This window comes from Xylanimonas ulmi (genome assembly GCF_004216535.1).
Classification (GTDB): Bacteria; Actinomycetota; Actinomycetes; order Actinomycetales; family Cellulomonadaceae; genus Xylanimonas; species Xylanimonas ulmi.
In genome coordinates, this window is record NZ_SGWX01000001.1 from 860,701 (window position 1) to 917,485 (window position 56,785).

52 protein-coding genes and 1 tRNA gene (2 of these 53 running past the window's edge) are annotated in these 56,785 nt (G+C 72.4%); 32 read left to right on the forward strand and 21 right to left on the reverse strand.

All coding sequences use genetic code 11. The features are described from left to right. The 6 genes from EV386_RS03860 to EV386_RS03885 all read right to left on the reverse strand — a co-directional run. A protein-coding gene (locus EV386_RS03860) for a choice-of-anchor M domain-containing protein (RefSeq protein WP_130412503.1) crosses the window boundary here: on the reverse strand, positions 1–1,406 show its 5' portion. It extends 91 nt beyond the left edge of the window; the window shows 1,406 of its 1,497 coding nt (coding positions 1–1,406); the start codon lies at positions 1,404–1,406; its stop codon lies beyond the left edge, outside the window. Positions 1,407–1,437: 31 nt separating this feature from the next. Further along, positions 1,438–3,501, reverse strand: coding sequence for a TIGR03773 family transporter-associated surface protein (locus EV386_RS03865; protein ID WP_130412505.1), 2,064 nt, complete (start codon positions 3,499–3,501; stop codon positions 1,438–1,440). Further along, positions 3,498–4,469 (reverse strand): anchored repeat-type ABC transporter permease subunit, encoded by a 972-nt coding sequence (locus EV386_RS03870; protein WP_207216586.1) that lies wholly within the window; start codon positions 4,467–4,469, stop codon positions 3,498–3,500. The genes EV386_RS03865 and EV386_RS03870 overlap by 4 nt, the downstream gene beginning before the upstream one ends. Beyond that, complete coding sequence (locus tag EV386_RS03875) at positions 4,466–5,218, reverse strand: anchored repeat-type ABC transporter ATP-binding subunit (protein WP_130412509.1); 753 nt, start codon at positions 5,216–5,218, stop codon at positions 4,466–4,468. Before EV386_RS03875 ends, EV386_RS03870 begins: the two co-directional genes overlap by 4 nt. Further along, positions 5,215–6,228, reverse strand: coding sequence for a choice-of-anchor M domain-containing protein (locus EV386_RS03880; RefSeq protein WP_207216461.1), 1,014 nt, complete (start codon positions 6,226–6,228; stop codon positions 5,215–5,217). The genes EV386_RS03875 and EV386_RS03880 overlap by 4 nt, the downstream gene beginning before the upstream one ends. 83 nt (positions 6,229–6,311) lie before the next feature. Further along, the gene (locus EV386_RS03885; RefSeq protein WP_242607819.1) at positions 6,312–7,961 is read right to left on the reverse strand and encodes an anchored repeat ABC transporter, substrate-binding protein; all 1,650 of its coding nucleotides are present in this window, start codon (positions 7,959–7,961) and stop codon (positions 6,312–6,314) included. Between the two features lie 286 nt (positions 7,962–8,247). On the opposite strand from EV386_RS03885, the gene EV386_RS03890 reads away from it, so the two are divergent. The 4 genes from EV386_RS03890 (at position 8,248) to EV386_RS03905 (ending at position 14,303) form a co-directional block, all read left to right on the forward strand. Next, positions 8,248–9,948 (forward strand): nuclease-related domain-containing DEAD/DEAH box helicase, encoded by a 1,701-nt coding sequence (locus EV386_RS03890; protein ID WP_242607820.1) that lies wholly within the window; start codon positions 8,248–8,250, stop codon positions 9,946–9,948. A gap of 301 nt (positions 9,949–10,249) precedes the next feature. After that, positions 10,250–11,080, forward strand: a complete 831-nt coding sequence (locus tag EV386_RS03895) for an ABC transporter ATP-binding protein (protein WP_130412513.1) — start codon at positions 10,250–10,252, stop codon at positions 11,078–11,080. 75 nt (positions 11,081–11,155) lie between these two features. Further along, positions 11,156–12,175 carry an ABC transporter substrate-binding protein gene (locus EV386_RS03900; RefSeq protein WP_130412514.1) on the forward strand — a complete coding sequence of 340 codons (1,020 nt, stop codon included), beginning with the start codon at positions 11,156–11,158 and terminating at the stop codon, positions 12,173–12,175. A gap of 4 nt (positions 12,176–12,179) precedes the next feature. Further along, a complete protein-coding gene (locus EV386_RS03905; protein WP_130412516.1) occupies positions 12,180–14,303 on the forward strand; it encodes an iron ABC transporter permease in 2,124 nt (707 codons plus the stop codon). Positions 14,304–14,317: 14 nt separating this feature from the next. Here EV386_RS03905 and EV386_RS03910 read toward each other — a convergent pair whose 3' ends face one another. Beyond that, positions 14,318–16,735: an SAM-dependent methyltransferase gene (locus EV386_RS03910; RefSeq protein ID WP_130412518.1), complete on the reverse strand. Its 2,418-nt coding sequence runs from the start codon at positions 16,733–16,735 to the stop codon at positions 14,318–14,320. Between the two features lie 185 nt (positions 16,736–16,920). Here EV386_RS03910 and EV386_RS03915 point away from each other — a divergent pair, with 185 nt between their 5' ends. Next, a complete protein-coding gene (locus tag EV386_RS03915; RefSeq protein WP_207216462.1) occupies positions 16,921–17,733 on the forward strand; it encodes an SDR family oxidoreductase in 813 nt (270 codons plus the stop codon). A 12-nt stretch (positions 17,734–17,745) separates the two neighbouring features. On the opposite strand, the gene EV386_RS03920 is transcribed toward EV386_RS03915, so the two are convergent. Continuing rightward, a complete protein-coding gene (locus EV386_RS03920) occupies positions 17,746–18,405 on the reverse strand; it encodes a TetR/AcrR family transcriptional regulator (RefSeq protein ID WP_130412522.1) in 660 nt (219 codons plus the stop codon). 116 nt (positions 18,406–18,521) lie between these two features. Here EV386_RS03920 and EV386_RS03925 point away from each other — a divergent pair, with 116 nt between their 5' ends. After that, positions 18,522–20,699, forward strand: a complete 2,178-nt coding sequence (locus EV386_RS03925; protein WP_130412524.1) for an ABC transporter permease — start codon at positions 18,522–18,524, stop codon at positions 20,697–20,699. Positions 20,700–20,780: 81 nt separating this feature from the next. On the opposite strand, the gene EV386_RS03930 is transcribed toward EV386_RS03925, so the two are convergent. Both EV386_RS03930 and EV386_RS03935 read right to left on the reverse strand, forming a co-directional pair. Then, positions 20,781–21,116: a transposase family protein gene (locus tag EV386_RS03930; protein WP_130412526.1), complete on the reverse strand. Its 336-nt coding sequence runs from the start codon at positions 21,114–21,116 to the stop codon at positions 20,781–20,783. Between the two features lie 168 nt (positions 21,117–21,284). Continuing rightward, complete coding sequence (locus EV386_RS03935; protein WP_165399833.1) at positions 21,285–22,889, reverse strand: ABC transporter ATP-binding protein; 1,605 nt, start codon at positions 22,887–22,889, stop codon at positions 21,285–21,287. A gap of 305 nt (positions 22,890–23,194) precedes the next feature. Between EV386_RS03935 and EV386_RS18955 the strand changes: the two genes are divergently transcribed. Further along, positions 23,195–23,473 (forward strand): helix-turn-helix domain-containing protein, encoded by a 279-nt coding sequence (locus EV386_RS18955; RefSeq protein ID WP_423218992.1) that lies wholly within the window; start codon positions 23,195–23,197, stop codon positions 23,471–23,473. Between the two features lie 20 nt (positions 23,474–23,493). Here EV386_RS18955 and EV386_RS03945 read toward each other — a convergent pair whose 3' ends face one another. Next, positions 23,494–24,615 (reverse strand): ISAs1 family transposase, encoded by a 1,122-nt coding sequence (locus EV386_RS03945; RefSeq protein ID WP_207216463.1) that lies wholly within the window; start codon positions 24,613–24,615, stop codon positions 23,494–23,496. A 174-nt stretch (positions 24,616–24,789) separates the two neighbouring features. Between EV386_RS03945 and EV386_RS03950 the strand changes: the two genes are divergently transcribed. Continuing rightward, positions 24,790–25,542, forward strand: a complete 753-nt coding sequence (locus tag EV386_RS03950; protein WP_165399834.1) for an IS630 family transposase — start codon at positions 24,790–24,792, stop codon at positions 25,540–25,542. A gap of 70 nt (positions 25,543–25,612) precedes the next feature. Here the strand turns inward: EV386_RS03950 and EV386_RS03955 are convergent, their stop codons facing one another. Further along, positions 25,613–26,503 (reverse strand): helix-turn-helix transcriptional regulator, encoded by an 891-nt coding sequence (locus EV386_RS03955; protein ID WP_130412534.1) that lies wholly within the window; start codon positions 26,501–26,503, stop codon positions 25,613–25,615. A 101-nt stretch (positions 26,504–26,604) separates the two neighbouring features. Here EV386_RS03955 and EV386_RS03960 point away from each other — a divergent pair, with 101 nt between their 5' ends. The 7 genes from EV386_RS03960 (at position 26,605) to EV386_RS03990 (ending at position 31,940) form a co-directional block, all read left to right on the forward strand. Further along, positions 26,605–27,528 carry an oxidoreductase gene (locus EV386_RS03960; RefSeq protein ID WP_130412536.1) on the forward strand — a complete coding sequence of 308 codons (924 nt, stop codon included), beginning with the start codon at positions 26,605–26,607 and terminating at the stop codon, positions 27,526–27,528. Between the two features lie 251 nt (positions 27,529–27,779). Then, positions 27,780–28,361 carry an RNA polymerase sigma factor gene (locus tag EV386_RS03965; RefSeq protein ID WP_130412538.1) on the forward strand — a complete coding sequence of 194 codons (582 nt, stop codon included), beginning with the start codon at positions 27,780–27,782 and terminating at the stop codon, positions 28,359–28,361. Beyond that, positions 28,358–29,203 carry a cupin domain-containing protein gene (locus EV386_RS03970; protein ID WP_130412540.1) on the forward strand — a complete coding sequence of 282 codons (846 nt, stop codon included), beginning with the start codon at positions 28,358–28,360 and terminating at the stop codon, positions 29,201–29,203. The genes EV386_RS03965 and EV386_RS03970 overlap by 4 nt, the downstream gene beginning before the upstream one ends. After that, positions 29,200–30,069, forward strand: a complete 870-nt coding sequence (locus EV386_RS03975; RefSeq protein WP_130412542.1) for an ABC transporter ATP-binding protein — start codon at positions 29,200–29,202, stop codon at positions 30,067–30,069. The genes EV386_RS03970 and EV386_RS03975 overlap by 4 nt, the downstream gene beginning before the upstream one ends. Further along, complete coding sequence (locus tag EV386_RS03980) at positions 30,066–30,950, forward strand: hypothetical protein (RefSeq protein WP_130412544.1); 885 nt, start codon at positions 30,066–30,068, stop codon at positions 30,948–30,950. Before EV386_RS03975 ends, EV386_RS03980 begins: the two co-directional genes overlap by 4 nt. Continuing rightward, positions 30,950–31,543 (forward strand): hypothetical protein, encoded by a 594-nt coding sequence (locus tag EV386_RS03985; protein ID WP_130412546.1) that lies wholly within the window; start codon positions 30,950–30,952, stop codon positions 31,541–31,543. The genes EV386_RS03980 and EV386_RS03985 overlap by 1 nt, the downstream gene beginning before the upstream one ends. A 106-nt stretch (positions 31,544–31,649) precedes the next feature. Then, positions 31,650–31,940 (forward strand): ATP-binding protein, encoded by a 291-nt coding sequence (locus EV386_RS03990; protein ID WP_130412548.1) that lies wholly within the window; start codon positions 31,650–31,652, stop codon positions 31,938–31,940. Positions 31,941–32,117: 177 nt separating this feature from the next. Here EV386_RS03990 and EV386_RS03995 read toward each other — a convergent pair whose 3' ends face one another. Further along, the gene (locus EV386_RS03995) at positions 32,118–33,155 is read right to left on the reverse strand and encodes a hypothetical protein (protein ID WP_130412550.1); all 1,038 of its coding nucleotides are present in this window, start codon (positions 33,153–33,155) and stop codon (positions 32,118–32,120) included. 324 nt (positions 33,156–33,479) lie between these two features. On the opposite strand from EV386_RS03995, the gene EV386_RS18460 reads away from it, so the two are divergent. Beyond that, positions 33,480–33,686, forward strand: coding sequence for a hypothetical protein (locus EV386_RS18460; RefSeq protein WP_207216464.1), 207 nt, complete (start codon positions 33,480–33,482; stop codon positions 33,684–33,686). Positions 33,687–33,773: 87 nt separating this feature from the next. Next, on the forward strand, positions 33,774–34,112 hold the full coding sequence (locus tag EV386_RS18465; RefSeq protein WP_207216465.1) for a hypothetical protein: 339 nt from the start codon (positions 33,774–33,776) through the stop codon (positions 34,110–34,112). Positions 34,113–34,395: 283 nt separating this feature from the next. Here EV386_RS18465 and EV386_RS04005 read toward each other — a convergent pair whose 3' ends face one another. From EV386_RS04005 to EV386_RS04020, 4 genes are all read right to left on the reverse strand, one after another. Then, positions 34,396–34,623 carry a helix-turn-helix domain-containing protein gene (locus EV386_RS04005; protein ID WP_242607822.1) on the reverse strand — a complete coding sequence of 76 codons (228 nt, stop codon included), beginning with the start codon at positions 34,621–34,623 and terminating at the stop codon, positions 34,396–34,398. Positions 34,624–34,625: 2 nt separating this feature from the next. Beyond that, a complete protein-coding gene (locus tag EV386_RS04010) occupies positions 34,626–35,408 on the reverse strand; it encodes a DUF2975 domain-containing protein (RefSeq protein ID WP_207216466.1) in 783 nt (260 codons plus the stop codon). A gap of 74 nt (positions 35,409–35,482) precedes the next feature. Continuing rightward, positions 35,483–35,821, reverse strand: a complete 339-nt coding sequence (locus tag EV386_RS04015; protein WP_130412552.1) for a carboxymuconolactone decarboxylase family protein — start codon at positions 35,819–35,821, stop codon at positions 35,483–35,485. Between the two features lie 837 nt (positions 35,822–36,658). Beyond that, positions 36,659–36,742: transfer RNA gene (locus EV386_RS04020), tRNA-Leu, on the reverse strand. Positions 36,743–36,911: 169 nt separating this feature from the next. Between EV386_RS04020 and EV386_RS04025 the strand changes: the two genes are divergently transcribed. The 5 genes from EV386_RS04025 (at position 36,912) to EV386_RS04045 (ending at position 43,885) form a co-directional block, all read left to right on the forward strand. Then, a complete protein-coding gene (locus EV386_RS04025; RefSeq protein ID WP_130412554.1) occupies positions 36,912–38,030 on the forward strand; it encodes an AI-2E family transporter in 1,119 nt (372 codons plus the stop codon). Between the two features lie 32 nt (positions 38,031–38,062). After that, complete coding sequence (locus tag EV386_RS04030) at positions 38,063–38,668, forward strand: GNAT family N-acetyltransferase (protein WP_130412556.1); 606 nt, start codon at positions 38,063–38,065, stop codon at positions 38,666–38,668. 216 nt (positions 38,669–38,884) lie between these two features. After that, complete coding sequence (locus EV386_RS04035; protein WP_130412558.1) at positions 38,885–40,441, forward strand: ABC-F family ATP-binding cassette domain-containing protein; 1,557 nt, start codon at positions 38,885–38,887, stop codon at positions 40,439–40,441. A gap of 34 nt (positions 40,442–40,475) precedes the next feature. After that, a complete protein-coding gene (locus EV386_RS04040) occupies positions 40,476–42,530 on the forward strand; it encodes a M3 family metallopeptidase (protein ID WP_130412560.1) in 2,055 nt (684 codons plus the stop codon). Beyond that, on the forward strand, positions 42,527–43,885 hold the full coding sequence (locus tag EV386_RS04045; RefSeq protein WP_130412562.1) for a M20/M25/M40 family metallo-hydrolase: 1,359 nt from the start codon (positions 42,527–42,529) through the stop codon (positions 43,883–43,885). Before EV386_RS04040 ends, EV386_RS04045 begins: the two co-directional genes overlap by 4 nt. A gap of 10 nt (positions 43,886–43,895) precedes the next feature. Here EV386_RS04045 and EV386_RS04050 read toward each other — a convergent pair whose 3' ends face one another. Then, a complete protein-coding gene (locus EV386_RS04050; protein WP_130412564.1) occupies positions 43,896–44,099 on the reverse strand; it encodes a DUF5703 family protein in 204 nt (67 codons plus the stop codon). Between the two features lie 71 nt (positions 44,100–44,170). Here EV386_RS04050 and EV386_RS04055 point away from each other — a divergent pair, with 71 nt between their 5' ends. Then, the gene (locus EV386_RS04055; protein ID WP_130412566.1) at positions 44,171–44,464 is read left to right on the forward strand and encodes a primosomal protein; all 294 of its coding nucleotides are present in this window, start codon (positions 44,171–44,173) and stop codon (positions 44,462–44,464) included. 19 nt (positions 44,465–44,483) lie between these two features. Here the strand turns inward: EV386_RS04055 and EV386_RS04060 are convergent, their stop codons facing one another. Further along, entirely contained in the window at positions 44,484–45,416 is a 933-nt protein-coding gene (locus EV386_RS04060) for an aldo/keto reductase (RefSeq protein ID WP_130412568.1), read from the reverse strand. A 73-nt stretch (positions 45,417–45,489) separates the two neighbouring features. On the opposite strand from EV386_RS04060, the gene EV386_RS04065 reads away from it, so the two are divergent. Beyond that, complete coding sequence (locus EV386_RS04065) at positions 45,490–46,362, forward strand: undecaprenyl-diphosphate phosphatase (RefSeq protein WP_130412570.1); 873 nt, start codon at positions 45,490–45,492, stop codon at positions 46,360–46,362. Then, the gene (gene mshC, locus EV386_RS04070) at positions 46,362–47,588 is read left to right on the forward strand and encodes a cysteine--1-D-myo-inosityl 2-amino-2-deoxy-alpha-D-glucopyranoside ligase (protein WP_130412572.1); all 1,227 of its coding nucleotides are present in this window, start codon (positions 46,362–46,364) and stop codon (positions 47,586–47,588) included. The genes EV386_RS04065 and mshC overlap by 1 nt, the downstream gene beginning before the upstream one ends. A 26-nt stretch (positions 47,589–47,614) precedes the next feature. On the opposite strand, the gene EV386_RS04075 is transcribed toward mshC, so the two are convergent. Beyond that, positions 47,615–48,478, reverse strand: a complete 864-nt coding sequence (locus tag EV386_RS04075) for a PAC2 family protein (RefSeq protein WP_130412574.1) — start codon at positions 48,476–48,478, stop codon at positions 47,615–47,617. A gap of 61 nt (positions 48,479–48,539) precedes the next feature. Here EV386_RS04075 and EV386_RS04080 point away from each other — a divergent pair, with 61 nt between their 5' ends. After that, the gene (locus EV386_RS04080) at positions 48,540–49,208 is read left to right on the forward strand and encodes an HAD family hydrolase (RefSeq protein ID WP_341272831.1); all 669 of its coding nucleotides are present in this window, start codon (positions 48,540–48,542) and stop codon (positions 49,206–49,208) included. A gap of 3 nt (positions 49,209–49,211) precedes the next feature. On the opposite strand, the gene EV386_RS04085 is transcribed toward EV386_RS04080, so the two are convergent. After that, positions 49,212–50,063, reverse strand: a complete 852-nt coding sequence (locus tag EV386_RS04085; RefSeq protein ID WP_278025413.1) for a RecB family exonuclease — start codon at positions 50,061–50,063, stop codon at positions 49,212–49,214. Positions 50,064–50,133: 70 nt separating this feature from the next. Between EV386_RS04085 and EV386_RS04090 the strand changes: the two genes are divergently transcribed. The 6 genes from EV386_RS04090 to prcB form a co-directional block, all read left to right on the forward strand. Further along, the gene (locus tag EV386_RS04090; protein ID WP_130412578.1) at positions 50,134–51,270 is read left to right on the forward strand and encodes a site-2 protease family protein; all 1,137 of its coding nucleotides are present in this window, start codon (positions 50,134–50,136) and stop codon (positions 51,268–51,270) included. 11 nt (positions 51,271–51,281) lie between these two features. Further along, the gene (locus EV386_RS04095; protein ID WP_130412579.1) at positions 51,282–52,364 is read left to right on the forward strand and encodes a tRNA (adenine-N1)-methyltransferase; all 1,083 of its coding nucleotides are present in this window, start codon (positions 51,282–51,284) and stop codon (positions 52,362–52,364) included. Positions 52,365–52,484: 120 nt separating this feature from the next. Continuing rightward, positions 52,485–54,107: a proteasome ATPase gene (gene arc, locus EV386_RS04100; protein ID WP_130412581.1), complete on the forward strand. Its 1,623-nt coding sequence runs from the start codon at positions 52,485–52,487 to the stop codon at positions 54,105–54,107. Positions 54,108–54,157: 50 nt separating this feature from the next. Next, complete coding sequence (dop, locus tag EV386_RS04105; RefSeq protein ID WP_130416758.1) at positions 54,158–55,789, forward strand: depupylase/deamidase Dop; 1,632 nt, start codon at positions 54,158–54,160, stop codon at positions 55,787–55,789. A 38-nt stretch (positions 55,790–55,827) separates the two neighbouring features. Further along, positions 55,828–56,028, forward strand: coding sequence for a ubiquitin-like protein Pup (locus EV386_RS04110; protein ID WP_130412583.1), 201 nt, complete (start codon positions 55,828–55,830; stop codon positions 56,026–56,028). After that, positions 56,025–56,785, forward strand: the 5' portion of a protein-coding gene (gene prcB / locus EV386_RS04115) for a proteasome subunit beta (RefSeq protein WP_130412585.1). The gene runs 52 nt beyond the window's last position; 761 of the gene's 813 nt are visible here — the first part of the coding sequence; its start codon is at positions 56,025–56,027; its stop codon lies off the right edge, out of view. Before EV386_RS04110 ends, prcB begins: the two co-directional genes overlap by 4 nt.

The following is a 56,785-nucleotide window of genomic DNA, read 5'->3' on the forward strand; positions in this document are numbered from 1 at the left end:
GTGCCGAGCGACGCGCCCTGGGGCGCGGACGCCAGGGCCGACCAGCCCCGGATGCCCAGGTTTCCTCCCGTGAACCCGGGCGCGACGGGTGCCCCGGGCGTGACGGTGGCGCCCGAGGACGAGACGACCTTGGGCGTCCACCCGAGGTAGCGGCCGTCCAGGTAGCCGCCACCCGAGGTCACCAGCGCGCGCACCCGTCCCGTCGCGGCCCAGCCGGGCTTGTCGGGCCGGGTGTCGGCGACGGTGATGCCCGTGACCGAGCCGTCCGACACGTAGCGGTCGGCCGTGGGGCTCAGGGCGAGGTCGCTGAGCTTCGCCTTGCGCCCGTCGGGCGCCACCGAGACGACCAGGGCGCCCTCGTTCGACGGCAGGGTGACCTCCAGCTCGGGGCCCGTAACGGGCGTCGCGCCGTGGTCGTCGACGAGGATCGCGACCGGCGCGCTCTCGGCCACGACCGCGTCGCCGTCGCCGAGCACGGCGACCTTGACCTCCTGCGGCCCGGTGATCACGAAGCCGTACGTGCCCGACGACGCGCCCTCGACGACGGTCCACGGGGCGTCAGCCGTCGGGCGGGTCGACCAGCGCAGCCGGTCGGAGGCCGGGGTAGGGGACTGCTCGGCGCGCAGGATCGCGACCTCGCCCGTGTGGTAGTGCTGCGGCACGCCGTCGATGACGACCGTCGTCGTGGCGCCGGGACCCGGCTCCTGGCCGCCGCCCTCGCCGCCGCCCTCGCCTCCGCTTCCTTGGTCGCCGACGACGAAGGTGTAGGTGGCGGTGTTGGACGTCGCCGACGTCGCGCCGTCCTGGCTGGTCACGGTCGCCTGCGCCGTCAGGTGATAGACGCCCGGCGCCGTGAACGCCCAGTTGGCGTGCACATGCGCGAGGAAGTCCTGGTGGATCGTGCCGGGCAGCGTCCAGGAGTCGGTGACCGTCTGCGTGAGCGCGCCGAACGCGCCGTTCGACCACAGGTAGACGTCGCCGGGGCCGTCGACGGCGCTGACCTTGAGGTCGACGTCGGCGTCGGGGCCGAAGCGCGAGGCGAGCCCCATGCTGTCCCAGCCCGGCCAGACGAGGTCCCGGTCCTGGGCGATCGGCAGGTGGTAGAAGCTCGTCGGCAGGCCGGGCGGCGCCGAGCCCGCCGGGACGTCCGTGACGCGCGCGCGCTCCTTGACCACGATCTGCACGTCCTGCGGCGCGTGCTCGACGTGGTGGCCCGTGACGTCCTCCTTGAGGTTCAGACGGACGCTGTCGTCGTCGTTGAGCGCGAGGTTGAACAGGTCGACGTGGCCCGTGTCCAGGCGCAGCGGGTCGGGGCCGTCGGCCGCGTGGGCGCCCGTCGGCAGGGCGGCGAGCGCGACGGCCGCGACCAGGGCCGTCGTCTTGGTTCGTCGATGGATGGTGCTCATGCGTGTCTCCTCTGGGTGGTGGGTGGTGGGGTCAGGCCGTTGCGGGGCGGCGGGGCGCCAGCGAGGCGGCGGCGACGAACGCCAGGCCGACGACGAACAGCGTGACCGTCAGGCCGGTCAGATCGGCGAGGGTCTCGGAGTCGACGCCGGTGCGCGGCAGCGTGCCGGCGCCGCTCGCGCCGCCCGGACCGCCCCCGGTGGGGCCGGCGGCGGCCGGCAACTGGCACTCGCGCCCGTCGGCGGTGCGCCCGACGGTCTGCTGCGTGGTCGTGGCGCGTGCCGCCGCTGACGCGTCGCCCGGTCCGACGAAGAAGTTCAGGGTGCTCGTGCCGGTGCGCCTCTCGCCGCCGACGGTCGCGGCGAACGTCAGCGTGGCGTGATAGGCGCCGGGCTCGGTGAACGCCCAGATCGCGTGCACGTGGACGCCTGATGTGCCCACCGGGATGGCGGTGCTGCGCTCGAAGCCCTCCACGGTGCCGAAGTACCGCTCACCCAGATTTCCGAACGATCCCATCGAGTACACGGCGAGTCGCCCCGGGCCCTCCAGGTTGTCGAGGGTGAGCGTCACCTCGCCGTCGACCTTGCCCGCGATCGTCGGGTGCTGGGTGTTCCAACCGAGCCAGGGCACCCCGGGCAACTGGGTCAGCGGAACCTGCCAGACCTGTCCGGCGCCGAGGAACGCGAACTCGCCGCCCGGCGCCTGTACGGCGGCGTCGTCCGTCAGGTGGAGCACCAGCGTGGCGGGGTCGACCCATGGCGCGGGCTGCGTGCGGTCGTCCTTGACGAGCGCGCGCAGCCCGGCGCCGTCGACGACCGGCCCGAAGTCGAAGTGGCCGGAGGTCACGACGTCGGCCTCACCCGGCCCGAGCGTGCTCTCGACCTGCTGCGGCAGGCACTGGTCAGGCGCCTCGTCCGCCGAGGCGACGGTCAGCGGCGACCAGCCGACCAGCGCGGCGTCGGCCTCGCGCACGACGACGCGGTGCTGGCCGAGGTCGACGTCCTGCGGCAGCGCGAGAGTCACCGTCGCGTCGGCGTCGACCTGCCGCCAGCCGAGGTCGGTCGGCGTCGACAGGACCCAGGTCGAGACCCAGCGTCCGCGCAGCGACTCGGGCACCGCCACCGTCACGAACGCGCCTGGCGCCGCGGTGTCGATGGCCAGCGTGACGTCACCGCGCGCGGTGTCGGTCAGCAGCGTGGTGTCGGGGGCGGGCAGGGCGCCGGCCGGGGGGCCAGCCTCGTCCGTGACGCCGCCCGCGGACGTCGCCTCCCCGAGACTCGGGGCGTCCGGCGTCTCCGGCGTCGTGGCGCCAGTGTCGGGCGTGGCGTGGGCCGAGGTCGGGGCGGGGGACGAGGTCGGGAAGGGGCCGGTCGCGGAGTCGGACGGCGGGGCGGGCTCGGCCTGCGGCGGGGCGGGGGACGAGGTCGGGAAGGGGCCTGTCGCGGAGTCGGACGGCGGCGCGGGCTCGGCCTGCGCCGCGCCGGGGGTCAGGCTCGGCTCGGGCGCGGGCGGCGCATCGGCCGCGGGCGCGTCGACCTGGAACCGGTAGGCGACCGGGGCGGCGGACAGCGCGGTCCCGTCGGCGAGCGTGGCGCTCGCGGTGAGGGTGACGGCGTAGGCGCCGGGCGCGCTGAAGTCCCACCGCGCGGGCAGAGTCGTGCCGACCGGGACGGTGGCCGACCTGGGGCCGCCCGAGGCCAGCAGCGTGCGCCCGGCGCCGTCGTCGGGCGTCGAGACCGTGACGTCCCCCGGTCCGGTCACATCGGTCAGCGCGAGGGTGACCAGGTCGTCGGCCAGGACGTCGTAGGGCAGGAGGTCGGTGTCGACCCCGAGGTCGAGCACGGCCGGGTCGAAGACGCGGACGATCGCGGCGGACGGGTCGAGCGCGGCGCCCGCCGCGTCGCGCGCGCCGAGCGCAAGGCCCCCGACACGGTAGGTGACCGTGAGGGCTCCGAGGTCGGCGGCCTCGACCAGGGCGGGAGGGGCTGGCGCGGCGGCCTGGAGCGGACCGGCCAGGGCCAGGCCGCCCGAGGCGAGCAGGCAGGTCGCGCCGATCGTGGCGAGCGCGCGGCGTCGCCGGTCGGTGATGACGGTCATGAGACAGCTCCGGTGGTGACGGGGTCGGACAGGGTCGGGGGCTCATCGCTCGGCGCGGCGCCGGGGCGGGCGGAGGCAGCGGCGCTCGCGGGCGTGCCGGTGGGTTCGGGTCGCGGACGGCGTCGGACGCGGGCGATCAGGCCCTGGCGCGGGGCGAGGAACCAGGACAGGAGGAACGCGGCCGTCAGGACGAGCACGATCGTGCCGCCGGTCGGCAGGTCGTAGGACCAGGAGAGATACAGGCCCACCAGGGCGCCGCAGGCTCCGATGACGGGCGCGAGCAGCGTCATGACGCCCAGGCGGTCGGTCAGCAGGCGGGCCGTGGCGGCCGGGGTGATCAGCAGGGCCAGCACCAGGATGTTGCCGATCGTCTGGACCGCGATGACCACGGCCAGGGTCACCAGCACGTACAGGACCAGGTCGAGCCAGAACACCGGCACGCCCATGGCGCGCGCCGACTCGCGGTCGAGCGAGATCGTGACCAGCTCCTTGCGCAGGCACGCGAGGACGGCGAGCACCGCGGCGCTCGTGACGCCCACGACGATCAGGTCCGAGGTGGGCACGCCCGTGATCGAGCCGAACAGGAACTGCTGGAGCGACCCCGCGTACCCGGGCGCCCGGGAGATGACCACGATGCCGAGGGCGAAGGAGCCCACCAGGAAGACGCCGATGACCGAGTCCTCCTTGAGGCGCCGGTTCTGGGAGAAGACGGCGATGAGGACGGCGGTCAGCACACCGGCCGCGGCGCCGCCTAGGACGAGGTTGCCCGACAGCACGAAGGCGACGGCCAGCCCCGGGAAGACGGCGTGGGCGACCGTGTCGCCGATGAAGGCCATGCCGCGCAGCACGACGTAGCACCCGACGACGCCGCACACGATCGAGGACATGACTGCCACGGCGAGCGCCTTGGGCAAGAACGCGAGGTCGGGGTTGAGCAGGTCGGTGAGGAAGTCGAGCGGCGACATCAGGCCGCCCCGAGGACACGGGCCAGGGCGCTGCCTGGGGCGACGCCGAACGTCGTGGCCCAGGCCTCCGGGTCGGCGGCGAGGTCCGCCGGCGCGCCGGTCGCCACGACGGTGCGGTTGAGCAGGGCGAGGCGGTCGCACGAGTCGAGCGCCCCGAGCAGGTCATGGGTGGTCATGAGCACCGCGCGGCCCTCGCGGGCCAGCGCCGTGAACAGCGCCGCGAGCACCTCCTGGGTGGGCAGGTCGAGGCCGGTGAACGGCTCGTCGAGCAGCAGCAGGCGGGGGCGCGGCGCCAGGGCGCGGGCGACCAGGACGCGCTGGCGCTGGCCGCCGGAGAGCTGGCCGACCGGACGCCTCGCCAGCGCCGTGAGCTGGACCCGGTCGAGCGCGTCGGCGACGGCCTGCCACTCGGCGTCCCCGGGCCGGCGGCGCAGGCCCAGTCGTCCGGTCAGCCCGGTCATCACCGCGTCGGCCACGCAGATCGGGAAGTCCCAGGCGAACTCGTGCCGCTGCGGCACGTAGCCGATCGGCGCCCGCCCCGGCCGGGCCGGGCGGCCCTCGACCAGGACGCGGCCGGCGACGACGGGCTGGACGCCCAGGACGCAGCGCAGCAGCGTCGTCTTACCCGCCCCGTTGGGTCCGAGCAGGCCGACCAGCTCGCCCCGATCGACGGCGAGGTGAGCCTCGCGCAGCACGGTGCGACCGCCGAGGTCGACGGTGACGCCCTCGACGCGCAGCGCCGCGCCCGTCATCGCTCGGCTCCGTCGGGGGTCGCCCCGGCCGGGTCGGGGGTCCGAGGGGCGGGCCCACGGCCGACGCCTAGGCCCAGGGCCCGGCGCTTGGCGCGACGGCTGCGCGCCGCCGCGACGCCCGCCGCGGCGGCGACCATGGCGAGCAGCGCGGCGGCGGCGATCAGCAGGACGGGACCGAGCCGGTCGCCGTCCCAGCCGTCGGCGGCCTCGTCCGCGGCCACGTCCGCGGCGCCCGCGGTGGCCGAGGCGCCGGGCTCGCCGCCCTGCCACCGCGCGGTCAGGGCGTCGTCGGTCGGCGTCTGAGAGCCGACGGCGAACCGGATCACCTGCGTGTCGGCCACGTGCGTGCCGTCGACGAGGTCGGCCTCGACGCGTAGGCGCACCAGGTAGACGCCCGGCTGTGTGAAGACCCAGTTGGCGTGCGTGTGGGTGTTGACGTCGACCCAGGCGGGCTGCTCCTCACCCGAGCGGGAGTCCCACAGGACCTGGGGCTGGGCGAAGCCGCTCGCCTGGAGGAAGACCGAGACCGAGCCCGGGCCCTGCGCGCCGACCATCGACAGGGTGACACCGCGGTCGATGCGGCGCATGACCTCGGGGTCCTGGGTGTTCCATCCCAGCCACACCGCCTGCGGGTTCTGGGTCTGCGGCACCACCCAGACGAGCTGGCCCGGCTGCGCGCCGAGGAAGGCGTACGCCGGGTCGTCGGGCGCCTCGACGGCGGCGGTGTCGAGCACCCGCAGCACCGTCTCAGCGGGGTCGCGCCACACGCTCGTGGCGGCCGCGTCGGACTTGGCGGCGTCGTCGTGCACGAGCAGGCGCCACCGTCCGCCGTCGAACCGGGGGCCGAGGTCGACGTGACCGGTCTCCAGGACGCGCGCGCCGCGCGCGACCGGCTGGCCGGCGTCGATCGTCTGGTCGAGGTCTGTGTCGGGGGCCGGTGTGTCGGCGATCGCTGGGGTTGGCGCGACAAGGCTCACCGTCAGGTTGAGCGTGAGGCTAACCATCAGCATCACGATCAGGCTCAGGGTGAGGCTTGGCGGGCGCCGGGCCGTGTCGGGCGGGGAGAGTCGGGGCATCGAGGCTTCCTGACGGGTCATGGGGACAGGCACTCGCGCAGCGAGTCGGCGTTGAGGCGCATCATCTGGACATAGCCCGTCACCTCGTCGTCGAAGGCGTCGCCGTAGATCGCGCACACCCGCACGCCCAGGTCGCGGGCGACCTCGGTGAGCGTCGAGGAGCGGGCCGCGAGGTTCGGCTCGAGGAACACGGCCGACACCCGCAGGGTGCGCAGCGTGTCGGCGAGCTTGCGGCGGTCGGCGAGAGAGGGCTCGGCCGCGGGGTGCGGGGTGACGAACCCGGCGACCCGCACGTCGTAGGCGTCGGCGAGATAGCCGAAGGCGTCGTGCGTGGTGACCAGGTTGCGGTGGGAGGCGGGGATCTGGGCGAGCGTGCGGCGCACGTAGGCGTCGGTCCGATCGAGCTCGGCGAGGTACGCGGCGGCGTTGTCCCGGTAGGCGCCGGCGCCGGCGGGGTCGGCGGCGATCAGGGTGTCGCGGATGAGCTGCGCGTAGGCCATCGCATTGCGCACGTTCTGCCACAGATGGGGGTCGATCTCGCCGTGGACGTGCTTGCCGAGCACCGCCTGGGCGAGCTGGTACACGCGCTCGCCGGGCCTGCCGAGGAACCGCAGCGCGGGGCCGGCCGGGATCTCGTCGAGCGCCTTGGCCGGGACGTCGATGACCACCTGCTCGGGGGAGTAGCGCCGCTGGCTGCGCTCCCCGCCTCCCTCCGGGTCATAGCGGACCGCGAGGCCTGGGGCGGCGCCGTCGTCGCCGAGGTCCGCGGTCAGGTCCGCGTGTCCGCGGTCGAGCACGGCGACACCGGGGGCGGGGTCGGGGTCGACGCCCACGGCGAAGGCAAAGGTCCCGGAGCCCAGGTCGATGGGCCGCGAGGTGTCGTCGACCTGCAGGTGGGCGCGCAGCGTCAGCGTGTAGCGGCCTGGCTCGGTGAAGGCCCACGACAGGTGCGTGTGCGCGTCGGCGGGCAGGGACAGGGTGTCGTCCCGGTATCCGTTCGCGGCGTCGAAGCCGTTCGAGGAGTCGATGTACACGTCGGTCTCGCCGAAGCTGCCGGTCAGATAGGCGAAGACGTCGCCCGGGCCGGTCGCCGCGGTGGCCGACACCAGCACCTGCGAGGCGCGCGTGGCCCCGAGGTGGGCGCCGTCGCCGTGCGCGCGCAGGCCCAGCCACACCGTGTCGAGGGTGACGTCCTCGACCAGCGGGATGAGCTCGGCCGCGTACTTGACGGACTCCTCGGCGAGCGAGACCGAGACGGCGTCGTCGCGCAGGTTGGCGTCGAGGGTCTTGATGACGCTGTGCTCCTCCAACAGCGCGTAGTTGCTGAACGCCACGTCGGCGTACACGACGTTGCGGGCGTCGCGCAGCGAGGGCTCGTAGGTGTGTGGGTCGCCGCCGTCAGGCACCAGGGACACGACGTGGACGCGGTCGCCGCCGACGTGGCGCACGAGGTCGGCCAGCAGGCCGGTGGTCGTCACGACCTGGAGGCGGGCGTCGTCGGGTGAGAGCGCCGGTCGGCCCGCACAGCCGGCGAGTGCGACGACGAGCGCGAGCGCCGCGGACAGGCGGGGCGTCCGCGCGCCCCGAGGCGGGCGCGGCGCGGCAACGGCGGCGCGGGCGGCGCGGGCCGGTGGGCTGGGGGCGTCGGGGGACGCGACATCGGGCACGGGGGAGCTTTCGTCTTTGCGGGGGCGTGCGCGGGGCACGCGCTGGCAGGGTCCAGAGGACGAGAATGAGAATGGTTATCATTCCGACGGGAGCGATCCTGACGGACCTGGACGTGCGATGTCAAGGGGCTGGAGATCGAATGGTCGGCGTGACGCGGCGGCGCCGGGCGCTCGGAGCCGGACGGCCACGGACCGTCGCTCGGCCGAGGAGCGCGCGCGGACACGTCGGGTCTCACCTGCGAGGACGTCGGACGTAACCGCTGACGGCCGTGGTATCGATAGGGGCGTGCCGCACCTGTACCCGTCCGAGCCGTGGTGGCGTGACGCCGACGCCGCGACCAGCGCCGAGCGAGCGGTGTGGGAGGCGTTGGCCGCCCAGTTGCCCGACGACGCCGCGCTGTTCCATGGGCTGCGCCTGCAGGACGGCCCCCACGAGCACGAGATCGACCTGCTCGTCGCCTGGCCCGGCTTCGGGCTCGCGGTGATCGAGGTCAAGGGTGGGCACGTCACGCACGACGGCGACGGCTGGTTCCAGTCGGGCCGCGACGGGGTCCGCCGCCGGATCGACCCGGTGGCGCAGGCGCAGGACGCGCGCCACGCGCTGTCGACGCTGCTGCGCGGGCGTGGCTTGGCCGCCGGCTACGCCCGCGCCGCGCATCTGGTCGCGCTGCCTTTCCAGGCCGTCTCGCCGCACTGGGACGCGCTTGACCTGCCGCGTGCGATGGTCGTCGACCGGGGTGACCTGGAGCGGAGCTTCGGCGCGGCCGACCGGGTGCGCGCGGCGATCACGCGGTTCGGCGCGGGGTCGGCGCCCCTGGACGAGCCAGGGCGCGAGGCGCTGGCCGCGGTGGCCAGCGCCCTGCTGCGACCCGAGGCCGACGCCATCACGGCCGCCGCCGAACACGAGGTCCGCCTGGAGCAGCTCACTCAGGACCAGGCCTCGATCCTCGACCTGCTGCGCCACCAACGTCGGGTCCGGATCGTCGGCGCGGCGGGGTCGGGCAAGACGTGGCTGGCGCTGGAGCAGGCCCGACGGCGCGCGAAGGCGGGGGAGCGGGTCGCCCTGCTGTGCTACTCGCGCGGCCTCGGCTACTCGTTCCAGCGCGTCGTGGCCGGCTGGCCGGTCCGGGAGCGGCCCGCCTACGTCGGGCTGTTCCACGACCTCGCGCTGGGCTGGGGCGCGCCCGAGCCGCCGTCGGACGACGCGCCCGCCGCGATCCGGCAGGCCTACTACGAGACGGATCTGCCCGAGGCGCTCGGCGCCCTCGCGTGCCGCCGGGCGCCGTCGGACCTGTTCGACTCGGTCGTGGTGGACGAGGCGCAGGACTTCGGGCAGGTGTGGTGGCCGGCGCTCCTGCGGTGCCTGCGCGACCCCGACCACGGCGGCCTGTTCGTGTTCATGGACGACGACCAGGCGCTGTTTCCGCGTGACGGACGCCCCCCGATCGACCTGCCGCCGTTCGTGCTGGAGGAGAACCTCCGCTCGACCAAGCAGATCGCCCGGACGTTCGGCGCGCTCACCGACACCCAGGTGCAGCCGCGCGGGCTGAGCGGCGCGCCCGTGCGCGTCGTCGACGTGCCCTACGCCGGCGCCGTGGGCGGCGCCGACGACGCCGTCGACGCGCTGGTCGGCGAGGGGTGGGACCCCGGGCACGTCGCCCTCCTGACCACCGGGAGCAGGCACCCCGAGCAGCGCAACACCGTCGAGGTGGTGGGCTATGAGGCGTACTGGGCGGACTTCTTCGCCGCCACCGACGCCTTCTACGGCCACGTGTTGAACTTCAAGGGCTTGGAGCGGTCGGTCGTCGTCCTGGCGGTCAACGGCTTCCAGAACGCCGACCGGGCTCGGTCGATGCTGTACACCGGCATGTCGCGCGCCAAGTCGCTGCTGGTCGTCGTCGGCCCGCGCGCCGAGGTCGAGCGGATCGGTGGGGAGGCGGTGCGCCGCCGACTGGCCAAGGCCGAGGTGTGGGCCCCTGGCGCGTGAGCGCCGCCCAGGCGAGCGCGCGCCTGGTCCGTGGCTGTCGGCGCACCGGTAGCCGGGCTCATCGAGCAGGTCGGCGGGCTCGAGGAGGTCAGGGCGACCTTGTGCGGACGGTGTCGACATCGCCGTTCGAGGTGTAGGTTAGGCGAGCCTTGCCTAAGCGCACAGGCCGCCTTCTGTGACCCGGAGGAGGCGCCTGACCGCGCTGCCGCCGTGACAGGTCCGGCCACCGGATTGCCTGGAGCGACCGTTCGCCACGCCCGGCGCCGCGGCAAGGTCCGCAGGCCTCGAGAGGAGACTTCCCGTGACAGTCGCGCCCGCCCTGTGGGGCGAGAGCCTGGTGCTCGGCTACCAGCGCACCACCGTCGTCCACGGCGTCGCCGTGCGCCTGCGAGCCGGAGCGGTCACCGCGCTGGTCGGCCCCAACGGGTCGGGGAAGTCGACCGTGCTGCGCTCGCTCGCGCGCCTGCACCCGGTGGACCAGGGCGCTGTCCGGCTCGCTGGCGACGCCGACGCCGACGCCGACGCCGTCGACGCCGCGGCGCTGTCCGCGCGCGACTTCGCGCGCCGGGTCACGATGCTCGCCCAGTCGCGGCCGCACCCGTCCGGGCTCGACGTGCGCGATGTGGTCGCCTTCGGCCGCCACCCGCACCGGCGCCGGTTCGCCCCGCTGAGTGACGCGGACACGGCCGCGATCGACCGTGCGATGGCCATCACGGGCATCGGCGACATGGCGCGCCGCGCGGTCGACCAACTCTCGGGCGGAGAGCTCCAACGCGTGTGGCTGGCCACCTGCCTCGCGCAGGAGACGGGCGTCGTCTTGCTCGACGAGCCGACCAACCACCTCGATCTGCGCTACCAGGTGGAGACGCTCGACCTCGTGCGCGACCTGGCCGAGGAGCACGGCACCGCCGTCGGCGTCGTGCTGCACGACCTCGACCACGCGGCGTCGGTCGCCGACGACGTCGTGCTGCTCCACCACGGGCGCGTGATCGCGGTCGGCGCACCGGCCGACGTGCTGACCAGCGACCACCTGTCGCGCGCCTATGGCCTGCCCATCGACGTCACCACCGACCCCGGCACGGGCCGCGTCCGCGTACACCCGCGCGGCCGCCACCACGGTCGGACCCGCTGAATCGCCACGAACCCGCGCGCCGCCACGGTGCGCTCCGCCATGACGACCCCGTCACGACACTGCGAGGAAACCCCCATGTCTCTGCGCAAGACCGCCTCCCTGGCCGGCGCCACGCTCCTGCTGCCCCTGGCCCTCGCGGCCTGCGGCACGACCGACGCCGGAGCCACCGCGGCGGCGCCGACCGGCGCCTCGACCGGCGAGTGCGCCGACGTGCCCACATCCACCGGTCCCGTCTCCCTGACCGACTCGTTCGGCCGCTCCGTCACGCTCGACAAGCCCGCCGAGCGGGTCGCCGTGCTGGAGTGGCAGCAGGTCGAGGACGCCCTCACGCTGTGCGTCGCGCCCGTCGCCGTCGCCGACGTCGCCGGCTACACCACGTGGGACGGGGCCGAGACCCTCCCCGCGGGGGTGACCGACGTCGGCACGCGGGGTGAGCCCAACCTGGACGCCCTGTTCGCGGCCGACCCGGACCTCATCATCGTCGAGGCCTACACGGCTGACGACGAGATCATCAAGAAGCTCGCGGAGTACGACGTCCCGGTGCTGGCGACCCAGGGCGCCGACGCCGCCGATCCCGTCGCGAACATGATCGACACGTTCGACCTCATCGCCCAGGCGACCGGTCGGACCGAGCGTGCGGCGAGCGTCGTCGACGAGTTCGAGGCACACCTCGCCGACGCGAAGCGCAAGATCGCCGACGCCGCGCCCGCGCACACCGACTTCGTCTACTTCGACGGGTGGATCGACGGCGGCAACGTCGCCCTGCGCCCCTTCGGCCAGGGATCGCTCGTGGGCGAGCTGGGCGAGGAGCTGGGCCTGACGAACGCCTGGACCGGCCAGGTCGACCCCGTCTACGGGCTGGGGCAGTCGGATATCGAGGGCATGGCGCCCGTCGGCGCGTCGACGCTCCTGTACACCGGGACGAAGGACGAGGAGGACTGGACCGCCGGGCTGGCCAAGAACGCCGTGTGGGCGAACCTGCCCGCCGTCGTCGAGGGCCGCACCCACGCCTTCCCCGCGGCGATCTGGACCTTCGGTGGGCCGCGGTCGGCCGAGATGATCATCGACGCGTACGTCGACATCTTCGCCCAGTGACCCGATGACCGTCACGAAGCCGCACACGGCAGCGTCACCACGCGCCCAGGTCCTCGCGCCGGCGACCCGCCCCCGCGTCTGGGCGCAGGGAGCGGGCGTGGTGCTCGCGCTCGTCGTCGCCGTCGTCCTGGTCGGCGCCTGGCACCTGACCCAGGGCACGTCGAACGTCGGTCCGCGCGAGCTGCTCGGTCTGCTGACCGGCGACGGCGACGCGGGCGTGCGCGACATCCTCGTCGGCTCACGCCTGCCGCGCCTCGCGGCGGGCGTGGCCGTCGGGTTCGCGCTCGGGGTGGCCGGAGCCCTCTTCCAGTCCATCTCCCGCAACCCGCTCGCCTCGCCCGACACGCTCGCCGTCACCGGTGGCTCCTACCTCGCGATCGTCGTCGTCGCCGCGTTCGGCCTCACGGTGCCGTTCTGGGCGTCAGGGATCGTCGCGTTCATCGGTGGGATCGCGGCCGCCGCGCTCGTGCTCGGCCTCGCGGGCGGGGCCGGGGCCGGCGGCAGTCGGCTCGTCCTGGCCGGCGCCGCCGTCGCCATGGCGCTCCAGGCCGGCGTCTCGACGTTGCTGATCCTGTTCCAGAACGAGACCACCGGGCTGTTCGCGTGGGGCAGCGGCACGCTGAGCCAGCTCGACCTGACCGCCTTCTGGCGGGCGCTGCCCGTCGTGGTGCTCGCCACCGCCGTCGGGCTGTCGCTCTCGCGCCGGCTCGACGTCCTCGGCTTGGGCGACGACACCGCCGCGGCGCTCGGAGTGCCCGTGCGAGCGACGCGCGCGGTCGGAGTCGTGCTCGCGGTCCTCCTGACCGCGGCGGCTGTCACCCTCGCGGGGCCGATCGGCTTCGTCGGGCTCGCCGCCCCGGTGATCACACGGCTGCTCGCGCGCGTCGTGCCCGCCCTGAGCCGACATGCGCTGTCGCTTCCGACGGCGGGACTGCTCGGCTCACTCGTCGTCGTGCTCGCCGACGCCGTCGTGCGCGCCCTGCTCGGTGCGGACGCCGCGCTCGCGGTGCCCACCGGCGTGGCGACCACCGTGCTCGGCGCGCTCATCATGGTGGCGCTCGCTCGCCGGCTGCGCGACGCCGGGCCGACGACGCGGCCGCCCGCCGCCATCGGCGGGCCGCGCAGCGCGCGACGCTTCGTCATCGTGGTCGCGGCCGTGGCACTGCTCGCCGTGGCCGTCGTCGTGGTCGGGCTGCTCGCCGGGTCGACGTGGCTGCGCACGGGTGACATCGCGCTGTGGGCGCAGGGCGAGGGGCCCGCCGTCGTGCGGTTCGCTCTCGATGAGCGCGCCCCCCGCGTCGCGGCCGCGGTCGTCGCCGGAGCGGCGCTCGCGCTGTCCGGCACGATGGTGCAGGCGACCGCCCGCAACCCGCTCGCCGAGCCGGGCATCCTGGGCATCACGGGAGGCGCCGGGCTCGGCGCCGTGATCGTCGTGACCGCCGTCGCGGGCACCGCCTGGGGCAACGGGGTCGCGGCGAGCGCGAGCGCCACCCTCGCAGCAGCCGTCATCGGGGGCCTGGGCGCGTTCGCCCTCGTCTACCTCCTCGCCTGGCGCTCGGGGCTCCTGGCCGACCGCCTCGTGCTCGTCGGCATCGGCGTGCTGAACCTGACGGCGGCGCTGACGACATTCCTCCTGCTGCGCGCCGACCCGTGGAACACCCCACGCATCTACACGTGGCTGTCCGGGACGACCTATGGACGCGGCTTCGGGGAGGTGGCGCCCGTTCTGGTCCTGCTCGCCCTCGCCGTGCCGCTCGCCGCCTCGATGCCGCGCGAGCTCGACCTGCTCGCGCTCGACGACGACACACCCCGGCTGGTCGGCGTCGGCCTGGAGCGCACCCGTCTCCTCGTGCTCGGCGTCGCGGCGGCGCTCGCGGCCACCAGCGTGACCGCCGTCGGCGTCGTCGGGTTCGTCGGCCTCGTGGCGCCGCACGCCGCACGCGCACTCGTCGGCGGGCGCCACGCCCGGGTGCTGCCCGTGGCGATGCTGATCGGAGCGGTGCTGCTCGGACTCGCGGACACCCTCGGGCGCACGGTGATCGCGCCCGCCCAACTACCGGCCGGCCTGGTCGTCGCGCTGTTGGGCGCGCCGTACTTCGTGTGGCTGCTGGGGCGGTCGCGGGCCTGAGGCTCGATCAGAGCTCACTCAAGCCCGAGCCGATGGAGCATGTCCTGGTCGATGTCGGCGCGGAACGCCGGCGGCAGGTACAGCGTCGAGATCCCCGATAGGTCCTGCGCGTCGACCACGTCGAGGGTCGTCGACCTGATGGTGGGCGGCAGGTGCGGATAGGTGGACGCGTCGTAGATGACCACCGTGTGGTCGCTCGGGTACGTCTGCTGGAGGTACTCGATCAAGATCGGGAAGTTGTGCCGCTCATAGCCGGCGAAGTTGAAGCCGTCGTCTCCCACGCACTCGGCCTGCCAGATCAGCACGTGCATGGTCGGGTTGAGCTGGCGCCGCCGGATCAGCAGATCGGTGGCGTCAACCGTCTGAAGGCCCGCGCTGGACGGGTCGATGCCCAGATCGGCGAAGAGCGAGTCCTGGGACGAGATGGCTGGGGCCATCTCGGCTCGCAAGCCGGCTGCCCGCGCCTGGCGGATCGACTCGTGCGTCGCCCACGCGAAGATGCCGGGGTGGCCGTAGAAGACCGCGCACACGCGCTTTCCCTCACGCAACGGGGTCAGCATCGCCTCGACCATCTCCCGGTAGGTGTCGATCCTCGGCTTTCCGTTGCCGTACAGGCCGTAGAGGGAGTGCGCGTTCGGGTTCAGCTCGTGGATCTGGAGTTCGGTGATCGGATCGGCGACGCAGTAGACCACCACGTCTGCGGCGATGATCTGGTCGCGTGCGCCCAAGGTCAGATCGCTGATGGGACGGATGCCCGATCCGACGACGACGAGCCGTCCGGGGCTGTCCCAATCCGTCCGCTCGAAGTGGCGGATGGCGTCGTCGATGTTGAGTGTGAGGCGATCGCGCCAATCGCTGGAGTTGGTGGTCGTCGTGGTGGCGTCGGTCGTGGTGATGTGCGTGGTGTCGATCGTGGTCGAGTGGACGTCGACGTGTGTTTCGATCGTGATGGAGTTCGCGTTGAAGTTGTTTGTGTTGATCGTGATCGGATCGATCGCCACGACGTCGGGCGGCAACTGGTCGCTGACCTTGGCCGCCAGACCCGCGGCCTCAAGCTCCCTCAGCGACTGCAGCCGCAGCCAGCCTCGCAGGCCTTGGCGCACCGCGTGCTGCTCGGCGGGGCTCAGCGCGCTCGCGCGCAGGACGGCCTGCGGATCGCGTTCGTACGCGTCGAGGCTGTCGGCCGAGGTCAGCGAGAGCAGAAAGGCGGTGAGCGGGGCCGCCGTCGTGTCCCCACGCGCCTTCAGGAGCGTGCGCGGGGTTCGTCCGATCGGCTTGGACAGCGCGACCGTCTCGATCGCCCGCTCCACCGGAAGCCGGTGAATGCGCTCGAGGACCGTGGCGGCTTGGCGCAGCACCTTCGCACCGCGCGCGCTCACATGGCCGTCGAGCGAGTCGATGACGGTCCGCGCGTTGTCCAGAAGGTCGGCGCTGAGCTCCGCGTCCGGGTGGCTCACCGTGCGGGCGGCCTCCTGGAGGACCACCGTGAGCGCGTCTTGCAGCCGAGGGTTGTCGGCGGCGACCTCGACAAGGGCGGGGGCGAGAGTCTGGAACTCGTCCCACCATGCGCCGAGGCCGGGGAGCGTGCGGAACGGACCATCGCGGAACGCCCGCAGGTCGTCCATGGACGTTCCCGTGTCGGTCGCCGCGAAAGAGCTGAAGAGGCTCTCCAACGAGCACGTGATGTCTGGCAGGCCGCGGATTCGGCCCTGCAACTCCCAGTCGCCGTCGCCGGCCTCGTCATCGCCCCACCGTCGCGAGATCGGGATCGTCACGCTCGTCGCGAGTTCGTCGGAGTCGGTGGTGAACGCCTCACTGCCGATCTGGTCGTCGTTGTCGCCGAAGGTGCCGTACCAGATCAGCTGCCAGCCGCTCATCGCGTTCTTGACGGCGGCCTTGACAAGGGCGCCCACGGACGCCTTGACGGTGGCGATGGCCGCGTCGATCTGCTCTTTGGTCGGTTTGGACAGGGCGTGCTGGAAGCTTGCGGCCACCTTCGTCACGCCGAGGTAGACGCCGTCGACGAAGGCCTGATAGCCCGCCTCCGCCAGACTGTTCGGCCACCCGTCCTCCTCCATGGCGACCACGATCACGCCGATGATGCCCGGAAGGTTCTCGCCGACGAGACCTCGCACGAAGGGATCATTGACGGGGATCGGCTTGAGCTTGGTGTGCCAGAACCCGATCCCCTCGGGGATCGCCACGGCGTCGCCAGCGTCGACGTCGGTGTTCCCGAGGTTCCCGTGCCCGCCCGTGCGTGAGTCGATGAGCGGCGCGCCGATGAGTCCGGAGCCCGGCTGCACCGCGTAGTTGTCGCCGTCGACCTTGAAGTAGCACGCCCACAGATACGGCTCGGCCGTCCCCCAACCGTCGCCCTCGTCGTGACAGACCAGGTACTCCAAGCTCACATCGACGTTCTGAGTTGTCGCCATCTCGACTCCAGGTGGGTACTGAGCCTCAAGTTCGCCATGCGGCGTGAACGTCCGCCTCAACGTCGAGAGGCGGGCGGCCCCGCCGCTGATACACCGCGCCGGTCATCTCCACCGGCCGGTCATCGCGCGCCAGGCCAGCGCGTTCAGCCGTGGCTGCGCGCCCGCGACCCGGGAGGATGGCCACCATGCAGACGGCGATCATCACCGGCGGCGCTGGCGGGATGGGCTTGGCGACCGCCGCAATCCTCGGACGCGACCACAAGGTGGTGATCGCCGACGTCGACCGCGAACGACTCGACGCGGCGGCGGACGGCCTGCGGGCGGCCGGTGTCGACGCGCAGGCGGAGGTCTGCGACATCACGGACCGCGCGTCGGTGGACGCACTCTTCGCTGCGGCCGGCCCCGAACTGCGCGCCGTGGTGCACGCCGCCGGGGTCAGCCCACAGATGGGCTCGGGCGCGATGATCGCGAGGATCAACGCCCTCGGGACGGTCCACATCGACACCGCGGCCCTTGAGGTCGCCGGCGACGGGTTCGCCGTGGTCAACGTGGCCTCCATCGCCGGCCATATGTTGCCCTCGGCGCTGGCGCCACGGCGCACCTATCGGCTCGCGCTGACCGATCCGGAGGCGTTCTCGGCCAAGTTGGAGTCCAAGGCGCGGCGCCCGGGTAGCGCGTACTCAGTCTCCAAGAACTTCGTGCTCTGGTACACGCGGAAGATGGCCGCCGCGTTCGGGGCGAAGGGGGCGCGAGTGCTGTCGGTGTCGCCCGGCACCTTCGACACCTCGATGGGGCGACTGGAGGAGAAGAGCGGCTCGGGGAAGTTGGTCGAGTTCGCCGCGCTCAAGCGGTTCGGCCGACCCGAGGAGGTTGCTGAGCTGCTGGCCTTCTGCGCGGGAGACAAGGCCGGCTACCTCACCGGGACTGACATCCTCATCGACGGCGGCGCCAAGGCCGGCCTTGGCCTGCGCGGTGTGATCGCCCTGGCGCGCGGCTGACGGCGGACTCTGTCAGCGACCGCTGGCGGCGGTCGGTCCGGAGGGGTCGTCGATGGCGGGGTAGTGGCTCGACTGGCTTGAGGGCGCCTGGAGCATCCCGGTGATCGCGTCGGCGAGGAACTGCCCCACGGCCTCCCAGCGCGGGTCCTCTCCGCCCTCGGCGGCGCGCTCGACGTCCGCGCAGGTGTCGATCATGATCCGGGTCATCAGCCGGGCGCGCCCGACGGCGATAGCCCGGTCCACGTGCGTCATCCGGCTCAGCAGCGAGGCGCCGATCTTCAGGGTGAGCGGTGTGGACTCGAGCACCTCGCGCCCGCGTGCCGCCGCGTTCGCGTCGCCGAGCGTGCGGGCCAGGAAGCGGGCTCGCCAACTGGGGGTGGGCAGCGCGGCGAACGTCTGCGTCATCGGCAGCACGAAACTGCGCACATCGCCCAGGAGGGAGTCGGACTGCGTGAAGAGGCGCTCTCTGGCCTCCTCGAACGAGGCGGTCTGCCGGTCCAGGAGTGCGCGCAGCAGTCCGTCGCGGCTGCCGAAGTAGTACGCCACGGCCGAGTGGTTCTTGTGGCCGGCGGCGTCGGCGACCTTGCGGTCGGAGACCTGGGGGATGCCCTGCTCGGCGAACAGGCGCTCGGCTGCGTCGAGCAGTGCGGTGCGGCCATCGGTTCTGGTCATCAGGCGTAAGGCTCCCGGGTCTGGCGAGGCGACCAGGCTATCGAGCGGAGGGGGGCTACTCATTTTAAGTCGGGTGACTTATGCTTGCGATCGCAACGACACGAACGGAGCCAGCCATGGACTCGTCGACCACCATGATCGACACCCCCGAACCTCCCGACACGGACATCTCCGTCGCCGAGCTTGAGCAGGACCTGACACTGCCGTCCGCCAAGCGCTCCCGACGGACGGCCCGCGGCGCGGGCGGCGGCCGCGGCGCGCGGATCGGGATGCTCGTCGGGGTCCTGGTGTTCCCGTTCGTGATGGTCTCGATGATGTACTCGACCTACCTGGGCACGATGCACGCCCCGCAGGTCGTCGACCTGCCCGTCGCCGTCGTCGCGACCAGCGACCAGACGGGCGCGGCGAGCGTCTTCGCAGCCCTCGACGCCGTGGCTGACGACCAGGTCGCGCCGCGCATGGTCGCGACCGTCGACGAGGCGCGCGGCCTGCTCTCCGAGCAGCAGATCGCCGCCGCGATCGTGCCCCCCGCCGCCGAGGGCCAGCCCGCCACGGTGTACGTCGCGGGCGCGGCCGGGGCCTCCAAGTCCCAGACCGCGCAGAGTCTCGTGCTGCCCGCCGCCGCGGGACTCGGCTGGGCGACCCAGGTCGAGGACGTCGCACCCCTGCCCGACGGCGACGCCACCGGCACGGTCGTGCTGTTCGCCGCAATGGGCATGATGCTCGCCGGGTACGTGCCGTTGAGCATCATGATGATGGGCACCCCGCACCTGTTGCGCCTGCGCCGCTTCCTGCCCGTACTGGCAGGCTGGGCGGTGATCGTGCCCACCGTGATCTGGCTGCTGCTCGGCCCGCTCGTCGGGGGAGTGGACGGGCACTACCTGACGTTCCTCGGCATCGGAGCCCTCACCGTGGCCGCCGTGGGCTTGATGCAGCTCTTCCTCACCAAGGCTGTGGGCCCGCTCGGTGTGCTCCTCGGGATGCTCCTGCTCGTGGTCTTCGGCATGCCGGCGTCCAACCTGGCGCTGCCCGTCGAGTCCATGCCCGGGTTCTTCGGCGCGCTGCACCACGTCCTGCCGTTGTCCGCAGCCGGTGAGGCGCTGCGCTCGGCCCTGTACTTCGACGGCGTCGGACTGGCCCCGCACCTGATCACCCTCGCCGTCGGCCTGGTCGTCGGGCTCGCGCTGTCGGCCGTGCTCGACCGCAAGAACGGCGACGTCATCCCCGCCGCCTCCAAGTTCGAGAACTCCGACACCCCGCTGCCCGCGTTGCCCGGCGGGCCCCTGCGGTCCAAGCGGACCCGGTACATCGCCGCCGCGGCGTTCCCCGGCACGATGATGGTCCTGGTCGTCGGGCTCATGGGCTTCTCCATGCACGCCCCGGACGTGCACGACCTGCCCGTCGCCGTCGTCGGCGCCACCACCGAGGCGGCGGACCAGGCGGCCTCCGGACTGCAGGGGTCGCTCGGCGACCTAGTCGACCTGCGGACCTTCGACTCGGTCGCACACGCCGACCAGGCGATCGAGAGCCAGGAGGTCGTCGCCACGTTCGTGCTGCCGGGCGTCGACGGCGCCCAGGGCGCGCAACTGCGGACCGCCTCCGGCGCAGGCAAGACCCAGCAGCAGGTCGTGAGCCAGATCTTCACGCAGATCACCGCCGCACAGGGGCTCGCGCTGGAGCAGGTTGACGTCGCGCCGCTGACCGACACCGACACCCAGGGCAGCGACAGCCTCTACGTCGCCATGGCCTGGGTCATGGCCGGGTTCCTCATCGCCGTCGTGCTGCGCGGCGGCATGCCGCAGGTGCGCACCATGCGACGCCATCTGCCGATCCTGCTCGGCTGGGCGGTGGGCATGTCGGTGTGGCTGTGGTTCCTGTTCGCCGTCCTGATCGACGCCGTTCACGGCAACGCGTGGTCGCTCATCGGCATCGGGGCGCTGACGATCTTCGCCGTCTCCCTGGTGACCTCCGTCTTCACGCGAAGCATCGGGATGGCCGCCGTGCCCGTCGTCGTGGTGGCGATGCTGCTCGCCGGCGTCCCCGCCTCGGGTGGCGGCATGTCGCTGTACATGGTCCCGGACGTGTTCCGCGCCCTGCACGACGTGCTCCCGCTCGCCGCGGGCGTCGACGCCGTCCGCTCGCTGACCTACCTCGGTGGGGCAGGGGTGACGCAGAACGTCCTGGTCATCCTCGCGTGGGGCGCGGCCGGCCTCCTGGCGAACGGGCTGATCGAGCGGCGCCTGCTCAGGCGGCCGGCGAACCAGGCGCCCGCCCGGTTCCTCGTGGACGCCTGACGGGGGGGGCGGGCTGACTTGGACGCCGCGCCGCACAGCGGGTGGCGCGGCGCCCGCTAGGGATCCTTCCTTACCGGGGAATCAGCGTGTCCAAGAACCGGGTTCGCCCGTCGGCCACGCGAGCGACGCACGGCGCCGGCGCGATCCCCGGGCGGCGAGCCACGCATGGGTGATCTCGTCGAACCGGGCGTGGTCAACCCTCTCCAGGACCCGGTTGACCGTGCGCGCCGACGTCCACCCCCGCGAGAACCCGAACCCCAGGCCGATGCCCGCGGGTTGGTCGTGCGCCCAGTCCAGCACCAGCGTGACCCGGGTCGCGCCAGCGATCCCCGCAGCGACAACCAGCGAGAGCACACTCGCCAACGGTTCACCTGTGAACCTCGAGCGCGGGTCCGGGACCTGTCCCAGCGCCGTCATCACTGCTTACGGTGCGCCACAGGTCCGACGCAACGATGTGCCGTGACTGTGCGAGCAGCGATCGGGGTGAACCTACGCTCCGTATGAAGTTTCCGTCGCTGAAGTCGGGTACGCAGCCGCGTTGCTGGACGCTCGCCATGTAACCACACCACTTAAATTCGTTCATTCTTAATCACCTTCCATATTTATGGTTTGGTCAGCTGCGTCGGCAAGCGTAGAGCGATGTGTGCTTAGAATTACCGTCATTTGCGAGGAGAGCTTCTTGAGGGCGGAAATCAGGCGGGCCTCATTCGCAGCGTCCACCTGAGCCGTCGGTTCGTCGAGGATCAGCATTCGGGGGCGCCGCAGTAGTGCCCTTGCAATGGAGATCCGCTGTCGCTCTCCTCCGGAGAGGCTTACGCCGTGATCGTCAACGTGAGAATCTAGTCCGTTGGGCAGACGGCTGATTGTCTCGCTCAATCCGAGAAGCGAAACTACGTCAATCAAGTCATCTTCATGCGGAATATGGTGAACACCATAAGTGAGATTTTCGCGAATGGTGCCCCAGAAAATCGGAGCTTCTTGTTGCACGAATGCTGTGAAGCTGTTCGTTTCCTTGACGGAGGCAGGGTTGAGTACTGCGCCGTCTATACGTACCTCTCCTGCTTCCGGGTCCTCAAGCCCGCAGAGAATGTGCAGGAGAGTCGTCTTCCCACTTCCTGATGACCCCAGTATCGCAGTGATGCCGCCCGGCGTGGCCTCCATGGAAAGGTCCTTAAGGACAGGATGTTCCGATCCTGGATAGCTAAAGCTAATGTTCTGCGCAGCTACTTTAGCTGGCCGGGCACGCGTGAAGGCGGGGTTGGGTCCTGAATCATCTTCGACGGCATCTGCCGCTGCGGGCTCGTCGAGAACCTCGTTGATACGGTGAAGAGATCCCAGTCCTCGCTGAATGGTAGTCATTGCTTGAAACCCGACGATCACGGGTGGAATGAGGACGCCGAAGTACAACACGAAGGAGACAAACTCTGGGAGTCCCAGTGCGCCGGATGCAACCCTAACGCCTCCAAGGCCGAAGACGACGAGAAGCGCAAGGTTTGCCCCGAAGAGGAGAACAGGGGTAGTCATTGCGTCCCAGGTTGCAGCGCGCAGTCCAGCTCGCCATGATTGCTCGGCTCTCGTTACAAGACGGTCTCGCTCTTTAGATTGCATACCGGAGGTGATCACCGTGATGAAGCCGCCGAGGACCCGATCAAGATCTGCTGATAGTGCACCCACGTACTGGTTGGCTTCTTCGGCTTCTTTTGTGATCTTTGAGAGGAACGTCCAGGATATAATCCCGGCGACCGCGAAGATGGCAAGGCTTGTGGAGAACAGCACCGGATCAATTATTACCATCAACACAATTGCCCCGAGGAGTGTGAGGACTGCTCCTGTGGCCTCAATCGTGCCATCGCTCAGAATTGATCGGAGATTGCTGGCATCGTTGCCGACTCGTGCTATGAGATCCCCGCGGCGAAACCTGCGATAGCTCGAAAGTCTCCAGAACAGGATGTTTCCCACAAGTCTTTTCCGCACATCCAGTACTACATGCTCACCGGCCCGCAGGAGCACCCACGATTGCACACCTGAGACGACTACGTCTGATAGGAGCAATGCGCCCAGGACGCTTAACGGGGTTGCGAATCCGCCACCTTGCAAGGCAGCGTTTATGATCTGCATCATGGCGATTGGTTGCGCCACAGATATGCCGGCTCCGATAGCAGAAAGCGCGACTCCGGCGAAAATCTTCAAACGATGCGGCTCCAGGAAGGACCATAGTTCACGGGCGCGAGCTTGGGGACCCAAGTCGGGGAACTGGCTATCAGTCAGTGTTTCCACGGTAAGTCCCTTCTCCTCCTAGCCAAGGTGGTCAGGTCCTATCCTGATCATGCGAGATGGTAACAACGGTGTTATAAAGGAGATGTGCTATCAAGGGCGGAACAATTCCGTTCACTACAAAGAGTGCGCCCAGAAGCGTCCCTACACAAATACTAACAGGTGCGTTGATTGGGTAACTCCGGCATAATGGTCTGGTGCGTGAGAATGATGGCCGGAAGATGTCGAAGGCGACGAAGGAAGAGGTTCGCCTGAGGGCGGTGGCGGCGGTGCGCGAGGGGCATCATCCGGAGGATGTGGCCTTGTCGTTGGGGTTGCATCGTAAGTCGGTGTACCCGTGGTTGGCTGCTGAGCGGGCGGGTGGCCGTGAGGCGTTGATCGCCAGCGTGCCCCGGGGAAGGCGCCGAAGCTCACCGCGGAGCAGCAGGCGCGGGTGCGGGCGATCGTGGTGGGGAAGAGTCCGCGGCAGGACCAGGGCTCCGGCATTGTCGGTTCTGTAGGGCTGCGACCTGCGGTGTTGTCATGCTGTGAGGATGGCTCGGATGGGTCTGTCGAGGTCGCGGGCGTGATGTCGTAGGGCGTGGGCGACGTTGGTCCATCCGGTGGTGCGCAGGATGGCGATGACGGTGTTCCTGATGGAGGCCATGACCTGCGGGGTCGCCCCGGCCGCGGCCGCGGAGCGGTCCTCGTCGAACGTCACGTCCCGTACCCAGTGCAACTTGTTCTCCACCGCCCAGTGGCCCTGGATCCACGCGGCCAGGGTGGCCGGGTCTGCGGCGGTGACGTCGGCGGAGGTGATGACGTAGACGACCTCGACGCTCTTCTTGCCCTTGACGGTGACGGTGCGGCGGAGTTGAGCGACCTGGACGGTGCCTTCGAACTCGATCCAGGCGGGTGCCTGGAGGACCTTGATCGTGCGGGTCGCGCGACGCCCGTGCCCGCGCTGGGTGGTGGTCCAGGCCGGGACGTCTTTCCAGGGCAGCGCTTTGAGCCGGGTGTGCAACGTCTTCTGGTTGCCCTTGACTGCCAAGACGAAGTCGGCTCCCGCGGCGCGGATCTTCGCGGCGGTCTCCCGCTGGGCGTGGAGGGCGTCCATGGTCACGACGGCGCCGTCCAGGTCCAACCGTTCGATCAGTGTGCGTGCCGCGGTGATCTCCGAACTCTTGTCGTCGATGCCGACCTGCCCGGCCACAACACCGGTGGTGTGCTCGAGTGCCGCGACGAGGAACGAGACGGCCGCCCCGCGCTTGCGTGCACCGCGGACCGCCTTCCCGTCGATCGCGAGAACCCTGCGCCCGCCGACCGTCCGGACCCGGGTCACGGCCCATGCACCGAGCGTCTGGTCCAACCCGTCGGCGTCCAGGCGGGCGAACACGCGCCGGAACGTCGACTCGTCCGCTACCTTGCGCATCCCGAGCACGGCCAGTCGGGCCGGGCCGGCGTCCTTGGCCCACTGCGCGATCGCGGTGAACCCGCGCGCCCCGGTCAGCACCGCCCCGACCGCGACCGCGAGGAGCGCCGCCACGGTGTGCCGACGCCCGCGCGGGTCACGAGGGTCGACCACCCCGGCGAGCATCTCCAACAGCAGCGCCTGCCGCGAGACATGCTTGGACGACGACGCTGGGACAGGAGACGATGACATCGCGTGGGCGTGTTCCCTCGGTCGGACGGCTGTGTAGGAACTACCGATCCAACCCGGACGGGGCACGCCCACGCACCCACGTCCACCTGCAAAGACGCAGGTCACACGCCCATCAGCCCGCTACCGGCGACTTTGCCGGGCCCCTGGCGGCAGGACTACCGGTTCGATTTCGGGTTGTGGACCCGTGATCTGGTGCGTCAGGAGATCCGCAAGGAGTTCGGGATCAGGATGCACGTCACCACGGTGGGCAGTTTGTTGCGCCGGCTGGGGTTGAGCCCGCAGCGACCCTTGTGGCGGTCGTGGAAGGCGGACCCTGAGGCGCAGGAGGCGTGGAAGACCACGATCTACCCGGCCATCGCCGCGGAGGCGAAGGCCAAGGGTGCGGTGGTCTACTTCGGTGACGAGGCCTCGATCCGCGCGGACCACCACGCGGGCACGACGTGGGCGCCGGTGGGCAAGACCCCGGTGGTCGGTGCATCCGGGGACCGGTACTCGGTGAACATGATCTCCGCGATCACCGCCCAAGGGCTCCTGCGGTTCAAGATCATCGAAGGCACGATGGACTCGACCAAGTTCATCGAGTTCTGCAAGCAGCTGCTCGCCGACACCGACCGCCCCGTGGTGTTGATCGTCGACGGGCACCGCATCCACAAGTCCAAGGCCGTCCAAGCCTGGATAGAGACCACGGACGGGCGGTTCACGATCTACACGCTGCCCGCCTACTCCCCGCACCTGAACCCCGACGAATGGGTCTGGCAGAACGTCAAGTCCGCCCGCATCGGCCGCGTCGCCGCCACCTCGAAGCACGACCTGCGCTCCATGGCCATCGGCGCAGTACGCCGCCTGCAGAAACTCCCCGCCACCGTCCGCGGCTTCTTCGCCGACCCCGACCTCGCCTACATCACCGCCGCCGACAACCCCGCCTGAGTCGACAAACCAACGCACTGCTTAGTAGTGCCACGATCAACGCCGTCGCGGACCGCGTGCCGGCGAGCGACTACCTGGCCTGACCTCGCTGTCCGTGGTCGACGCTGAGGGGAGCCGCCGCGGTGGTGGGCTCCGCCGCTGGGAGAACGGACAGGAGTCGTAGGCGGTCTTCGTGGCCCGGCCTGGGGGTCATCACGATCAGGTTGGCTCCGCCGGGGACGCCGTAGGCGTCCCACTCGACGTCGATGGCGCCGATGCGGGGGTGACGGATTGTCTTGCCGCCTTCGACGCGGTCGCGGACGTCGTGGCGTGCCCACAGGGTGCGGAACTCGGCGCTGCGGACCGACAGCGCACCGACGACGGCGATGGCGCGAGGGTGTTCGGGGTCGTCGGCGATTGCGGACCGGAGCATCCCGACGTACTCGATCGCCATGGCGCGGCAGTCGGCGAAGCGCAGCTGCGCGTCGTCCGCAAAGAGCGTGAGCAGGACGTTTCGCTGCGCGGGCGGCACGTCCGCGGGGTCGCCGAGCAGCTCGGCGGCCAGGGAGTTCCACGCGAGGACGTCCAGGTGCGGGCTGATGATGAACGCGGGGAGCCGGGTCGCTTCCAGCAGGGCGCGGGCGTTCCTCGGGACGTGGGTGTGGCGCCGGCGCGGCGTGGCCGGCGGGTGGCGCGCAGCCTGGGCGAGGCGCATCAGGTGTGAGCGCTCGGCGTCGTCGAGGTCGAGGGCTTCGGCGATCGAGTCGAGGATCGCGTCCGAGGGGCGGGCGTTGCGGCCCTGCTCCAGCCGCTGGTAGTAGTCGGCGCTCAAGCCGGCGAGGGCGGCCACCTCCTCGCGCCGCAGCCCGGCGACCCGGCGTCTCCCGCCGGGTTCGAGCCCGATCTGCGCCGGAGTCGTCCGCTCACGGCGAGACCGCAGAAAGAGGCCGAGCTCGCGGGCGGGCCACGATGTGGTGGTCATGTCCCCAGTGTCGCGCGCCGAGACCGAACCTGGGTCGTCCTGGCAGACCGGGGAAAACCAGGACGACCCAGATGGCGCGGGTTCTTCGTAGCGTGCCGCACATGACCCACTGGACCTCGTCAGACATTCCGGACCAGGGCGGACGCACCGCCATCGTGACGGGCGCGAGCTCGGGACTCGGTCTCGTCACGGCCACCGAGCTCGCCCGGCATGGCGCCCACGTGATCCTCGCCGTCCGCAGGCCCGCCTCCGGCGAGGCCGCCGCCACAGAGATTCGCGCACAGGTCCCCGGGGCGCGGCTCACCGTGCGGGCTTTGGACGTCGCCTCGCTCGCCTCGGTCCGAGTCTTCGCGTCGCAGATCACCTCCGAGCACGACGCCGTCGACCTGCTCGTGAACAACGCGGGCGCGGAGAACCTCGCCGGTCGCCGGAGCACCGTCGACGGCTTCGAGTTCCACCTCGGCACCAACATGCTCGGCCACTTCGCGCTCACCGGGCTGCTGCTCGACGCGATCACCCGAGGTCGCGCGCCGCGCGTCGTCTCGCTCAGCTCGATCATGCACCGGCGCGCGCACCTCGACTTCGACGACCTCCAGTCGGAGAGACGCTTCGACGCGATCCGGGCGTACGGGGCGTCCAAGCTCGCCACGACGGCCTTCGGCATCGAGCTCGACCGTCGCCTTCGCGCGGCCGGCTCCCCGGTCATCAGCACGATCGCTCACCCCGGGATCTCGCGCTCCCGCTTCATCGAGCATGCGTGGCAGGACCGCGCTCCGGCGGCACGCCTCCTGGGCCGGATCTTCTCCGCGGTCGCGACGCAGCCGACCGAGCAGGGCGCCCTGAACCAGTTGCACGCGGCGACGGCGTCTGGCGTCAGCGGAGGCGACTTCTTCGGGCCGGGCGGCCGCGGCGAACGCCGGGGCCAGGTCACCCGCGTGAACGCCTCGCAGGAGGCGCAGGATCCCGGCGTCGGGCGACGGCTCTGGCGCGTTGCGGAAGCGTTGACCGGCGTCGTCTACCTGTGACGGACGAGGCCGACACGGAGAATCCGTCCCGAGGTACGGGGAGGCAGGTGGCGCGGGAGACGACGGCGTCGAGATGACGCTCGACGGCGCACGGGCCGGCGCCGGAGGTCTCCTAGACCGCCGGGCTCGACCTGCTGCTCGCGGGCCTGCGGCTTCAGGCCGACCCGTCCCGGCAGACCGGGGCCGAGGATCACCCGCCCGAGATAGCCCGCACGTGATCCGTCCAGCCTCCGAAGCGCGACAGTGTGAGCATGGACACACCCGCGCCGAGCGACGCCGACCTGCTGGCGCAGGTCGCGGCCGGCGACGAGCGCGCGCTGCGTGAGCTAGTCGAGCGGCACTGGGCCTGGCTTGCGCTGCGCCTGAGGCGCCGCACCTCGGACGAGGAGCTCGCGGCCAGCGCGCTGCAGGACACGTTCGTGGCCGTCTGGCGCTCCGCCGGCCGGTACCGGGGCGACGGCGACGTGGGCGCGTGGTTGTGGGGCATCGCGATCCGCCGCCTCGTGTCTCGCCTGCGGGTGCGCGGCGGCCCGCCGCCCGTGAGCGACGCCATCGCCGCGGCGTTGGCCCCTGCGGTGCTCAGCGCCGAGGACGAGCTGCTGCTCGCCGTCGAGCACGGCGATGTCGGCGCCGCCCTGCGCGGCCTGTCGCCCGAGCTGCGGCAGGCGATTCAGGCGACCGTCGTCGACGGGCTCACCACCCGGGAGGCGGCCCGCCTGTTGGGGATCCCGGCGGGCACCGTCAAGAGCCGGGTTCGGCTCGCCAAGGTACGGATGCGGGCCCAGTTGCTGGCCGGCGCCGCAGCGGACCGCGCGACGGAGGGATGGACATGAGCACGTGGCACGTGGACCGCGCGACCTGGCAGGCGTACGCCGCAGGCCGCCTCGACCTCGCGGCCCAGGCCGCCGTCGAGACGCATGTGATCGCCTGCGCCGGGTGCCGAGACACCGCGCGCACCGTCGCGCTCGGCGTCGGCGACCCGACGACCGACGACTCGATGACGGGCGGCTACGCCCGGGTCTGGGAGGCGGTCCACGCCCGGATCAGCGCGCCCCGCCCGCCCGCGCACCTGCGCTGGCTGCGCCGCCTGGGCGTGCCGGACGACGCGGCCGTCGTCCTCGCGGCCGCAGGCGACCTGCGGCTGCCGTGGGCGCTGGCGGTCGGCGGCGCGGTGCTCAGCGCGGTCGCCGCCGCGCACGTCGCCCGCACGGAGCTCGCGTACCTGCTGCTGGCGCCGCTCGTGCCCCTGCTGGCCGTGGCCGCCGCGTTCGAAGCGACCGACCCGCTGCGCGAGCTGACCGGCCCCACGCCGTTCTCCAAGCTCCGGCTCGCCCTGCTGCGCACCACGGCGACGCTCGCGATCGCGATCCCGGCCACTGTCGTCGTCGGCGTCGTCGTCCCCGCCCTGCACGCGCTCGCCTGGGTGTGGCTGCTGCCTGCGCTGTGCCTTTCCGGGGCCGCGCTGGTGCTGCTGACACGACTGCCGGCGAGGTGGGCCTGCGGCGTCGTCGCGGCGGGCTGGGCGGTGGCTGTCACCGCCGTCGACGGGGCTGGGCGCCTCGGCGCCGTCTCCAGCGCGTCCGCGCAGGCGGGGTTCGCCCTCGCCGCGCTCGCACTCGGCGCCGTCCTCGTCCGCGCCACCACCACCCTGCGAGCGATGGGAGCACCCCGATGACCGCTACCCTGCGTGACGTCTCCAAGAGGTACGGGCGCACCATGGCCCTCCACCCGACGACGTTGACCCTTGGCACGGGCGTGATCGGGTTGCTCGGCCCGAACGGCGCCGGCAAGACGACCATGCTGCGGCTGCTGTCGAGCGCACTGGCGCCGACGAGCGGGACCATCACCGTCGCCGGTCACGACGTCACCGGCTCCCACGCCGAGCGCACCGCCGCCCGTCGCGTGATCGGCTACCTGCCGCAGGAGGTCGTCTTCCCGCGCGGCATGACGGCGGCCGGGTTCGTCGACTACATCGCCGTGCTCAAGGAGTGGCGGGACACCGCCGTCCGGCACCGGGAGGTGCGGCGCGTGCTCGACCTGGTCGGGCTCGGCGAGCGCGCCACCACGCGGATCCGCGCGCTGTCCGGCGGGCAGCGGCGCCGACTCGCGATCGCGCAGGCGCTCGTCGGCGACCCGGACCTGCTCATCCTCGACGAGCCGACCACCGGACTCGACCCCGAGCAGCGGGCTTCCCTGCGCGGCATCCTCTCCGCCCTGCGCTGCACCGTCCTGATCTCCACGCACCAGACCGAGGACGTCTCGGCCTTGTGCGACCGCGTCATCGTGCTCGACGCCGGGCGCGCGCAGTTCGACGGCACCGTCGCCGAGCTGCTCGCCGTCGCGACCGGCCGCGTCCACCAGGGCCCGACGCCGAGCGCGGGAGCCGCCGGCGCCTGGAAGACCGGGACCGGGCTGGTCCGCTCCGTCGGGGGCACGCCAGACACCACCGCCACCGCCGTCGACCCGACGGTTGAGGACGCCTACCTGCTGCTGCGCGCCGCGAGAGCGCACCGTGGCGCGAGCGAAGGAGCCAACGCATGAGCACCACGCTCACCAGCACCCCGGTCCTCGGCACGCTGGCCCGCCGGGAGATTCGGCACTACGCCACCTCGTGGCTGTTCCTCGCGGGCCTCGCGCTCGCCGCCGCGTCCACTGTGCAGTCCTTCTTCACCGACGACGGGACCTCGTCGACGATGACCGTGATCGTGCCCGCCGCGCTGCTCGGCGTGGTCGGGATGATCGTCATGGCGGGGCTCGTGCGACGCTCCGACCGTGCCGCCGCGGCCGCCGGCGCGGTGGCCGTGCCCGAGCGCACGCGGACGCTCGCGCTCGCGGCCGCCGTCGTCGTGCCGCTCGCCGCCGCGCTGGCGTGGTTCGCGGCCGCGATGGTCATGCTCGCCGTGCGCCCGCCCAGCGCGGCCGCCGTGCCGTTCGGGCCGGTGAGCACCGCGCACGTGGTCGCCGTCATGGCCGCCCTCGGGGTCGTGCCCGCGATCGGCGGGCCGCTGCTCGGGCTCGTGGTCACGCGCTGGCTGCCGCAGCGGGGCGTCACGGCGATCGCCGCCGTCGCCGTCGTGCTGGTCACGATCCTGCTGCAGGGCAACTTCGAGGCGACCTGGCGCTGGCACGTGGTCTGGCCCTGGGTGTACTGGTACGGGCCGCTGAGCTGGGGCTCCACGGGAACCGGCTCGACGTCGTGGGTCGCCCTGCCGGGCTCGCCGTTCGCGTGGATCGTCTACCAGCTCGCGCTGTGCGCGCTGTGCGTGGTGGTGGCCATGTGGCACGACGCCGAGAGCGACCGGTCGCGGTTGCGGCCGGTGCTGCTCGCGACGGTCGCCGTCGCGGTGGTCGCGCTGGTCGCGACCATGGCGCTCGGTCTGCCCGAGGCCGTGCACAACCCGGTGTCGGGGCTGTCGTTCTGATGCTGCGCCATGCCGGGCGGGCCGTGCCGTGGGTGCTCGTCGCGGTAGCCGCGGTGGGCGTGGCCGGCCTGCTCGCACTGGTGCGGTGGCGGCCGTGGACGTTGTGGCCGCTCGAGGGCGTAGCGGTCGGGCTGCTGGCGGCCGCCGTGGGCTGGTGCCTCGACGAGCCTGCCGCCGCCGTCGTCGACGTGACGCCGCGGGGGATCGCGTGGCGCACCGCGGCGCGGTCGGCGGGGGTCGCGGTGCTGCTCGCGGCCTGGGCCACGGGCGTGTGGTTTGCCCGGGACGGGCTGTTCGGGCACCCGGGGTACGTGCTGCTGCAGGGCGGCGGCGCCGCAGCGGTCGCGGTCGCGTGGACGACGTGGCGGCGCGTCGGCGGCGAGGCGACGCCGGGCGGGCGCTGGGCGGTCGTCGTCGTGCCTCTCACCTCGGCCTGGGCGCTGGTGCGGCCCTTCGAGGCGTCGGCGCCCGTGTTCCCGTTCGCCGACCAGGGCTGGGCAGCGTCCGCGGCCGGGTGGGTGGCCGCTGGCCTCGGGGCCGCGACTGTGCTGGCGGTGGTGCTGGTCCGGGACGGGCGGGGCTCAGTCAGGTAGCGGCTCGAACGCCCCGCCGGCGGCTGGGGTCCAGGCGGCCGGTGGGTCCTGCGCGGACTGTGGCGCCTGCGATGGCGGCGCGGCCCGCCCGGGATTGAGAGAATGGATGGGGCCGCTCGCGATCCAGTACAACCACAACAACGGCACGATCTGGGTCACCACCGGCATTGACGACACCCGCGCGTTCATCGAGGTCGCGAACACGGGAGAAATCCTCGAACAGGCGCGAGTCTCAACCTTCACCGAGCCGTTCATGCGCGCTCGGGGACGGACTCGCTCAGAGGATCTGGGCAACCGTGGCTTGGGCCTCGCGATCGTAGCCTCCATCACCGCGGCACACGAGGCCGACCTGATCCTGACCGCCCGAGAAGGTGGCGTGCGAGTCCAGGCGCGCTAGCCAGTGCCCGGATGCACGCTCGTCGCAGCGTGCCCGCCGCGCGCCGCGCCGATCTGTGTCGCCGTGGCGGCCGGACACCGTGGGGGCGGTTGGTTAGCGGTTGACGCTCACACCGGCCGGAGGACCAGGTGATGGCCTCTTGAGGTGGCGGTTGGCGCCGCAACTGCGGCGCCTGGGCTAGCTTCCAGTCGCCTTGCGGTAGCTGTCGCCGGTCGCGTCGCCGATCCGCGTCCAGCCGTCCGTTGCCTCGCTTGCAGCGGGCTCGCGGAGGTCTAGTGACGCCCGCCAGCGGTACGTCGTCGGCCACCGGCGGAAGAGGGGGACGACGGTGGTCACGAGCCGCATGAGAAGGGGTAGGCCGCGCGGCCGCCACTGCTCCGTGACGTCAAGCCCGGCCTGCACGTGGTCGCCGTCGCGCCCGGCGAACCAGCGTCCGCCGGTCAGCCGCTGGCCGGAGGCGGTGATGGACCATGAGCCATCTTGCCGGTCGCCGTCCGGCAGTGCGGCGAGGTCCGGGAGCGGCGGGTCGAACGCGAGTCGCGCGGTGGCACCGGCGGCAGTCGTCTCGACGACGCCCTCCCGCGGGCTGGAGAACGGCGGTAGGGCACCTGGTCGGGCGTCGGGAAGAACCTCGATCGTCACGATGGGCGCCGCGTACTTGATCAGGTGACGACCGTGCAGCCGCTCGCCCGGGAGTTTGCCCACCGTCACGTCGGCGCCGTCGACGCGCAGCACGGGCGGGCGCCCGCTGGTGCGGACCAGGTCGAAGCTGGGCAGCCACACGATGAACAAGGACTTGGGGTCCTTGATCGCGGAGCTCACGGGTGCCAGCAGCCCGGCGCGCCGTCGACGGCGGCCGTTGCGGTCGTCGACCAGCACCTCGATGGCCCGGCCGTCGACATCGGTGAACCGGGCTGATGCCCGTACGCCGTCGTCGGCGATCTCGAGGAACGCATCGGCGAACTCCGTCTCGATCCACGCGCCCATGCCCGCACCGATCTGGTAGCCAGCCCGGTCGAGCCGCAGCCCGGGCTGGACGTAGTAGTCGATCAGGTGGGTATCGCTGCGGCCGAGGAAGACGAGCATCCCCGTGCCGTGGACGTCGTCGTCGAACCACTGCAACTCGATGCCGTCGTAGACCGGGTGGTCCGCAATCTCGAAGTTGAGCATCGCGGCGAACGCGTCGGCACGCAGGAGCGTGGGCCAGGAGGGCATGCCGTCGAGGATAAGCGGCGGTCGCCAGGCAGTCCGTCGGGGTGTCGCATTCCCTGCGCGAGCGGCGCCCGACGGCTCGCGCAGGCGGAACCATGTGGCTGTGCGGGCAGGCCGTTTGGCGGGCCGGCCGGCCGGCTGGCGGAGTGGATCCGCTGCTCGGAGACCCGAGGCTGTCGCGCGGACGACTTGCCCGGGAAAGGCGTACCCCCGGCGATGTGGCCGAGGCCAGTGATCGTTCCGGGGTCTTCATGGACGAGTCTACGTGGGAGGTCGTGGGTGTGAACCACGGGGCGCGCTGTCGAGCATCGCTGGAGTGACGAGACGTTGCGCGACCTCCTGACTACGGAGCGGATTCGGTCATACCTTGCGGCCAACGACGGCGACGCTTCGGCGGCGCTGCGTCTGTATGACTGGAACGTCGACGCTGCGGGAGCGGTCCTCGTGACGTCGGGCACGGTCGAGGTCATCGTCCGCAACGCGATGGACGCCGGCCTCGTGGCCTGGGCACGAGGCCGTTCGCAGGGACCGTGATTGACGCCGCCGTCATCCGACGCCCGTGGGGCGCGAGACATCTCGAAGGCCCGAGAGCGAGCGACGTCATACGGCCGCGTCCCGGAGGTGCACGGCAAGGTGGTCGCCGAGCTGACGCTCGGGTTCTGGCGCGATCTCGCTGCCCAGCGGTGCCTGACCACGCTGTGGGTCCGCGCGCTGGCGGCCGCGTTCCAGTACGGGCCGGCAGACCTGGGCGTCCGTCGGCGTGAGGTCGAGCGACGGCTCGTCTCGCTCCATCTGGTCCGCAACCGTGCTGCGCACCATGAGCCGATTCACGGCCGCGACCTGACGAACGACTGGAAGGTCGCCGTCGAACTTGCCGCCTGGGTCTACCCCGGCGCCGGTGCCTGGGTCGCGGCTCGCTCGACGCTCAACGCCGTGATGGCGTCGCGACCCAATCGCTGATTTCGACTGGCAACTCAGGGTCAGTCCGGTGCCGCTGCGGCCCCTCGCTCCAGGGCCTGCTCGGCCGAACGGACCGCCCTGACCGCCAGGCCGTGACGAGCCAGCCCGTCGCGGAGCACCGAACGGACGGCGGGGTCGTCATCAACCACGAGGACGGCAGGAGGGGAGGTTGGGCGCATCGCGTCCGTTGTTGAGGTCGCCAGTGCGGCCCTCTGCCCGGACGCTCGAATCCTTAGCGAAGTCTCAGAGTTCACGCCACGGCGCGTGAGAACGTGGATAGCCTCTACGGCCCGCCGCGGATCTCGAGCAGGTCGCCGACGGTGCAGTCGAGCGCGTCGCAGATCGCCGTCAGGGTGGAGAACCGGATCGCCTTGGCGCGGTCGTTCTTGAGCACCGAGAGGTTGACCACGCTCAGGCCGACCTTCTCTGACAGGTCGACCAGTGTCATCCCGCGCTCGGCCAGGAGCACGTCGAGCCGTGCGTGGACGCGGTGCGCGGCGTCGTCTCCCACCGTCACACCAGCCCGGCGACGTCGTCGCGCAGCAGCACGCCTTGACGGAACACCTCGGCCAGCGTGAGGAACACGAAACCGACCCACAGGGGCATGAGCGAGAAGCTGAACGTGGCTTGCAGAATCCCATTGGCCGCCGAGCGCGCGACGATCCCGGCGTCGAGCCAGAACTCCCCGAGTTGGAGCACGCTCCCGCCGGCCGCCACGAGCACACCGATGAGGGCGACCCGGCGCACGTTGGCTCGCGTGAAGACGTCGTCGGTGGCGACCGAGCCCACCAGGCGCCACAGCAGCCACAGGACCACGAGAGCCAGCACGCCCCACGCGAAGACGGGCGCCGCGAGACTGGCCTGGTCGATGCCGCGTGGTCCCCACAAGGTCATCCGCGGGTCTGCGAACCCCCACTCGACCGGCGGCCGGCCGGTGAAGGCGTCGGTGGTGCCGGTCGCAGAGTCGTCGGACCAGGGGAACAGGTTCAGGCCGGTTCCGCCGTGGCGCTCCTGATCCGCCTGCTGCGCGGGGTCCGCCTGGACGGCCGCGACCCGGTCGCCCAGGCCGGGGCCTGGGACGACCTGCACCGAGGCGACGGGGGAGTTCCACGGCACGCGCACGACGTCGGCGTAGGACGGACCCAGCGAACCCCAGAGATTGAACGCCAGCACCCAGACCGTCGCGGCGAGCAGCAGGCCGTGCAGCGCGGTCACGCTGATCCAGGCCGAGCGTCGGACCGGTCGCGACTCCTCGATCTGCTCCCGCACCATCGCCGTCTCCCAATCGATTGTCATTGTGCTCTGCCGGGAGCATGACACAACGACAATCGATATGAAAGAGGGGGCGGCGAGCCGAGGCTTCGGCGACCTCAGGCGTGCGAGTGAGCGCCCGCGTACTTGAAGGCGAGGCGGCCGTGCGCGAACGCGCCGCCAGCCCGCAGCATCGAGGCGACCCACGCCGCCTCGGCGAGCTCGTTGCTGGTCGCACCGGCGTCGGTAGCGGCGTTGCTGTGGTGGTCGATGCAGGGCTCGCACTGGCTGGCGATCGCGACCCCGACGGCGATGAGCTCGCGGTACCTCAACGGGATGGCGCGTCCCTCCGGGGCGAAGACAGTCGCACCGAACGCGGAGAACGCCTGGAGGATGTCAGGTGTCTCGTCCTGGTAGACCTTCGCGTAGGTGGCGTCGACCTCGGGCTCGTACGACATGGTGCTCCTTCGACAGTGGCCGGACCGGCGCCCGGGCTGGTCGCACCGTAGCCCCGGGCATTCGGCCGTCCTGGCCCGCGGGTGGCCGTGTCTCGAATTGCAAGACATGAGGCGGAGGCCGTCGCTCGGCCCGTCCGGCGCGCTGGCTGCATCGCCCTGCTGGGCCGGGCTTCACCGGGCTTGAAAGGAGCGTGCGCGGCTGGGCGCACGTTCTTGCTGTGCTTTGACGGCACGAGCAGCGAGCCGCAGACCAGCGCGACCAACGTCGCGCGACTGTCCAGGCAGTGGCATGCGGGTTGGCCGTCAAGAGTCGAGCGACTATGTAGACGCCGGGAAGGCGAGTCCAGTTGCGGACCTCTGGGGGTCCGCGACCGATCCCGTGTCCGTGCGATCGACGGAAGTCAACGCTGTCGCGAACGCCTCGACGATGATCGCGCGGTTGATCGGGGCGACGCGGAGTGGTTCTCGCTCCGGCTCGGCAAGTCGCTGGACTGGTGCCGCAAGAACCGCCACGAGTTCCCGCACCACATCGTCGGCGCCTCGCCCCGCTACGACGACCACCGCGTCGACCTGTCCCGCGAGCAGACCTTCAAACCCGTCGACGCAGCCGTCGTCGTGCCGGGGAGCGGGATCGACCTGAGTTCTGTCGGCCCCTGCGCCGCACCGGACGGTCACAGCGGCGCCGGGTGCGCGGCCGGTAGGCGCGTTCCGCAAACAGAAAGCGCACCTCTTCGCTTCGAGCGAGGAGGTGCGTTTTGCCTGGTTCGTGAACCCTCTTGTTTCCCGCGGCGTGTTCCCGCAGGATCCGAAATCCAGCGTTTCCGCTGGTCAAAGCGGTGTCCGGAGGGGGACTTGAACCCCCACGCCCTATACGGGCACTAGCACCTCAAGCTAGCGCGTCTGCCATTCCGCCACCCGGACAGGTGACCCGATCGGGCGTTCCCGCCGTCTCGGTGCGGGGAGAAACATAGCACGGTCGCGGCGAGGCCCCGAAATCGCGCGCCCGGTCCGTGCCCGCGTGGGACGAAAGGAGCAGACTGGGCGCACGACGGCGGCGCCGTGCCGCCGGCGCCACACGGAGGGAGCGGCGTTGACGCACGACCGGCCGACCGAGAACGTCCCTCAGTGGCTGTTGACCACCGCGGGATGGTCGTGGCGGTTCGTCGCGCTCGTCGTGGCGGTCTCGCTCCTGGTCTACGCGGTGGTGCACGTGCGGCTGGTGTTCGTCGCCGTGTTCCTGGCGCTGGTGCTGACCTCGGTGCTCAAGCCGCTCGCCGACTTCTACGGCAGGGTCATGCCGCGCGCGCTCGCCGTCGGCCTCGCGTTCCTGAGCGCGATCGTCTTCTTCGGCGGACTGGTCACCTATGTCGTGGCGTCAGTCGCCGGTCAGTGGCAGACGCTCGTGGTGCAGTTCACCAACGGCATCGATCAGATCATCGACTGGGCGCAGCACGGTCCGCTGCCCATCAACGTGTCGTGGGACCACATCAACGACGCGATCGACTCCGGGCGCGAGTGGGTCGCCGACAACAGCGACGACCTCGCCTCGACGGCGGTGGCGAGCGTGGGCACGGTCGCCGAGGGCTTCGCGGTCATCGCCCTGTCGGTCTTCTGCACCGTCTTCTTCCTCATGTCGGGCGGCGCGATGTGGCGCTGGTTCCTCACGCAGGTGCCCGCCGGGCACCGCGAGCGGTGGGCCAAGGCGGCCGACGCCGGCTGGTACAGCTTCTCGGGGTACGCGCGCGGCACCGTCATCATCGCCGTCACCGACGGCATCATGGCGGGCATCCTGCTCGCCGCCCTGGGCATTCCGCTCGCGGCGCCACTCGCCGTGCTCGTGTTCATCGGCGCGTTCATCCCGCTCATCGGCGCGCCCGCCGCGATGGTCATCGCGGGCGTCGTGGCGCTCGCGGCCGAGGGCCCGGTCAAGGCGCTCATCGTGATCATCGGGGTGGCGCTCATCGGCCAGATCGAGGGGCATCTGCTGCAGCCGCTCATCATGGGCAAGCAGGTCGCGCTGCATCCGGTGGTCATCGCGCTCGGCGTCACGGCGGGCACCGTGCTCGCGGGCATCCTCGGCGCCGTCGTCGCCGTGCCGGTGCTGGCCGTGACGTGGACCGTCTACAGCACGCTGCGGCCGCGGCGCGCCGACGAGGTCGATCCGGGCCAGGAGGAGGGCGAGGGCGAGGGCGCCGACGAAAGCGTGTGACGGCCGCCCTGGGCAAATGGCATGCTGCCCCGATGCGACCGTTCGTGCTGGCAGGTGACCATGTCCGGCTCTCGACGCCCACCACGGCCGACGTCGACCGCATCCACGCGATCTGTCAGGACCCGGACATCCAACGGTGGACGACGGTGCCGAGCCCGTACCGGCGCGAGCACGCCGAGAGCTTCGTCACCTCGATCGTTCCGGCGGGCTGGGAGGCCGAGACGGCGTTCACCTGGGCGGTGCGCGCCCCGGGCGACGTTCTGCCCGGCGATCCCGAGCCGCCCGTGCTGGGCATGGTCGACCTTCGGCTCGACGACGGCGCGCCCGGCGCGCGGTCGGGCGAGTTCGGGTTCTGGACGGCGCCCGAGGCGCGCGGCCGCGGCCTCATGACGCAGGCGGCGCGCCTCGTCGTCGACTTCGGTCTGGACCCCGAGGGCCTGGGCCTGGCGCGCGCGGTGTGGCGCGCCGAGGTCGGCAACTGGGCGTCGCGCCGCGTCGCGTGGAGGCTCGGCGTGCGCGTCGAGGGTCAGGTGCGGGGGATGCTGACGCACCGCGGTCGCCTCGTCGAGGGATGGATCGGAACGCTGCTTCCCGCCGATCCGCGCGAGCCGAACGAGCCGTGGCCCGAGGCGCGCTGAGCATGGGTGGCCCGCCGCGCTGAGCGGGCCGTTTGCGCGACCGCGCCCGAGCGTGGGAGCCTCGATGCCGTCCCTGCGGCTCCCGCCGCGCGTGAGAGGGGACGCCCAGCGGACGAGGGACTGAGGAATGACGGGTCTGCGCACCGACGCCTGACCGGCGCCGCCCCTGCCACGGCAGGGCTGTCGGCGCACCAGCCGACCTCGGAGACCCCTCACATGCCTTCCCCCACGCCCAGCGTCGTCTTGCGCGACCTCACCTTCTCCTGGCCCGACGGCGCCACCCCCATCGACCACGTCTCGGGCGCGTTCGGCGCCGGGCGCACCGGACTGGTCGGGCTCAACGGCGCCGGCAAGTCCACGCTGCTGCGCCTGGTCGCGGGCCTGCTGCGCCCGACGTCCGGCTCCATCCAGGTCACCGGCGTCGCCGACTACCTGCCGCAACGCCTCACGCTCGACACGCACCTGACGGTCGCCGACCTGCTCGGCGTGCGCGACGTCGTCGACGCCGTGCGCGCCATCGAGGCGGGCGACGTGCGGCCCGAGCGGTTCGACGCCGTCGGCGACGCCTGGGACGCCGAGGACCGCGCCCGCGCCGAGCTCGCGGCGCTCGGCCTGCCCGCCGACGTCGACCGCCAGGTGGGGACGCTGTCGGGCGGGGAGGCCGTGCTGACCGCCGTCGTCGGCGTCCGGCTGCGCCGCGCCGACGTCGCGCTGCTCGACGAGCCGACCAACAACCTCGACGGCGCCGCGCGCGAGCGGCTGCACGAACTGGTGCGCTCGTGGCGCGGCGCGCTCGTGGTGGTCTCGCACGACCGCGCGCTGCTCGAGCTGGTCGACGAGACCGCCGAGCTGCGCGCGGGCGCTCTCGAGACGTTCGGCGGAGCCTATTCGGCCTACGAGGAGCAGCTCGCGGCGCGGCAGGAGGCCGCCCGCCGAGCCCTGCGCGACGCCGAGGCCGTGCTGCGCCGCGAGCGAGCCGAGCGCATCAAGGCCGCCGAGCGCATCGCGCACTCCGAGCGGCGCGGGCGCAAGGACGTCGCCGAGGCGCGCTACGTCAAGGCGGCCATCAACGACCGGCGCAACTCGGCCGAGAAGTCCCAGGCGGCGCGACGCGCTCAGGCGAACGCCAAGGAGGACGCCGCGCGCGCCGCGGTCGAGGCCGCCGAGCGCGCGGTGCGCGACGACGTCCGCATCGTCGTCGACCTGCCCGACCCGGGCGTCGCGCCCGGACGGCGGCTCGCCGAGCTGCCCGGCGGCGTCGTCATCCAGGGCCCCGAGCGCGTCGCGCTGACCGGCCCCAACGGCTCCGGCAAGACGACGCTCCTGGAGCGGCTGGTCGGCGGCGAGGGCCTGGCGACGGACCGCGTCGGGTACCTGCCGCAGCGCCTCGACCGGCTCGACGACGACGACACGGTGCTGGAGGCGGTGCGGGCCGGCGCGCCGCACGTGCCGCCCGGAGAGCTGCGCGGGCGGCTGGCCCGGTTCCTCGTGCGCGGCGACGCCGTCGAGCGGCCCGTGGCGAGCCTGTCGGGCGGCGAGCGGTTCCGGGTCGCGCTGGCCCGCCTGCTGCTGGCCGACCCGCCCGCGCAGCTGCTGGTGCTCGACGAGCCGACCAACAACCTCGACATCGCGAGCGCGGACCGGCTGGTCGAGGCGCTCGCCGCCTACCGCGGCGCGCTGCTGGTGGTCAGCCACGACCGCGCCTTCCTCGACCGGCTGTCGCTCGACGCCGAGCTGTCGCTCGACGGCGGCACGCTGCGGCGTGTCCGGTGAGCGCGAGGCGCCCGGCGCCGTGTTGGATGGGCGCGTGACACCCTTCGACGAGCGTTCCGCCCTGCCCTACGAGCTGCCCGACTACGCGGCGATCCGGCCCGAGCACTACGAGCCCGCGATCGGCGCCGGCATGGCGGCCCAGCGCGACGAGGTCGCGGCGATCATCGCCAACCCCGCCGCGCCCACGGTCGAGAACACGCTCGAGGCGCTCGAGCGCTCGGGCGGACTGCTCGGCCGGGCGCTGACGGCGTTCCACAACCAGATCGCCTCCGACGCCAGCGCGTTCCTCGAGGACGTCGAGGAGCGCCTGGCGCCGCAGCTGGCCGCGCACCGCGACGCCATCCTCATGGACCGCGCGCTGTACGAGCGGCTCGAGCTGCTCGAGCGGAGCGCGGGCGACCTGGCCCCCGACGACGCATGGCTGCTGCGCCGTCGCCTGATCGACGCGCGGCGCGCCGGCGTCGCGCTCGACGACCAGGCGCAGGCCGCGCTGCGCGACCTCAACGCGCGGCTGACCACGCTCGAGGCGCAGTTCGGGCGCAAGCTCCTGGCGGGCGCCAACGCGGCGTCGGTCCTGGTGACCGACGAGGCCGAGCTCGACGGGCTCGCGCTCGACGCCAAGGCGGGCGCCCGTGCGGCCGCCGCGTCGCGCGGCCTGGAGGGCTGGTTGCTCGAGGCGCAGCTGCCGACGCACCAGAGCGTCGTCGGGGTCCTGACCGACCGCGGGCTGCGCGAGCGGGTGCAGCGCGCGTCGGAGGCCCGCGGAGGCGACGGGTCCGAGCACGACACGCGGGCGGTGCTGCTGGAGATCGTCCGCCTGCGCGCCGAGCGCGCCCGCCTGCTCGGCTACCCGCACCACGCGGCGTACGTGGCCGAGGACGCCACGGCGGGCACCGCTGAGGCGGTGGCCGCGATGCTCGAACGGCTCGCGCCGCCGGCCGCCGCCAACGCGCGCGCCGAGGCCGCCGACCTCACGGCCGCACTGCGCGCCGACGCCGGACCTGACGCCGAGCTGCGCGCGAGCGACTGGGCGTTCTACGCCGAGCGCGTGCGCAAGGAGCGGTACGCGCTCGACGACGCCGCGCTGCGCCCCTACCTCGAGCTCGAGCGCGTGCTGCGCGACGGCGTGTTTGAGGCGGCGCACCGGCTCTTCGGGCTGTCGTTCGCCGAGCGCGACGACCTGGTCGGCTACCACCCGGACGTGCGTGTGTTCGAGGTCTTCGACGCCCCCGAGCCGGGAGCGCGCGACCAGGGCCTCGGGCTCTTCCTCGCCGACCTGTACACGCGCGAGTCCAAGCGCGGCGGCGCCTGGATGAACAACCTCGTCGACCAGAACCACCTGCTCGGCCAGCGGCCCGTCGTGGTCAACAACCTCAACATCGTCAAGCCGCCGGCCGGGCAGCCCACGCTGCTGGTGTGGGACGAGGTCATCACGCTGTTCCACGAGTTCGGCCACGCGTTGCACGGCCTGCTGTCCGACGTGCGTCACCCCTCGCAGTCGGGCACCGAGGTGCCGCGCGACTTCGTCGAGTACCCGAGCCAGGTCAACGAGATGTGGGCGTGGGACCCGGCGATCCTCGAGCGGTTCGCCGTGCACCACGCCACCGGCGAGCCCATGCCGCGGCGCTGGGTCGAGACGATGCTGGCCTCGCGGCAGTTCGGTGAGGGCTTCGCCACGACCGAGTACCTCGCGGCGGCGCTGCTCGACCAGGCCTGGCACCGGCTCGCGCCACAGGACGTGCCCACCTCGCCCGACGACGTCGCGGCCTTCGAGGCGAACGCGCTCGCCGCCGCCGGGCTCGACCTGCCCGCCATCCCGCCGCGCTACCGCACCACCTACTTCAACCACATCTTCGGCTCGGGCTACGCGGCCGCGTACTACTCCTACATCTCGTCCGAAGTCCTCGACGCCGACACCGTGCGCTGGTACGAAGAGCATGGCGGGCTCACCCGCGAGAACGGGGAGGCGTTCCGCCGCCTGTTGCTGGCGCGCGGCGGCTCGCAGGACCCGCTGGCCTCGTTCCGCGAGCTGCGCGGACGCGACGCCGACATCACACCGCTGCTGGAGCGACGGGGGCTGGGAGCATGACGGAACCGCACACCACACCGAGCGTCGGGCTGGGCGAGCCTGGCGGCGCGGTCACCGCGCAGGACGAGGTCGCCCGCATCTGCCAGGACCTGCTGCGCATCGACACCTCCAACTACGGCGACGACTCGGGGCCGGGGGAGCGCGCCGCGGCCGAGCACGTCGCGGCGCTGCTGACCGAGGTGGGCCTCGACGTCGAGGTCTTCGAGTCGCGGCCTGGGCGCACGTCGGTGGTCACACGGCTGGAGGGCGCCGACCCGGCCCGGCCGGCGCTCGTGCTGCACGGGCACACCGACGTCGTGCCCGCGCGCGCCGAGGACTGGAGCGTGGACCCGTTCGCGGGCGAGGAGCGCGACGGGCTGCTGTGGGGGCGCGGCGCCGTCGACATGAAGGACATGGACGCGATGATCCTGGCCGTGGTGCGCCAGTACGTGCGCGAGGGGCGCCGCCCCGCGCGCGACGTGGTCGTCGCGATGTTCGCCGACGAGGAGGCGGGCGGCGTCCACGGCGCCCAGTGGGCCGTCGCCCACCGCCCCGAGCTGTTCGAGGGCGCCACCGAGGCGATCAGCGAGGTCGGGGGCTTCTCGGTCGAGGTGGGCGGCACGCGCGCCTACCTGCTGCAAACCGCGGAGAAGGGCTTGGCCTGGCTGCGCCTGGTCGCCGACGGGCGGGCGGGCCACGGCTCGGCGGTCAACCACGACAACGCGGTCACCGCGCTCGCCGAGGCAGTCGCGCGCGTCGGACGGCACGCCTGGCCCTACACGCTCACGCCCACCGTCGAGCGCCTGCTGCGGGGCGTCGCCGACCTGACGGGCCTGCCGTTCGACGGTGAGGACCCCGCCGCGGTCGACGCGCTCGTGCGGGCGCTGGGACCCGCGGCGCCGTTCGTGGGCGCCACGGTGCGGCACACCGCCAACCCGACGCAGCTCGCCGCCGGGTACAAGGCCAATGTCATCCCGGGGCGGGCCGAGGCGTCGCTCGACGTGCGGCTGCTGCCCGGCTACGAGCAGGAGGGCATGGCGACGGTGCGCGAGCTCGTCGGGCCGGGGGTGCGCGTCGAGCCCATCCACCAGGACGTCGCGCTCGAGGCGCCGTTCTCCGGATCGCTCGTGGACGCCATGGTCGACGCGGTGACGGGAGAGGACCCCGGCTCGGTGGTGTTGCCGTACACGCTCTCGGGCGGCACCGACAACAAGTCGCTGTCGCGCCTGGGGATCACCGGCTACGGGTTCGCGCCGCTGCGGCTGCCCGCCGACCTCGACTTCGTGGGCATGTTCCACGGCGTCGACGAGCGCGTGCCCATCGACGCGTTGCGCTTCGGCACACGGGTGCTGGACCGGCTGCTGGCGACCTGCTGACCCGCGCGCCTCACAAGGTCGAGGAGACCTTGATGATGGCGCGGCGCAGCCACACCTTGCGGTGGCCGCCCTGATACAGGCGTGTGCGCGCCAGCTCCCAGCGCCCGTACTCCGCCTCGTCGGTCAAGAGCCGTCGAGCCTGCGGCACACTCGTGCCTCGGTCGATGGTCAGGACTCGGTACTCATAGTGCTTGTGGGGAGTGCTGGGCGTCATCTCACCGTCCCAAGAGGGTCCTTCGATGCCTTCGCCTGCCATTGTGCCCCGACCGGCGGTAGCGTTCGGACATGACCGCAGACCCGCGCGCCGCGTTGGACCGTCTTGTCGCTGCGCTGGAGGCCCACTTCGACGCCATCTCGACGCGCCGCAGTGACGACGACCCGCGCGTGGACGACGCCTACGACGTCCTGGCCGACGCCTTCGAGGTGTACGACGACGCGCTGGCCCAGGTATACGGCGAGGTCACGCCCTTCGTCCTTGAGGAGGAGGAGGACGACGACGGCGACGATGACGCCGACGACGAGGACGACCTGGACGAGGACGACGACCTCGACGTCGAGCTGGAGGACTCGCGGCCCTGAAGCGCCCGGCGTGCGGGGGTCACCACCTCTCGGGGTAGCCCGCGTCGATCGCGGACACGTCGTCGAGCGCCGCGCGCACCTGCGCGGGCAGGGCGAGGTCGACGGCCGCGAGCGACTGGCGCAGCTGCCCGGGCGTGCGCGCCCCGACGATCGCTGAGGCGACCTGGTCGCGCGCGAGCACCCACGCGAGCGCGACCTCGGCCGGGGTGCGGCCCAGGCCCTGTGCGGCGGTCACCACGGCCTCGACCACCGCCGCGGCGCGCTCGGTCAGGTAGGGCTCGACGAACCCCGCCAGGTGCGGCGACGCGGCCCGTGAGTCGGCGGGAACGGTGTGGCGGTACTTGCCCGTCAGCACGCCGCGTCCCAGCGGTGACCACGCGAGCAGGCCCAGGCCGAGCGCGTGGGCCGCCGGGCGCACCTCGCGCTCGACGCCGCGCTGCAGCAGCGAGTACTCGACCTCCAGCGCCGTGAGCCCGACGTCGTCGAGCAGCGTGGCCGCGTGCGCGCTCGCCCAGCCGGGATGGTTCGACAGCCCGACGTAGCGGGCACGGCCCGAGGTGACGGCCAGGCGCAGCGCGGTGGCGGTCTCGGCGAGCGGTGTCGCCGGGTCGGGGCACGCCACCAGGAACAGGTCGACGCACTCGACGCCGAGGCGCGCCAGCGAGCCGTCGAGGTCGGCCAGGAGCGCGCGCCGTGACGCGTTCCGCCCACCCTTGGTGCACAGCACGACGTCGTCGCGCGCGGCCGTCGTGCGCAGCAGGTCGCCGATCAGGCGCTCGGCGTCGCCGTCCGCATAGGACGCGGAGGTGTCCAGCAGCGTCCCGCCCGCGTCGAGGAAGTCGCGCAACTGCTCGGCGGCGCTGTCGGGACCGGTGTCCCGCCCCCAGGTCATCGTGCCCAGTCCCAGGGGGGACACGCGCAGACCTGATCCGCCGACCGTTCGATCCCTCACGGGCGCAGGCTATCGGCGCGGATCGACTGTCAGTGTCGGTGCCACGCAAGAACACCAGATATGGTCGGCCATCGTGAGTGCGTGGGAGTCGATCGTTCTAGGCCTGGTGCAGGGGCTCACCGAGTTCCTGCCGATCTCGTCGAGCGCGCACCTGCGCATCATCGGCAGTCTGATCGGCTCAGGCGACCCGGGCGCGGCGTTCACCGCCATCACCCAGATCGGCACCGAGACCGCGGTGATCCTGTACTACCGGCGCACCATCCGCGACATCCTCGTCGACTGGTGGAAGGCGTTGCGCGGCGACGACGGCGCCGATCGCGCGGCCCGGTTCGGCGCGCACCGCGAGAACGCCCGCATGGCCTGGTACATCGTGCTGGGCTCGATCCCGATCGTGATCCTGGGCCTGGCGCTGCAGGACTGGATCGAGACGTCGTTCCGCAACCTGTGGATCACCGCCACGACGCTCGCCGTGTTCGCCCTGCTGCTGGGCTGGGCCGACAAGATCGGGGAGCGGCGTCGCACGATGCGCGAGATGACGCCACGCCGGGCGCTCGCCTTCGGCCTGGCGCAGTCGCTGGCGCTCGTGCCCGGCGTCTCGCGCTCGGGCGGCACCATCACCGCGGGCCTCCTGATGGGCTTCACCCGCAAGGCCGCCGCCGACTACGCGTTCCTCCTGGCGATCCCCGCGGTCATGGGCTCCGGGTTCTTCCAGCTCTTCCGGTCGCTGGGAGACAACCCTCAGCCGGGCGCGCCCGGCGCGCTCGCGACGCTCATCGCGACGGTCATCGCGTTCGCCGTCGGATACGTCGTGATCATCGGGTTCCTCAAGCTCATCTCGACGCACTCCTACAGTGGGTTCGTGGTCTACCGCCTGATCCTCGCCGTCGTCGTCGTGGTCTTGCTGGTCGTCGGAGTGCTCACGCCGCTGTCTGGGTACTACGCCTGATGCGCGCCTGGACGGCGCCCACGGCGCCCGCGCTGCCGCGCCCGGACGGACCGCCGCGCCCCGTGATGGTGTACGACTCGACGACGCGCCGCCTGGTCGAGGCCGCGCCCGGGCCGACCGCGCGGCTGTACGCGTGCGGCATCACCCCCTACGACGCCACACACCTGGGCCACGCCAACACCTACCTGGCGTTCGACCTGCTGCAGCGCGCATGGCTCGACGCCGGCAAGAGCGTCCTGTACGCGTCCAACGTGACCGACGTCGACGACCCCCTGCTGGAGCGCGCCGCCGCGACCGGCGTCGACTGGCGCGCCCTGGCGGCCGAGCAGATCGAGCTGTACCGCACGGACATGACGGCGCTGCGCATGCTGGCACCCGCGACCTGGACCGGCGTCGTGGAGTCCGTGCCGGTCATCGTCGAGACGGTCGAGCGGCTGTTGGAGGCGGGCGCGGCCTACCGCGTGGACCGTGACGTGTACGCCAACCTGTCGGCCGACCCCGAGTTCGGGTCGGTCTCGGGGCTCGACGGGGCCACCATGCTCACCCTGTTCGCCGAGCGCGGCGGAGACCCCGAGCGCGACGGCAAGAAGCACCCGCTCGACCCCCTGCTGTGGCGCGGAGAGCGCCCCGGCGACCCGTCGTGGGACGGCGGCGCGCTCGGCCGAGGGCGCCCGGGCTGGCACATCGAGTGCGCGTGCATCGCGCGCGACGGGCTCGGCCTGCCCTTCGACGTCCAGGGCGGTGGCGCCGACCTGCTCTTCCCGCACCACGAGATGTCAGCCTCGCACGACCGCCTGCTCGGGGGAGCGCCGCGCACGCACATGCACGCGGGCCTGCTCGCCTACCAGGGCGAGAAGATGAGCAAGTCGCGCGGCAACCTCGTGTTCGTCTCGCGGCTGCGCGCCGACGGCGTCGACCCGATGGCGATCCGGCTCGCGCTGCTCGCGCACCACTACCGCCAGGAGTGGGAGTGGGTCGACGGCGAGCTCGACGCCGCGACGGCGCGGCTCGGCGCGTGGCGCGCCGCGCTCGCCGCCCCCCACGCCGCCCCCCATGCCGCCGGGACGGGCACGGCCGTGCTGGACGCCCTGCGGGCGGCGCTCGCCGACGACCTCGACGCCCCCGCGGCGCTCGCGGCGGTCGACGCGTGGGCCGCCGACCCGTCCGGGCAGGACCCGGCGCTCGTCGCCGCCGCGGTGGACTCGCTGCTCGGCGTCGCGCTGTAGCGGCGCGCCGCGGGCTCCCGCCGCGGTCAGCTCTCGCGGCCCGAGTCGCGGCGCTTGAGCCAGCGCTCGAACTCACGGGCGATGGCCTCTCCCGACGCCTCGGGCAGGTCGGCCGTGTCCTTGGCCTCCTCGAGCTGCTTGACGTACTCGGCGATCTCGGCGTCCTCGCCCGCCAGCTCGTCGACGCCGTGCTGCCACGCCTCGGCGTCGTCGGGCAGGTCGCGCAGCGGGACGGGCTCGCCGAGCAGCTCCTCGACGCGCGCCAGGATCGCCAGCGTCGCCTTGGGCGAGGGCGGGTTGGCGACGTAGTGCGGCACCGCGGCCCACAGCGAGACGGACTGCATGCCGCGCTCGGCCGCCTCGTGCTGGAGCACCCCGACGATGCCCGTCGGGCCCTCGTAGGTGTTGGGCTCGATGTCGGGCAGCACCGCGCGCAGGCCCTCGCTGTCGCTCGTGGCGGTCATCGGGATGGGGCGTGTGTGCGGCACGTCGGCGAGCAGGGCCCCGAGCGTGACGACGGTGCGCACATCGCGCTCGACGGCCTGGCCGAGCAGCTCGGCGCAGTAGCGCCGCCACCGCATCGACGGCTCGATGCCGTGCACCAGCACGACCGTGCGCCGGGGCAGCTCGGCGACCCAGAACGACGTCGTCGGCCAGGTGATCTGGCGCCTGCCGTCGGGACCGGGCGCCACCGTCGGCCGGTTGACCTGGAAGTCGTGGTACTCCTCGGGGTCCAGCTCGTGCACCTTGCGGGCGTCCCACACCTCGCCGAGGTGCGCCAGGGCCGCGGTCGCCGCGCCGCCGGCGTCGTTCCAGCCCTCGAAGGCGGCGAGAAGAACGGTGTTGCGCGCGGAGTGGCGGCCCGCAGGCTCGATCTCGGGCGAGGTCATTCGCCCAGCCTAGGGCGTTAGGCTCGACGCCGTCGCCGTCACGTCGAGCCTGGAGTCAGCCCTGAGCGCACTACCCGCCGCCGTCCTGTGGGACATGGACGGCACCCTCGTGGACACCGAGCCGTACTGGATCGCCGCGGAGCACGCGCTGGTCGACGCCCACGGCGGGCAGTGGTCGCACGAGCAGGCGCTGCAGCTCGTCGGCAACTCGCTGCTCGCCTCGGCGCGCATCCTCCAGGACGCGGGCGTGCGTCTGGAGGCCGAGGCGATCGTCGACTGGCTGCTCGACCGCGTCGTGGACGACGTGCGGCGGCACACACCATGGCAGCCGGGCGCGCGTGAGCTGCTCGCCGCGCTCGCCGAGGCGGGCGTGCCGTGCGCGCTCGTGACGATGTCCTACCGGCGGTTGGCGAACGTGGTCGCCGAGCAGACGGCCGGGGCGCTGAGGGTCGTGGTGGCGGGTGACGACGTGAGGCTCGGCAAGCCGCACCCTGAGTCCTACCTCACGGCCGCCGAGTTGCTGGGCGTGCCGATCGAGCGCTGCGTGGCCATCGAGGACTCACCCACGGGCATCGCCTCGGCGTCCGCCTCGGGCGCCCGCGTGCTCGGCGTCGAGGCCATGGTGCCCGTGCCCCGCGCGCCGGGGCTCAGCCGCGCGACGTCGCTGCGGGCCGTCGGGCTGCGCGAGGTCGCCCGGATCCACGCGGGGGCCGTGCTCGACCTCGGCTGACGCTCAGACGTCGACGCCGAGGCGCTGACGGGCCAGCGCCGGGTCGAACTCAGGCGGCGTCCCGCCGAACTGTGGGCACACCGCCTGGTGCGCGCACCACCCGCACAGCGCGGAGCGGCGCGGGCGGAAGTCGCCCGCCCCCGCCGCCTGCTCGATCGCGGCCCACAACGCTCGCACCTTGCGCTCGGTCACCTCGAGCTCGCTCGGGCGAGGCTGGGCGCGCAGCACCTGGCCGTCGCCCAGGTAGACGAGCTGGAGCATCGCGGGCAACACGCCCCGCTCGCGCCACAGCACCAGCCCGTAGAAGCGCATCTGGAACAGCGCCGAGGCCTCATACCCGGCGCGCGGCGAGCGGCCCGTCTTGTAGTCGACGACACGCAGCGCGCCGTCGGGCGCCACGTCGAGCCGGTCGACGATGCCGCGCAGGAGCGGGCCGCCGTCGGCGAGCTGGTGCTCGACGCGCAGCTCGCGCGCCTGCGGCTCCAGGCGGTTGGGGTCCTCCAGGGTGAAGTAGGTCCCCAGCAGGCGCCCGGCGCCGTCGAGCCACTGCTCGACGCCCGCGGCGTCGTCCGGCGCGAACAGCTGCGTGTAACGCGGCTCGGCCTCGCGCAGCCGCTCCCATTCGCGCGGCAGCAGCGCGAGCGCCGCCTCGCGGGTGCGCTGGCCCAGGGGCGCGTCGTAGAGCCGCTCCAGCACCGCGTGCACCAGGGTGCCGCGGGCGGCGGCCGACGACGGCGGCTCGGGCAGGCGGTCGACGACCCGGTAGCGGAACAGCAGCGGGCACTGCATGAAGTCGCCCGCGCGCGACGGCGAGAGCGCCGGGGGGCGCGGGGGAGCCTGCGGTGCTGACGTCACGCGGCCAGCGTAGGGCGCGGCGCCCACACGGGGGCCCGGCCGTCCCAGGCGGCGCCGTTAGGCTGCGCGAATGCCAACCCCTGCGACACGCACGCGCGGCTGGGTCATCGGGCGCGTCGCCGGCGCCCCGGTGATCGTGACCCCGTCCTGGTTCCTGGCCGCCGTGGTGCTCACGCTCGTGTTCGCCCCGACGGTGCGCAGTTTCGCGCCCAGGCTGTCCGACGGCGGTGTGGTGGTCGTGGCGTTCGCGTTCGTGCTGCTGCTGTTTGCGAGCGTGTTCTGCCACGAGGCGGCGCACGCGCTCGTCGCGCGCAGCCGTGGGCACCGGGTCACCGAGCTCGCGATGACGCTGTGGGGCGGGCACACGGCCTACACCGGCGCCCAACGCCGCCCGCTCGACGGCGCCCTGGTCGCGGTCGTTGGCCCCCTCACCAACCTGCTGCTCGCCGGGGTGTTCTGGGCGGCGTTCGGGGCGGCGCCCGCGGCCTCGGTCCCGGCGATGCTGCTGTACGCGGCGTTCTTCTCCAATGTCTTCGTCGGCCTGTTCAACCTGCTGCCGGGGCTTCCGCTCGATGGCGGGCAGTTGCTCGAGGCTCTGGTGTGGCGGGTGACGGGCTCGCGCATGCGCGGGACGGTCGCCGCGGGCTGGGTCGGTCGGGCCGTCGCCGTCGGCGTGCTCGCCTGGGCGCTGCTGTGGCCGGTGGCCCGTGGTCTCGCGCCCTCGGTGACCACCGTGATCTGGTCGGCGGTCGTCGGCGCGTTCCTCTGGTCGGGCGCGGGGGAGGCGATCACCACGGCGCGGCGCCGCGCGGTCGTCGACTCCATCGCCACGGCGAGCCTCGCGGGCCGCGCGGTCGTGGTGGCCACCGGGACGCGGTTGGGCGACGCGGCGCGCGCGGTGGCCGGCGTCCCGGACGCGGCCGTCGTCGTCACCGACGCGTGGGGCGCCCCGCTCGGGTGGGTCGACCCCGCCGCGGCGGCCGCGGTGCCGCCCGGAGCCGTGGGTGTGACGCCGGTCGACGCGGCCGTCGTGCCGTTCCCGCCCGGCTCAGCCGTCGACGACTCCCTCGGCGGCGCCGCGCTGCTCGAGCATCTGGCGGCGACGTCGGCGGGCGCCCGCATCGTGCCCGTCGTCAGGGGCGGGCGGGTGACCGGGGTGCTCGACGTCGCACGCGTGGCCGCGGCGGTGCGCGGACCGGCCCGGTAGGCTCGTCGGCCGTGACCTCCACTCCTGTCGGCGACCCCGCTCCCGAGCACGCCCCCGAGCCCACCGGCGCCGCGCTGCGCCGCGGCCGCCTGCGCGAGGGCGACAAGGTGCAGTTGACCGACCCGCGCGGTCGCATGCACACGATTCAGCTCAAGCCCGGTGGGACGTTCCACACCCACAAGGGCTTCTTCCGCCACGAGGAGCTCATCGGCCGGCCCGAGGGTTGGGTCGTCACCAACACCGCGGGGGTCGAGTACCTGGCGCTGCGGCCGCTGCTGAGCGACTACGTCCTGTCGATGCCGCGCGGCGCCGCGGTCGTCTACCCCAAGGACGCCGGACAGATCGTGCAGATGGCCGACATCTTCCCGGGCGCCGTGGTGGTCGAGGCGGGCGTCGGGTCGGGCGCGCTGACCATGTCGCTGCTGCGCGCTGTGGGTGACGGCGGCACGCTGCACTCGATCGAGCGCCGCGAGGACTTCGCGGCCGTCGCCCGCGGCAATGTCGAGGCGTTCTTCGGCGCCTCGCACCCCGCCTGGCGCCTGCACCTGGGCGACTTCGCCGACGTCGTCGGGCAGGTCGCGAGCCCGGGAGCCGTCGACCGCGTGGTGCTCGACATGCTCGCGCCCTGGGAGAACCTCGACGCCGCGGCTACCGCGCTCGTGCCCGGCGGCGTCTTCCTCGCCTACGTCGCCACGACGACGCAGCTGTCGCGTCTGGCGGAGGACCTGCGCGTCGACGGACGGTTCGCCGAGCCGGTCGCCTGGGAGTCGATGGTGCGCGGCTGGCACCTGGAGGGCCTCGCGGTGCGCCCGGAGCACCGCATGATCGGGCACACCGGCTTTCTGCTGACCGCACGCCGCCTGGCGGACGGCGTCGTCCCGCCCGAGCGCAAGCGTCGGCCCGCCAAGGGCAGCTACCCGGCCGCCGAGGCCGAGTGGACCGAGGAGGACCTGGGCGAGCGTCCGGTGTCCGACAAGAAGGTCCGCAAGGTCGTGCGCGTGCTCGGTCAGGAGCCCGGTCCGGCGTCCGGCTCGGGGACCGGCCCGCACACCGCCGCGGACGGTGAGCAGACCGGTGAGCAGTCCGCCATCTGAGAACCTGATTTCGGCGTCGGGCGAAACGCGCGGAATCTCCTACCCGGTCATCGGCGTTCCTGCGTAGGGTGCTGTCTCCGGGGGGTCGGTCCTCCCGGGCCTGCACGAGAGGGGACCAGCATGACCGAGAACCCCGGTGTCTCCCGCGACGCCCAGCTCGCCCTGCTCGCCGCCAAGAACGAGCGTCTGGCCGAGGCCCTGCGCGCCTCACGCGACCAGATCGTCGAGTTGCGCAAGCAGATCGACGAGCTCGCCAAACCCCCCGGCACCTACGCGACGTTCCTCGCCGCGCACGATGACGGCACGGTCGACATCTCCTCGGCCGGCCGCAAGATGCACGTGGGCGCCAGCCCCAGCCTCGACGTCACGGCCCTCGCGCCGGGCCAGGAGGTCAAGCTCAACGAGGCGATGACGGTGGTCGAGGCGGGCGGCTTCGAACGCGTCGGCGAACTCGTGACGGTCAAGGAGGTGCTCGACGACGAGCGGGTGCTCGTGGTCGGGCGCGCGGACGAGGAGCGCGTGGTGCGACTCGCCGGCCCTGTGCGCAACCGCCCGCTGCGGGTCGGCGACTCGCTGACGGTCGACGTGCGCTCGGGATTCGTGTTCGAGATCGTGCCCAAGTCCGAGGTCGAGGAGCTGGTCCTCGAAGAGGTCCCCAACATCAGCTACGAGGACATCGGCGGCCTGGGACGCCAGATCGAGGCGATCCGCGACGCCGTCGAGCTGCCCTTCGCCCACCCCGACCTGTTCCGCGAGCACGGCCTGCGCCCGCCCAAGGGCGTGCTGCTGTACGGACCGCCGGGCTGCGGCAAGACGCTCATCGCCAAGGCCGTCGCGGCCTCGCTCGCGACCATGGTCGCCGGCGGAGCGGACGACCCGAACGTGCGCTCGTACTTCCTCAACGTCAAGGGCCCCGAGCTGCTCAACAAGTACGTCGGCGAGACCGAGCGGCACATCCGGCTGATCTTCGCCCGCGCCCGCGAGAAGGCGTCCCAGGGGATGCCCGTCGTGGTGTTCTTCGACGAGATGGAGTCGCTGTTCCGCACGCGCGGCACGGGCCTGTCCTCCGACGTCGAGACCACGATCGTGCCCCAGCTGCTCGCCGAGATCGACGGCGTCGAGCGCCTCGACAACGTCATCGTCATCGGGGCCTCCAACCGCGAGGACATGATCGACCCCGCGATCCTGCGGCCCGGCCGCCTCGACGTGAAGATCAAGATCGAGCGGCCCGACGCCGAGGGCGCCCAGGAGATCTTCGGCAAGTACCTCACGCCCGATCTGCCGATCCACGCCGACGACCTCGCGGTGCACGGCGAGGACCGCGCCGAGGCCGTGGCGGCAATGATCCGCTCGGTCGTCGAGCGCATGTACGCCGAGGACGAGGAGAACCAGTTCCTTGAGGTCACCTACGCCTCGGGCGACAAGGAGATCTTGTACTTCAAGGACTTCAACTCGGGGGCGATGATCCAGAACGTCGTCGACCGCGCCAAGAAGATGGCCATCAAGGACTTCCTGGCGACGGGCCAGCGCGGCATCCGGGTCGACCACCTGCTGGGCGCCTGCGTCGACGAGTTTCGGGAGAACGAGGACCTGCCCAACACCACCAACCCCGACGACTGGGCGCGCATCAGCGGCAAGAAGGGCGAGCGGATCGTGTTCATCCGCTCGATCGTCCAGAAGAAGGGCGAGACCGGCACACCGCGCTCGATCGAACAGGTCACCAGCACGGGGCAGTACCTGTGACGCAGCCGTTCGACGACCACGGGACCCGGCGCACTCCGGTGCGCCGGGTCATGGGCGTCGAGACCGAGTACGGGGTGCTCGCCCCCGGGCGGCCCGCCGCGAACCCGATGCTGTTGTCGAGCCAAGTGGTCACGACCTACCGGGCGCTGGTGGCGCGCGCGGGCGCGCGGCCCGCGGCCCGCTGGGACTACGACGACGAGGACCCGCTCGCGGACGCGCGCGGGTTCCACCTCCACCGCGCCGCCGCCCACCCCTCACAGCTCACCGACGACCCGTCACGCCCCGCGCCCGCAGGCCCGTCCGGTCCGGCGCCGGGCGCCGCTGCGGCGCGCGCCGACGTCGACGAGGTCGACGACCCGTCGGCGGCCAACTGCATCCTGACCAACGGCGCGCGCCTCTACGTCGACCACGCGCACCCCGAGTACTCCTCACCCGAGGTCACCGGGCCGCGCGACGCCGTGCTGTGGGACGTGGCGGGTGAGCGCATCATGCTCGCGGCCGCGCGCGAGCTGGCCCTCGTGCCCGGTGAGGGCCAGGGCGTCACGCTCTACAAGAACAACGTCGACGGCAAGGGCGCGAGCTACGGCACGCACGAGAACTACCTCGTCGACCGCGCCCTGCCGTTCGGCCTGCTCGCCGAGCTCATCACCCCATTCCTGGTGACCCGCCAGGTCTTCGCGGGCTCGGGGCGTGTGGGGCTCGGGCCCACGGGGAGCCGGGCGGGCTTCCAGATGTCGCAGCGCGCCGACTACATCGAGGCCGAGGTCGGCCTGGAGACGACGCTGCGCCGGCCCATCGTCAACACGCGCGACGAGCCGCACGCCGACCGCGGCCGTTGGCGGCGGCTGCACCTCATCCTCGGCGACGCGAACCTGTTCGAGGTCGCGACCTACCTCAAGCTCGGCACGACCTCGCTGGTGCTGTGGGTGCTGGAACGCCTCGACGAGCTCGCGGCGGCCGGGGTGCCCGCACGGGCGGACCTGGCGGCGCTGCGGCTGGCCGATCCGGTCGCCGAGGTCCAGCGCGTCTCACGCGACCTCGACCTGGTGGCCAAGCTCGACCTGGCCGACGGGCGCACCATGACGGCGCTCGAGGTGCAGGAGGCCTATGCCGGCGTCGTCTCGCGCGCGCTGCGGGCGATCGGGCCCGAACCCGACGCCGACGAGGCGACGTACGCGGTGCTCGACCGGTGGCGGTCAGTGCTGGCGCGCCTGGACGCCGATCCGGGCTCGTGCGCGCGCGAGGTCGAGTGGGTCGCCAAACGGCGGCTGCTGGAGGGGCTGCGCCGGCGCGACGGGTTGGAGTGGGATCATCCGCGGCTGCGCGCGCTCGACCTGCAGTGGTCGGACGTGCGACCCGAGCGCAGCGTCTACCACCGGCTGCTCGGTGCGGGCGCCGTCGAGCGCCTGGTCGACGAGCGCGCCGTGGCCGACGCGGTGCACCATCCGCCGTCCGACACCCGCGCGTACTTCCGCGGCGAGGTCATGGCGCGCTACACCGACCAGATCGCGGCGGCGAGCTGGGACTCGGTGATCTTCGACGTCCCGGGCGCCGCGGCGCTCCAACGCGTGCCCATGCTGGACCCGCTGCGTGGCACGCGGACCCACATCGGCGCGCTGCTGGACGCGAGCGCCGACGCGGCGAGCCTGCTGCGGGGCCTACGCGGCGACGGTTCGGCATAGGGTGACGGTGGAGCACGACCCGGGAGAGGGAGGCAGTGATGGCAGGTCAGGAACGCATCAACCCCCAGCACGAGGACGGCACGCCCGACGACGACGGCGCTGACGTCCCTGTCCCGGCCGCGCCCGCGGCGCAGGACCGCGACGCGGAGGTGGACGCGCTGCTCGACGAGATCGACGAGGTGTTGGAGTCCAACGCCGAGCAGTTCGTGCGCGGCTTCGTCCAGAAGGGCGGTCAGTGAGGGACGCCGGACGGCTCGGGGACGCGTTCCTGCGCCCCGGGTCGTCGTCGTTCCTCGACTTCCTCGGCGAGCACGCGCCCGGGCTGCTGCCCTCGCCCGGCGCGGCCCTCGACGGCGCCGGGCTCGCCCCGCACGCCACCACGATCGTCGCGCTGGTGTTCGACGGCGGCGTGGTGATGGCGGGCGACCGCCGCGCGACCGCGGGCACGATGATCGCCAGCCGTGAGATCGAGAAGGTGTTCCCGGCCGACGAGTACTCCGCGATCGGCATCTCGGGCTCGGCGGGCGTCGGCGTCGACCTGGCCAAGCTGTTCCAATTGGAGTTGGAGCACTACGAGAAGATCGAGGGCTCGCTGCTCTCGCTCGACGGCAAGGCGAACCGGCTCGCGACGCTGCTGCGCGCGAACCTGCCGCTCGCCCTGCAGGGCTTCGTCGTCGTCCCGCTGTTCGCGGGCTACGACCTGGACCGCGGCATCGGGCGCATCTTCTCCTACGACCCGACCGGGGGGCGCTACGAGGAGCACGAGCACCACGGCACGGGCTCGGGCTCGGTCTTCGCCCGCGGCGCGCTCAAGAAGCTGTGGCAGCCGGGGATGAGCGCCGACGACGCCGTGCGCGTCGCCGTCGAGTCGCTCTACGACGCCGCCGACGACGACTCGGCGACAGGCGGGCCGGATCCGGTCCGGCGCATCTGGCCGGTCGTCGCGACGGTGACGGCCGACGGCTACCGGCGTGTTCCGGACGCCGAGTTGGAGTC

Coding starts and splice junctions, on each gene's coding strand:
- EV386_RS03965 (WP_130412538.1), top strand. CDS start 27,780: ATGGACACACCCGCGCCGAGCGACGCCGACCTGCTGGCGCAGGTCGCG.
- EV386_RS03915 (WP_207216462.1), top strand. CDS start 16,921: ATGCAGACGGCGATCATCACCGGCGGCGCTGGCGGGATGGGCTTGGCG.
- EV386_RS04090 (WP_130412578.1), top strand. CDS start 50,134: ATGCCAACCCCTGCGACACGCACGCGCGGCTGGGTCATCGGGCGCGTC.
- mshC (WP_130412572.1), top strand. CDS start 46,362: ATGCGCGCCTGGACGGCGCCCACGGCGCCCGCGCTGCCGCGCCCGGAC.
- EV386_RS04045 (WP_130412562.1), top strand. CDS start 42,527: ATGACGGAACCGCACACCACACCGAGCGTCGGGCTGGGCGAGCCTGGC.
- EV386_RS03945 (WP_207216463.1), bottom strand. CDS start 24,615: ATGTCATCGTCTCCTGTCCCAGCGTCGTCGTCCAAGCATGTCTCGCGG.
- EV386_RS03925 (WP_130412524.1), top strand. CDS start 18,522: ATGGACTCGTCGACCACCATGATCGACACCCCCGAACCTCCCGACACG.
- arc (WP_130412581.1), top strand. CDS start 52,485: ATGACCGAGAACCCCGGTGTCTCCCGCGACGCCCAGCTCGCCCTGCTC.
- EV386_RS03900 (WP_130412514.1), top strand. CDS start 11,156: ATGTCTCTGCGCAAGACCGCCTCCCTGGCCGGCGCCACGCTCCTGCTG.
- EV386_RS04075 (WP_130412574.1), bottom strand. CDS start 48,478: ATGACCTCGCCCGAGATCGAGCCTGCGGGCCGCCACTCCGCGCGCAAC.
- EV386_RS03905 (WP_130412516.1), top strand. CDS start 12,180: ATGACCGTCACGAAGCCGCACACGGCAGCGTCACCACGCGCCCAGGTC.
- EV386_RS03985 (WP_130412546.1), top strand. CDS start 30,950: ATGCTGCGCCATGCCGGGCGGGCCGTGCCGTGGGTGCTCGTCGCGGTA.
- EV386_RS03990 (WP_130412548.1), top strand. CDS start 31,650: ATGGGGCCGCTCGCGATCCAGTACAACCACAACAACGGCACGATCTGG.
- EV386_RS03955 (WP_130412534.1), bottom strand. CDS start 26,503: ATGACCACCACATCGTGGCCCGCCCGCGAGCTCGGCCTCTTTCTGCGG.
- EV386_RS04055 (WP_130412566.1), top strand. CDS start 44,171: ATGACCGCAGACCCGCGCGCCGCGTTGGACCGTCTTGTCGCTGCGCTG.
- EV386_RS04030 (WP_130412556.1), top strand. CDS start 38,063: ATGCGACCGTTCGTGCTGGCAGGTGACCATGTCCGGCTCTCGACGCCC.
- EV386_RS03910 (WP_130412518.1), bottom strand. CDS start 16,735: ATGGCGACAACTCAGAACGTCGATGTGAGCTTGGAGTACCTGGTCTGT.
- EV386_RS03995 (WP_130412550.1), bottom strand. CDS start 33,155: ATGCCCTCCTGGCCCACGCTCCTGCGTGCCGACGCGTTCGCCGCGATG.
- EV386_RS03875 (WP_130412509.1), bottom strand. CDS start 5,218: ATGACGGGCGCGGCGCTGCGCGTCGAGGGCGTCACCGTCGACCTCGGC.
- EV386_RS04035 (WP_130412558.1), top strand. CDS start 38,885: ATGCCTTCCCCCACGCCCAGCGTCGTCTTGCGCGACCTCACCTTCTCC.
- EV386_RS04015 (WP_130412552.1), bottom strand. CDS start 35,821: ATGTCGTACGAGCCCGAGGTCGACGCCACCTACGCGAAGGTCTACCAG.
- dop (WP_130416758.1), top strand. CDS start 54,158: ATGGGCGTCGAGACCGAGTACGGGGTGCTCGCCCCCGGGCGGCCCGCC.
- EV386_RS03970 (WP_130412540.1), top strand. CDS start 28,358: ATGAGCACGTGGCACGTGGACCGCGCGACCTGGCAGGCGTACGCCGCA.
- EV386_RS03960 (WP_130412536.1), top strand. CDS start 26,605: ATGACCCACTGGACCTCGTCAGACATTCCGGACCAGGGCGGACGCACC.
- EV386_RS03980 (WP_130412544.1), top strand. CDS start 30,066: ATGAGCACCACGCTCACCAGCACCCCGGTCCTCGGCACGCTGGCCCGC.
- EV386_RS18955 (WP_423218992.1), top strand. CDS start 23,195: ATGTCGAAGGCGACGAAGGAAGAGGTTCGCCTGAGGGCGGTGGCGGCG.
- EV386_RS03865 (WP_130412505.1), bottom strand. CDS start 3,501: ATGACCGTCATCACCGACCGGCGACGCCGCGCGCTCGCCACGATCGGC.
- EV386_RS04050 (WP_130412564.1), bottom strand. CDS start 44,099: ATGACGCCCAGCACTCCCCACAAGCACTATGAGTACCGAGTCCTGACC.
- EV386_RS03975 (WP_130412542.1), top strand. CDS start 29,200: ATGACCGCTACCCTGCGTGACGTCTCCAAGAGGTACGGGCGCACCATG.
- EV386_RS03880 (WP_207216461.1), bottom strand. CDS start 6,228: ATGCTGATGGTTAGCCTCACGCTCAACCTGACGGTGAGCCTTGTCGCG.
- EV386_RS03930 (WP_130412526.1), bottom strand. CDS start 21,116: ATGACGGCGCTGGGACAGGTCCCGGACCCGCGCTCGAGGTTCACAGGT.
- EV386_RS04010 (WP_207216466.1), bottom strand. CDS start 35,408: ATGACAATCGATTGGGAGACGGCGATGGTGCGGGAGCAGATCGAGGAG.
- EV386_RS04110 (WP_130412583.1), top strand. CDS start 55,828: ATGGCAGGTCAGGAACGCATCAACCCCCAGCACGAGGACGGCACGCCC.
- EV386_RS03920 (WP_130412522.1), bottom strand. CDS start 18,405: ATGACCAGAACCGATGGCCGCACCGCACTGCTCGACGCAGCCGAGCGC.